This window comes from Deinococcus sp. (assembly GCF_018260555.1).
Lineage (GTDB): Bacteria > Deinococcota > Deinococci > Deinococcales > Deinococcaceae > Deinococcus.
The window spans coordinates 1-46376 of sequence record NZ_JAGLBB010000018.1 but is presented as its reverse complement, the minus strand read 5'-3'; the positions used below and the strand labels follow the sequence as shown (position 1 = coordinate 46376).

Sequence of the window (46376 nt, the reverse complement as noted above, 5' to 3'; positions counted from 1 at the left end):
CATGGACTGGTCAGCGTGTTCACGGGGGATATTCTCATGCCCAATTTCTCTGTCTGATCGTCCCCTGCTGAGCAGTTACGTTCACGTAACTCTGCGTGGCGACGGCGCCCACGCCGCCCTGCACGAACGGCACCAGCGCACCCACGGCCAGGAATTTGCTGGCGACAGCCACACCCAGGTCGCCCGTGCGGGCGTCACGGCCCACGATGGAAAAGGTCATGCGTGTCAGGGTACCGCCCGCGCGGGGTTGTCCGGGCAGGGCGGCGTGGACGGTCCGGGGAGCAGATGCGGTAGCCTCGGACCCGATGAACTTCGCGCAGGCCGTCACCGACCGAACCCGCCGCCTGAACACCCGCCTGTGCGTGGGCCTGGACCCCCGCCTGGGCGACTACCGGGACGCCGAGCACCTGCGTGCCCACACCCTGGACGTGCTGGAGGCGACCGCGCCGTACGCGGCGTGCGTCAAGCCGCAACTGGCGTTCTACGAGGCGCTGGGGCTGGACGGAATGCGCATTCTGGAGGACGTGTGCGCGGCGGCCCGCACGCTGGGCCTGCCCGTGCTGCTGGACGCCAAACGCGGCGATATCGGCACGACCGCGCAGGCGTACGCGCAGGGCTGGCTGACCGGACGGCACGCGGGCGCGGCCCTGACCGTCAATCCCTTCCTGGGGTTCGAGACCCTGACGCCGTTCGTGGATACGGCCCGCGCCAGTGGCGGGGCGGTGTTCGTGCTGGTCAAGACCAGCAACCCCGGACAGGCGGACCTTCAGGGACACGGTGTCAGCGAACGCGTGGCCGACGAGATCACGCGCCTGAACGCCGCCGAGAACGGCGAGTACGCCAGCGTCGGCGCGGTCGTGGGCGCCACGCACCCGCAGGACCTAGGTGCGTTCCGGGCCCGGATGCCGCGCGCGCTGCTGCTGCTCCCGGGCCTGGGCGCGCAGGGAGCCACGGCCGCGCAACTGGCCCCCGCCTTCGACGCGGGCGGGACCGGGGCCCTGGCCAGCGCCAGCCGGGGCGTGCAGTACGCGCAGGGTCTGGAGGTGCGGGGCAGCGTGCAGGCCGCCCGCACCTTCCGCGACGAACTGAACGCCGCGCTGGCGTAGGCGGGCAGCGTCACTCCACGGGTGGGTGCTTTTCGTCGGGTTGCAGGCTGAGCAGCAGGGCGGCCCCGATGACCAACGCAGCGCCCAGCAGGGCCAGCGGCGCGGGGCGTTCACCGAATAGCGCGGCAGCCAGGGCGGCGGCCACGACGGGTTCCAGGCTGGCGATCACGCTGGCGCGCGTGGCGTTCAGGCGGCGCAGGCCCGCGCTGTACGCCAGGTACGCCAGGTACGTGCTGAAGAACGACAGGGCGACCAGACTGCCCCAGGCGGGCGCGGTCTTGGCGCTGAACGTCACGAACGGCAGCAGGCAAATGGCCCCCACGGGCAACGCGACCGCCAGCAGCGCGGGCGGCGCGTAACGGTCGAAGAAGGCGCGCCCGTAGATGTAGTACAGCGAGTACGTGAACCCGGCCGTCAGGCCCAGGCCCAGCGCGGCCGGGCTGACGGTCACACCCTGCCCGCCACCCAGACTGATCAGGCCGATGCCGCCCAGCGTGCCGCCGATGGCAAGAAACTCGCGCCGGCCCAGGCGTTCGCGCCACACTGCCCAGCCGATCAACGCGACGAAGGCGGGCGCGGTGTACAGCAGCACGCTGGCGAGGCTCGCACCGCCCGCCCGGACGGCCAGCTGGTAACTGCCGTAAAACACGCTGACGCCCGCCACGCCGAACGCGGCCGTGACGAGCAGATCCTGGCCGCGTGGCAGGGGCGCGCGGATCACGGCCGTGTGCAGCGCGTACAGTCCCCCGGCCAGGGCAGCGCGCCAGAACGCGACCTCCAGTGGCGCGATTCCGGCCGCCTGCGCCTGCTTGCCCAGGATGCCCAGCAGGCCCCACAGGAAGGCGGCGCTCAGGATCAGCAGCGGCGCGGGAATCGGGGCGCGGGGCGCGGCGCTCAGAGCGGTCATAGACGGCGCGGGCTACGCCACGCGATCACAGTGGCGATCACGGTGATCAGCAGGCCCAGACCGCCCAGGCCGATCAGGGCGGCGCTGACCCAGTCGCGCGTTTCGCCCACAGCCGCCAGGGTATCGTTCGTGAACGCCTGCGTGTCCCCGGGAGCGGCCAGCACATCGACCGGGGTGGGCGCCCCGGTCCGGCCAGCCTGCAACGCCGTCGGCTGGGTGCCCGGCCCGGGTTTCAGGAGGCCGCCCGCGGACAGGGGCGTGTACACGCTGTTGGTGACCCAGTAGCCATACTTCCCGGCAGGCACGGCCGCGTCGATGAACAGGCTGGTGCCCTGCACCTGGACGGTCGGGGCGGCGCGGGTGCTCAGGGTGCCCAGCGCGTTCGCCTCTTGCAGGGTGGCGCCGGTGCCCGTGACGCGCAGGTGGTACTGCCACCCGCCCTGCCCGCGGACGCGCAGGCCAGTATCGGCAAGTACCTGCTGGCCGCCCAGCACGCCCTTGATAAAGATGTCCGTCACGCCCGCGCTAAAACCACTGGGGGCGTTCCAGGGGTTGCCCATCTGCCCGAAACTGACGGTAAAGCGCATGGTGTCGCCGTTGCTCTCGGCGCTAAAGGCGCGCAGGTCCAGCATCTCGGCCGTGAAGGCGGGCCGGGTGGGGAGAATGTATCCGCCGTCACCGCGCGCGTCTCCGGCAGGGTCGGCGATGATCAGCTGCGAGGCGAGCAGCGGGACAGAAAGCATGGGCAACAGCACGCACGGCAGTATAGGCGGCGCTGCGGGCGCCCGTGGCCCACACGCAGCGCCCGCAACGCCGCCAGCCCCCAGTCAGGCAGAGCCGAACGGCGGCACATGGGGATTGAACGGCCTGATCTGCAAACCGTCTGTCCTGTTCACACCCCACGCAGCAGCCCGCGCTCCGACCCATCCAGCGGCCCGGGCAGCGAGTTGCCCCCTCCACGCCCGCCAGCCCACCCTTGCACCGGAGTCGGCGTTACAGGCGCACGAGGTCGTCGCGGTGCACGGCTTCCGGACCGTACGTAAAGCCCAGCAGGCCCTCAATGTCGCGGGAGTGGTGCCCGGCAAGGCGGGTCAGGTCCGCCGAGGCGTAGCGGGTCAGGCCGCGCGCGATCTCGTGGCCGTCCGGGTCAATCAGGCGGATGGTGTGCCCTCGCCGGAAGGTGCCCTCGACCCGCGTGATCCCGGCCGGCAGGAGGCTCGCGCCGCGTTCGCGAACGGCGCGGGCGGCCCCGGCGTCCAGCAGCGCGCGCCCGGCGGCGATCTCGGCCAGAATCCAGCGTTTGCGGGCTTCCAGGCGGGTCCCGGCTGCCAGGAAGCGGGTGCCGATGGCCTCACCGCCCACGATGCGGACCAGGGCGTCCGGCGCGTCCCCGGGCGCGATCACGACGGGGGTTCCAGCGCGGGTGGCGATCTCGGCCGCCTGGATCTTGGTGTGCATGCCGCCCGTGCCACGGTGCGATCCGGCCCCCCCCGCCCGTGCCCAGACGTCGGGGGTCACGCGTTCCACGACCGGGATCAGGGTGGCCGTGGGATCGCTGCGGGGGTCGGCGGTGTACAGGCCAGGCGCGTCGGTCAGGATGACCAGCAGGTCCGCCCCGGTCAGGTTCGCCACAAACGCCGAGAGGGTGTCGTTGTCCCCGACCTTGATCTGCTCCAGCGCCACGGCGTCGTTCTCGTTGATGATCGGCATGACCCCGCGCGCCAGGCAGGCGTCCAGGGTGGTGCGGGCGTTCAGGTAGCGGGTGCGGTCGCGGAAATCGTCGGCGGTCAACAGGACCTGCGCGACCGGCAGGCCGTACAGGTCCGCCAGTTGCGCGTACGTGTGCATCAGGCGGCCCTGCCCGACGGCGGCCAGCAGTTGCTTCTCGGCCAGGGTGCGGTCGCGCGGCGGGAAGCCCAGCACCTCCCAGCCCGCCAGCACCGCGCCGCTGGTGACCAGGACGGCCTCATGCCCGGCGGCGCGCACGGCAGCCAGGCCTCGCATCAGGTCCACCAGTCGGGGGCGGTGCAGGCGGTCCGTGCCGGCGGTCAGGACACTGGTGCCGAGTTTCAGTACTACGCGCATACCAGCGCAGGATACGCGCCGCGCCGGGCGGCCCCTGCCACGCACAGGCAGACAGACCCTGCGCGGACCGCCGCGCCGCGCCTCCTGTCAGGCTTCAGTCCGCCTGCGGGCGCAGTGAACATGCAAGCGGTGAACCCCCAATCCGTCTCTTGTTCCCACTCGCGTCCGCTCGGATTGATTCGGGACTGCAGCGAATCAATCGGAATCCGGAGTAGATCTGTGCTACAGATCGGGTGTGAGCAGGGCGAGTTCCGGGCGTGGAGTCGGCAACCCGGCGTGGTTCAGTCTTATTGACGAAACAAACGGACAAGTACGACACCCTCGTTCCGAGGTCAGAAGCTGTACTGGACGTTCTTTTCTGGAATTGAAACATGTCCGGTACCGTTGGTCAGCTTCGCCCGTCCAGTACGCCGCGGCCCTCGTGCATATCGTCCAGGGTCAGCTCGTCCAGTTTCATGGCGAAGCGTTTCTGGAAGTCGGCTTTCAGCGCGTCAGGGTCGCCGCTGCCACGCACGGCCAATCCGATGCGGTCTGCGCCGCTGTGCGACCACAGGCGCAGGGTGTGCTGGGTATGATCCAGCCCGTGCCCCGCCAGCCAGAAAGCCACTTCACGCGGGAACAGTTTCACGCCTTTGACCTTCAGCATGCCGCCCACGTTGCCGAACACGCCGCCCGGCAGATACACGCCATCCGGGCGGTGTTCCATGCGGGTCAGATCACCTGTGCGAAAGCGGAGCAGCGGCATGGCTTCCTTGGTCAGGTGCGTGACCACCAGTTCGCCGCGCTCGCCACCGGGCAAAACCGCGCCCGTTTCGGGATCAATAACTTCCAGGTACACCCAGCCGTCCAGCACCTTCAGGCCGTTTTTGGCTGGCGTTTCCAGCGCCATCAGGCCCGCCTCACTGCTGGCGTAGCAGTCCAGGGCCACGGCGCCCAGCGCGGCCTCCACCTTCTCGCGGCGGCCCGCGATACTGGTGAGCGGCTCGCCACTGGAAATCAGCAGTTCCACCCGCGCCCCGGCCTCACCGAGCTTCTGGGCAAAGCTGGGGGCCGACACCAGCACGCGCACCCCAAGCTGACGGATGCACTCCAGTTGCGCTTCCGTTTCGCCGGGGCCAAAGGGAATGGTCTTGGCGCCCAGCGCCTCCAGGCCGCCTTGCATGAGCCAGCCGCCGGCGAACCGGTGGTACCCGAAGGCAATCTGGGCATGATCGCCGGGCCGCACGCCCGCCAGCGCAAAGGCCGCCGCGCCCGCCTGCCCATGCGCCTGGAGATCGGCGCGGGTGGCGTACTCGGGCAGCCAGCTTCCGCCCGGGTGAGGGGTGAGGTGAACACGCACAGCGTCAGGGTGCAGCAGTTCGCCGGCTTCAAACGCCGCACTCAGCCGCTCACGGGTCAGGAAGGGCACGCTGGCCCAGGCGGCGTCACCGGACACGTCTGCCAGGGCTTCCCGGTACAGCGGCAGCCCCCGCAGCCGCGAAAGCAGCCCCGGCAAAGCGGGCGGAGCGGAAGAAGGTGGAAACACAGTATCAGTCATGAAATTCCCCACATTGGGCGAAAGAAAGGCAAGCTGGAGTTTGCCGCCCCCTACCAGCCTCCCTGACAAGCGGGCAGGAAGAGACAATCGTACGTTCTGACTCTCAGACGGATTCCGGGTTGAACGGACTTTGCAGCCCATTCAATCTGAGCAAAGCGAGTGGGAGCCGTATCAGACGGGGCTACATCCAGCGTTTGCGCCGCTTGTAGCTCTTGACCTCGCGGAAGCTCTTGCGGTTGCCGTGTTCCGTGACGCCCAGGTAGAACTCCTTCACGTCGGGGTTACTGGCGAGTTCGGCGCTGTCGCCTTCCATCACGATGCGTCCGCCTTCCATCACGTAGCCGTAATCGCTGTTGCGCAGGGCCACGTTGGCGTTCTGCTCGACCACCAGCACGCTCAGGCCCGTTTCTCTGTTGATGCGGCGCACGTTCTCGAAGATTTCTTGCACCAGCAGCGGCGCAATGCCTAAGGAGGGTTCGTCCAGCAGCAGCACCCTGGGGTGGGCCATCAGCGCCCGGCCGATCGCCAGCATCTGCTGCTCGCCGCCCGAGGTGTACCCGGCCTGCTTGTCCTTCATCGTGCTCAGCTTGGGAAAGTAGGCGTACATGCGCTCCAGGTCGTCGCGCCAGTTGCCGCGCCCCAGAATGGCCCCCGCTCGCAGGTTTTCCTCGACCGACAGGTGCTTGAACACGCGGCGGCCTTCGGGCACCTGTACCACGCCGGACTTCACGATGTCCGAGCCGACCATGCTGGAAAGCGTGTGGCCCTCGAACGACACGGTGCCCTCGCGGATTTTGCCGTTTTCCGGCTTCAGCAGGCCCGAAATGGCGCGCAGGGTGGTGGTTTTGCCCGCGCCGTTGGTGCCGAGCAGGCTGGTCACTCGCCCGGCCCGCACCGTCAGCGATACGCCGCGCAAGACCTGAATGATGTCGTGGTATACCACTTCCACGTTGTTCACGGTCAGGTCGCTTGACAAAGCTGCTGCGCCCACGGACGGCGGTTGAATGTGGGGTTGAGGTGGGGTGACTGCGGTCATAAGCTCCTTTGGCGGTGCTGGGGAACCCCTCGCCCTGGAGAGAAGGCCTTGCGAGGCGAGGGGTCTTGCCTCACTTCATCGGGTGAATGAGTTTGAACATCTGGCTCTGCATTGGCCCGGTGATGGCCTTGAAGTTGCCGGTCGCGTCGGCTTGCAGCAGGCGCATGGTTTCGGCTCCCACGTGGTCTTTGGCGCTGAAGGTCACGGGGCCGACCGAAAAGCCGGGGTCGAACTTCTTGCTGCCCACCATGCTGGTCAGGGCCTTGTACACCGTGACGTTGTTGATGGTGCTTCCCGACCGCTTCATGGCCTCGATGGCGATGCTGGCGGTCAGCATTCCAGAGGTGTAGTTCACGCTCCGGATCACGTCGGGCTTCTGGTTAAACTGTGCGCCGATTTTCTTCACGAGCTGGATGCCGGGCTTGTCGCCCTCGTCGTACATGTAGTAGCTCGTGACCCAGATGAAGTTGGCGGCGGCGTCTCCGGCCAGCTTGGTCAGGTCCTCGCCGCCCGCGTAGTGCGCCCCCATGAACTGCATCTTGCCCAGCAGGCCCAGGCGTTTGGCGTCCTTCAGGATGTTGGCGACTGGCCCGGCGGTGTTCTGGTTGATGACGTACTTGGCTCCCTGTGCTTCCAGCCGCTTGAGCAGCGCGGTGTTATCCAGGTTGTTGCCGCCGACCTCCTGCACGTCGGTAATCTTGAGGCCCAGGCGCTCGGCGGCCTTGCGGGCATCCACCACGGGGTCGCGCCCGAAGGGACTGGGGTTCACGATCAGGGCCACTTTTGCGCCTCTTTCCTTCTTGGCGACGTACTCCAGCAGGCTCACGATGTTCTCCGAGTAGCTGGCGACGGGCAGGAACATGTACTGGTTGTTGGGTGGGTCAATGATGCCGATGTGCAAACTGGCTGTCAGGGTGGGCACCTTGGTTTCCTGCACGGTGCCCTTGATTTGCAGCATGCCGCCCGTGGAGTAACCCAGGAACACCGGTATCTGCTCGTTGCCCACGAACTCTTCAAAGTTGCTCTGGGTGTTGGCGTTGTTGTACTGGTCATCGCGGATGACGCACTTGAGGGTCACGCCGGCCAACATCTTCTCACTGTTGGCGTACTTGCAGTAGTCCTCGACGCCCTTGCCGTAGCTGCTGCCCGCGTCGCTGGTCGGGCCAGTCACCGCGCCCGACCAGACCAACGTGATGTCCTTGGCCGAGGCGAAGGAAGCGAGGGAAATGAGGGCGGTCAGCGCGAGTGCTTTGTTCATGGTGTACCTCCGGGTACGCAGATGGCGAGGGGCAGGTGGCGGAAGGCGAGTGGCAGATGGCGGACATTGGAAGGTGTGGTGTTGGGAGTTAGGGGCTGATCTGGAGACTGCCTGTGGCCAGGTCTGACGGCTTTTGAGCCATCAGCCATCCGCCATCTGCCATCTGCCTTCAGCTAGAACTTGTAGGGCCACTTCTTGAAGTACATCCGGCTCAGTCGCCACCAGTTCGCCAGTCCACGCGGTTCGTAGATCAGGAACAGCATGATGGAGAGGCCGAAGGCGAGGGGGCGCAGGGCGGTAGCGGCGTCCACGCCGGGCGGGAAAATCTGGCGTTCGCTCATGAAGTTGCTCAGGCCTCCCATCCCCCGGTCGAGCGCCACGATAAAGAGCGGCCCCAGGAAGGAACCGGGCACGCTGCCCAGGCCGCCCACAATCGCCATGGCCAGCAGTTGCACGCTGGTATGCAGGCCATAGTCCTCGATGACCACGGCTTTCTGAAAGTACGCGAACAGCCCGCCCGCGATCCCCGCGAAGAAGCTGCCCACCAGGAAAGCAGTCAGTTTGGTCACGCCGGGGTTGATGCCCATGGCGGCGGCGGCGCGGTCGTTGTCGCGTACGGCGATGAAGGAGCGCCCGTGCTTACTGCGCAGAATATTGCGCCACAGCAGTCCCATGACCACCAGTACGGGCAGGATGATGTAATACCAGACCTTGTTGTGGTTCAGAAAAGTGGCTTTGATTCCGAACACTTCGACCGGGGGCAGGATGATGGCCCCACCCTGGGCCAGCAGCGGGGAGTGCCCCACCGTCCACTCGAAGATGATCTGGAAGGCCAGCGTGGCGACCGCCAGGTACAGGTACTTGAGCCGCAGGCTGGGCAGGCCGACGAAGGTGCCCACAACGGCCCCCGCCAGGCCACCCAGTGGAATCGCCAGGAAAAACGGCAGGTTCAGTTTTGTGGCAGCCAGGGCCGTGGCGTACGCTCCAACGGCCATGAATGCCGCCTGCCCGATATTGATGAGGCCCGTGTACCCGGTGGTCACGTTCAGGCCGATGACCGCCACCGCGTAGATCATGATCATGTTCACGTCGCGCAGCAGCGTCTTGGAAATAAGCAGCGGCAGCAGCAGCAGCGCCAGGAGCAGCACCACCAGGCTCAGTTGCTCGGCGTAGGTAGCGAAGATCGTCTGATCCTGCTGATAGCGCACCCGGTAATTGCCGGTCTGGGTGAAGCGGGAGGCGGGCATCACTGGCCTCCTGCGCAGGCGCCGATGGGTAATGGCTGATGGCGGATGGAGCAAAAATTGGTATGTGTGTTATTCATCATCCATCCTCTGGCTGCAACCTCAAACACGTTCAATCTCCTTCGTGCCGAACAGTCCGTAGGGCCGCAGCAGGAGCACGGCGATCAGGATGATGAAGGGGAAGACCTCGCGGGTACCGCCGCCAGGTACCAGGCCGTCGAGGTAGCCCGCCGCCAGGTTTTCGAGGATACCGATGAGGATGCCGCCCACGATGGCGCCTGCCACGCTGTCCAGGCCGCCCAGGATGACCACCGGGAAGACCTTCAGACCGATCCCGGCCAGTCCCCCCAATGTGAGGCCGCTCATGAGGCCCAGGATGACCCCGGCGGCAGCGGCCGTCAGTCCGGCGGCAGCCCAGGCCAGCGCAAACACACGCTCCACGCTGGTGCCCACGCTCATGGCGGCCATCTGGTCGTCAGCCACAGCGCGCATGGTGATTCCCAGGGTGGACTTGTTGAAGAAGTACGTGAAGCCCGCCAGCAGCCCCAGCGCGGCCAGCACCCCGGCAATCTGCGTGCGTGAAAGCTGCGTCCCCAGCAGGTTGAGGCCGTCGCCACTGAGGACAGCGGGCGTCTGAAAACCGAAATTGCCCGCGCCGAAGGGCGTCAGGTGAATCAGGCCCTCGATGACGCTGCTCAGGCCGATGGTGACCATGATGACCGAGATGATCGGCTCGCCCACCATTTTCCGCAGGAACACCCGTTCGATCAGCATGCCCAGGAAGAAGGTGGCCATCATGGCGATCAGGCCCGCCAGCCAGAAGTTCACGCCTTTTTGCGTGAGCGCGAAGGCGATAAACGCCCCCGTGGCGATAATTTGCCCGTGCGCGAAGTTGATGACGCGGCTGGACTTGTAGATCAGCACGAACCCCAGCGCCGCCAGCGCATAAATGCTGCCAATGACGACTCCAGCGATCAGAAGTTGAGGAAGTAGGTCCACGGATTAACTCCTCTGCCCGTTCAGGGCAGCTCCCCTGGAGGGGGAAACAAGAACATCGCTGTGCAGAGCACCGGATTCGGCACCGAGCGCCCCTCTCAGGGGAGCGGTCGCCCTGGGCCACTGAGCAGGCTTCACGCCGAAGTCCCCACTCTGGCCGACCCCCGCACCGGACTCTGCTCCTCGCCCGGCGTGCGGAACACCACCACGTCCGTACGCACCCGCTGCTCCTGACCGTCCTGATACTTGAACACGGCTTCCACACTGACCCTCTCGCTGCCGTCGTAGAGCGCCTGAACAATCGGCGCGTACTTCTCGTTAATCAACTTGCGCCTCACCTTGCCGGTGCGGGTCAGTTCGTCGTCGTCGGCGTCCAGCAGTTTGTACAGCAGCACAAAGCGCTGGATTCGCTCGTGCGGTTCCAGGCGGCCATTGGCCTCCTGCACCTCGCGCAGCAGTAGGTGGGCCACCTCCGGCTTGCTGGTCAGTTCCATGTAGGTGGTGTAGGCGATCTGTTTTTTCTCGGCCCACTGGCCCACCGTCATGGGATCTATGTTCAGCATCGCCGTCACCTCGTCGCGCCCGTGCCCCAGCGCCACGGCTTCCTTGATGTACGGGCTGAACTTCAGGCGGTTTTCGATGTACTGCGGGCTAAAGCGTTCGCCACGACTGCTTTGCATCACGTCGCTCAGGCGGTCAATGACTTGCAGGTGGCCGTCGGCGGTCATCCGTCCGGCGTCCCCGGAGTGCAGCCAGCCGCCCTTAATCGTCTCGGCGCTGGCGTCTTCCTTCTTGTAGTAGCCCTTGCACACGGCCGGGCTGCGGCTGATGATTTCGCCTTCCTCAGTGATACGGCACTCGCTGCCGGGCAGCGGCATGCCCACGGTGTCAAAGCGCACGTCGCCGTCGCGGTGCACGTAAGCGATGCCGATGTTCTCGGTCTGCCCGTAGACCTGCTTCAGGTTCACGCCCAGCCCGTGATAGAAGCGGAACACGTCCGGTCCCAGCGCCGCCCCGCCCGTGTAGGCGTGCGTGAGGCGCAGAAAGCCAAGCTGATCCAGCAGCGGGCGCGTCAGGCCCCAGTAGGCAATTTTGCTTTTCAGGGCAACCAGCCCGGACGGTTTCTTGCCGGAAAGAGAGGCGTCGGCGGCGTCGGTACTCCATTTCAGCAACTTGCGGTACATGGCCCTGTTTGGGCCGTAGCTTTCCTGCATCCGGATGTACATCTGGCTCTGAATGCCTTCCCAGATGCGCGGCGGCGCGAACATGAAGTGGGGCCCGATCTCCACGAGGTCCTGCATGGCCGTCTCGTTGCTTTCCGGGAAATTCACGGTGATGCCGTTTGCCAGCGCCACGCCGACGGTCATCATCTGTTCGCCCATCCAGGCCATCGGCAGGAAACTCAGGTAATCGCTGCCGGGCCTGAACTTCTCTAATTCACCCAGGGATTGACCCATGTACAGCATGTTGCGGTGGGTCAGCATGGCGGCCTTGGGTGCCCCCGTGGTGCCGGACGTGAGCGAGAAGTGGCAGATATCGTCCGGGTGTCCTTTGGCCGCCTCGGCGGTAAAGATGGCGCTGGCCTGCCCCCGCCCCAGGCTCAGCAGGTCCTCGAAGGACATGAACCAGTCGTCGTGGGCGTGCTTGGCCATGCCGCGCGGGTCCTCGTAGATCACCTTGCGTACATTGGTCAGTTCAGCGCGGTGCTCAAGGAGTTTATCAACCTGCTCCTCGTCCTGGGCCAGTACCACCACGGCGTCGGTGTAGTCCACCACGTACTTCACTTCGCTGTCCCCGCTGCTCTGGTACACGCCCACGCTGATGGCCCCCAGCGCCTGAGCGCCCACCTCCATGAACACCCACTCGGGAATGTTCTCGGCCACCACTGCCACCTTGTCGCCGCGCTTCACCCCCAGCGCGTGCAGCCCGGCCGCGACCTCCTGGGCACGTTCCAGGTAGGTGAGGTTGGTGGTTTCGTTCCAGATGCCGAATTCCTTGTGCCGCAGCGCCACGCCGCTCGGTGCGAGGCGGGCGCGTTCGGCGAGCAGTTGCGGAATGGTAAAGCGCGTCACGTCGCCCAACAGGCTGGCGCTGGTGCCCTCTGGGGCCACGGTGCTCTCTGGGGCCTTGGGACTGCGGGCGGTCACCGGGCCACCGCCTGGGCTGGGCTGGGGCTCGCCTGGGGGAGGGGTTCGTGTTCGGCCACGCCGGTGTACGCCTCGATCACGCGGGGGTCGGCACTGACGTCCTCGGGAGTACCGCCCGCGATGAGTTGCCCGAAGTCCAGCACGTACACCCGGTCGGAAATGTCCATCACCACGCCCAGGTCGTGCTCGATCAGCACCACGGTGACGCCGCGTTCGCGCTGAATATCAAGGATGAAGCGCACCATGTCTTCTTTTTCCTCCACGTTCATGCCCGCCATCGGCTCGTCGAGCAGCAGCAGTTTCGGTTGCAGGGTCAGGGCGCGGGCCACCTCCACGCGCTTTTGCACTCCGTAGGCCAGCGTCCCGACGTGGTGGTGGCGGTACTCTTCCAGTTCCATGAAATCAATGATCTGCTCGACGTAGTGGCGGTTTTCGGCCTCTACCCGGCTGGCCTTGCCGTAGTACAGGATGCTATCGAGCAGGTTGTAATTCAGGTGGGTGTGCCGTGCCAGCAGCAGATTTTCCACGACGGTCATGCCCCGGAACAGTTCGAGGTTCTGAAAGGCGCGGGCGATCCCGTACCTGGTGACCACGTTGGGCGCCGCTTTGCTCAGGTCATGTTCGCCGAAAGTGATGCGGCCCCGGGTGGGGTGGTAAAACCCGCTGATGCAGTTCAGCAGCGAGGTCTTGCCTGCGCCGTTGGGGCCGATGATGCTCACGACCTCGCCTTCGGGCACCGTCAGGCTCACGGTGGAGAGGGCATTGAGTCCGCCGAACGAGAGGGTCACATTGTCAACGTGTAATTGCGGCATCGTACCTCCGGAAAGGGCCGTCCAACGGGGACATTCCCCGGAAGACGTTGCCGGGGCGCGGGAAAACTGAAGCTTTAGGTGTCTGAAGTATGGAGGGAGACTTCACACAAATGGCAGGGATTTGTCTAGTCAGGCTGCATGTAAGGTTGCCATCCGCAACCAGTTGTCTAGATAGGTAGGGTCCATACAGCCTACTCTCTCTCAGACTCTCGGTAGTGCTGTTCGTCTCTCACGCTTACCCGGAGCCGCCTTGAAGATCCCCTTCAGCCCCCTGGAGGGCGCCCTGCGCGCCATTCGTATCTACCCCGATCACTGTGCGGTGACCGACGGCGACCTGAGCCTGACTTACCGGGAATTCGGCGAGCAGGTCAGCCGGCTGGGAGAACTGCTGCGCGAACGCGGGCTGCAAGCGGGCGGGCACGTCCTGCTGATCGCCCCGAACCGCCTGGATACGCTGCTGGCCTTCCACGCAGTTCCACTCGCGGGTGGTGTGCTGGTGCCGCTGAACCCCGCCTTCGACGACCACGCCCTGAACACCCTCAGCCGACACTGCGACCCGCAACTGGCGCTGGTAGACGCGGCGCATGTGGGCAGGGTGCAGGCCACGCTGGACGCGCTGGGCGTCCCGGTCATCCCCATCTGCACCGGTGAGGCCCTCAACGCACAGTGGCAGCACCTCGCGCCGCAACCGCTGCTGGCATGGCCGCCTGGCCTGGACGAGAACGCGCCCATCAGCATCAACTACACCGGGGGCACCACCGCCGACCCCAAGGGCGTGATGCTCACACACCGCAACGCGTTCGTGAACAACGTGAACATGCTCTATCACCTGAACCTGCACCCCGGCAGCACGTACCTGCACGCCATTCCGCTGGCCCACGCCAACGGCTGGGGCTGTGCGTGGGCGGTCACGGCGGCGGGCGGCACCCACGTCATGCTGCGCGGCGACCTGCGCCTGGCCATTCAGGGGGGAATCACGCACCTGTGCGCCTCTCCCTCGCTGGTGGGGCCACTGGCCGACGCGGCGGCCGCCTCGCCCTTGCCCAGGCCCGTGCGCCTGATGCTGGCCGGCACCAGTCCCCAACCCGGCCTGATCAGCGCGTTGCAAGCCCAGGGCTTCGAGGTGCTGCACGGCTACGGTCTGGTCGAGACGGCGGCCATCCTGACCATTACCGATCTGTACGAGGAAAAGACGCTGGGGCCGGACGCCCGGATTGTGGCGCGGCAGGGTCACCCGATGCTGTACGGCGGCGAAATCGCCGTGCTGGGCGAAGGCGACCTGCCGGTGCCACATGACGGTCACACCCCCGGCGAAATCGTGATTCGCAGCAACGCCGTCATGAAGGGCTACTACAAGAATCCGCGTGCCACCCGCCGCGCCATCAAGAACGGCTGGCTGCACACCGGCGACCTGGCCGTCATTCACCCCGACGGGCGCATGGACATCCTTGACCGCGAGGGTGACCTTCTCAACATCGGCGGCCAGCCCATTTCCAGCGTGCAGATAGAAGCGGTGCTGTACCGCCACCCCAGCGTGCGCGAGGCGGTGGTGGTGGCCGCGCAGACCGGGGCGGGCGACCTGCCTGTGGCCTTTGTCACCCTGCACCCCGGCGCGCAGGTGCAGGGGCGCGAAATCCTGAGTTTCTGCTCCCCACACCTGCCCGACTACGCCCTGCCCCGGCGCGTGCAACTGGTGCCCGAGTTGCCCAAGACCGCCAGCGGCAAGGTGCTCAAGCATGTGCTACGCGAAAAAGCGAACGAGTGGCGCGAACGGTAGATCGCTCGGACCGGGCAGAGGGTAGGCCAGTTGAATGGGCCAGTCCGCGCTCTGGGTTTTGTGCGGGCGGGGCAGGGACCGACCACCCTGAGCGGTAAAGGCGTGCAGCTTTGGCGTCTGCGGATCGGGAAGTGACCAGAAACGCGTTAGCCTGCGCCGTAATTCTGAGCGCCATGCACCCCCCGAGGTCACCCATGAAACGTCAAACCGTTGCTCTGCTCCTGGCCCTCCTTCCCTCTGCCGCCTTTGCCACTGACCTGCGCATCTACCCGACTTTCAGCGAAGTGCAGCAACCTGCGACCTCAGTTGTTACGTTTCCATTCGGGTCCTGGCGCTGGATTCAGCCGGGAAGTTTCAGCGTGAGTGGTGCGGCAGCTCACATTTCGCTGCAACCTGCCGAGCTGGACTGGCTGCGCACACAGGAAGGCAAAAGCGTGACCTGGGTGGCCCCTGGACAGGCCCCGGTGCAGGCCACCCTGGAACGTGCCGACGACTTGCTGGTGAAGCTCAGCAGCGGCGAATATGTCAATGCCGGGCGCAGCGAGCTGGCCTTCAGCGAAAAGCCACCGCTCCGGGGCGGCGTGACCGTCAAGGTGACCGGTGTGGACACCGCGAAGAATGCCAATCTGCTGTACCGCACCGGGGCGCTGTTCTGGAGGCCGCGTTACGAACTGAACCCAGGTGGCGCTGCGGCAACTCTGGCGGCGCTGGCGCAGGTCAGCAACCTCAGCGATCAGCCGTTCACCGCACAGAAGGTTGACCTGTACGGAGGAAACGTGTGGCAGCCCTACCAGACGACGGCGGTGCCGGTGGCTTATTCAGAGGCAATGGCAGGCACGACAGGCACGGCTAACGCTGCGACCGTTCCATCCGGCGCAGGCGGTGGCGCTCTCGACCAGATTCGGAGTGTCGGTGAGGTGCGCGGCCTGCAACGCTACACACTCCCCGGCGGCCTGACCATCGGTCGCGGCGAAACGCTGACCCTGCCCTTTTTGCAACCCAAGGTCAGCGACTTCACCCGCTACGCCAGTGTGCAGTCGTACTTCAATGGTCAGGGGAGCGCGGGCTCTGGCAGTCGCCACTACAAGTTCACGTTGTCGCAGTCGCTGCCCACCGGGCTGATTGATGTGCGCGAAGGGGGCCTGCTGGTGGGCAGTGTGCAACTTCCGGCCGTGCCGGCAGGCAAACCCGTTGACCTCGACCTGGGAGCCGATTCTGCCCTTCGCTACGAAAAGGCAGTCAAGCGCACCGGGCAGGAGAAAAACGAGAAGGGTCAGGTTCTCAGTACCAGCTACCAGGTTACCTACAGCTTCACCAGCACCAAGGGCGCAGCCACGAAAGTCAACGTGCGGGAGCAGCTTTACGCCCGAAGCGTCTCTGTAGACTGACAGGCGGCTCGGAACGGACAGGTCACCATCACCCGCCAGGTGGCCGTGCCAGCGGGTGGCAAGGCCAGCCTGAGCTTGAAGCTCAAGATCCTCAACTGATACGGATTCCGATTAATTCCCAGCAGTTCTGAATCAATCTGAGCGGAAGCGAGTGGGAAGGGCAGACGTCCCTTCGCGGTATGGAGCCGCAGGCGGCGCCCTTCCGACTGTGGCGCAGTGGAGCGGTAGTCCGTATCGGTGGTGTTCCGATCCCCCAACGGAGTACACAGAACCCGTATCACTCTCCTGGAAAAGGAGGCGGTTTACTCCCCGGCGGTATCCTGCACGCTGGAGTTCTGCTCAGCGGTGTCCTGCGCGGCGAGGTGATCCACAACAGAGCGCAGCGCCAGTTCGAACTCGCTCTGGAAGGTCCACTGGGCGTCCCGGGTGGGCTCACCGGTCGCGGGGTCCATGCCGGACAGGGACTCACTGAATTGCTGCCAGCCGATGGCCACGGCGTACAGGTGGCGCAGCATGCGCAGCGTGGTGGGCGGGCTGTACGGCATGTACTCGAACACCCGGCCCAGCTGGGCGTCCAGGTCGCGGCGGAATTCGGTGGCCAGTTCGGGGCGCACGTTGCGTTCCAGCACGGTGCCCAGCAGCACCAGCAGGCGGCGCAGGGGGGTCAGGGTCTCGCTGGAGTGCAGCAGGGCGTCGCTGACCTGGGCGGGCGTGCGGGGCTGGCGTTCGCGCAGGATCTCGGTGGTGTGGGTAATCCAGGCGTTCAGGTGTTCGCCGAGCAGCGCCAGGAACAGCTCTTCCTTGGTATCGAAGTACAGGTACAGTGTGCCCTTGGCCAGCCGGGCTTCACGCGCCACCTGATTCATGCTGAGGTCGGCGTAGGCGGTGGTTGTCCAGAGGCGTTCGGCCGCACGCAGGATGTCGTCCCGGCGTCGGTTTTTTTCTTCTGCGCTGCGGGCGCGGGCAGGGCGGGGAGCGTCAATGACCATCTGGACAGAAGATAGGCTTCCGCTGGGGTGACCGCTGTGAAAGTCTTCACGCAAGACGACGCAGCAGATCATCAACCACCCGATCTGAACCTTTCACGTCAAATGACGGCGGTTGGTGAGAACTCCGTGTGTGATACGGACTCCGGTTGATTCAGTGCAGTTCTGAATCAATCCGAGCGGACGCGAGAAGAAACAGCCCACGCCCCTTCGCGGTATGCAGCCCCCCAGGCGGCGTTTTTCCGACTGTGGCCCAGTGGAGCGCCGTCTGGATCGGACCTCCCCTGCCCGGCCTGACCTGCCTGTTCCGGGCCCCGGGACTCCGGACTCGGTCAAACGACCGTCCGCCTGACCCACAGGCAAATCGCTATGCTGTGGCCGACACCCGCCGCCCGGCACGCCAGCTCCCTCACACGATCGGATTCCCAGATGCCCACACCTGATCCTCCCACCCCGACCCACGACACCCAGGCTCACGACACTCCAGGTCACGACACGGCCACTGCCCGCACGCTCCTGACCGGCGCCCTGACCGGCAAGGCGCTGGCCGATCAGGTCACGCGAGGCGTGAAGGCCGACCTGCGCGCCTGGACCTTCCGCCCGCATCTGGTCAGCGTGCTCGCCAGCGGCGACCCGGCCTCCCGCGTGTACGTGGACAGCAAGGCCCGCCGCGCCGAACGCCTGGGCGTGCAGTTCACCGCCCGCGACCTGGGCGACACCCTGAGCGACGCCGCCCTGCACGCCACGCTGGACGAACTGTCCGCCGACTCCAGCGTGCACGGAATCATGCTGGAACTCCCGCTTGCTCCCGGCCTGGACGCCGACGCCGCCCTGCTGCGACTCGCGCCCCGCAAGGACGTCGAGGGCCTCAGTCCCGCCAACCTCGCCCTGATCGCCGCCGGACGTGAAGCCGAGGCGCTCCTGCCGCCCACGCCACGGTCCATCCGGTTCCTGCTGCGCGCCGCGCTGGGCGACGACCTGCGCGGCCTGAACATCGCCGTGATCGGCCCCGGACGCACCGTGGGCCGCCCCCTGACCTTCATGCTGAACAACCGGGGCGCGACCGTCACCCTCTGCAACGAACACACCCGCTACCTGGGCCGCGTACTGGCGCGCCTGGACGCCATCGTGGTCGCCGTGGGCCGCGCCGGACTGCTGCGCCCGGAACACGTGCAGCCGCACCACGTCGTGATCGACGCCGGCATCAACGTGCAACCCGGCGGGGTCGTCGGGGACGCCCTGCCGGACCTGCCGGTGCGCGCGCAATCACCCGTTCCGGGCGGCGTGGGCCCGCTCACCAGCGCCCTGATGTACCAGAACCTCGTGCGCGCCGTGAAACTCCAGCGCGGCGAGCCGGTCGAGTGACGCCGCCCGCGCCACGCGTGGCGTTTATAACCGACGCGCCGCGCGTGGCAGGCAGCGAGGTCTGGATGCTGGACGTGCTGCCGCTGCTGCCCGCGCACGGCCTGAACCCCACAGTGTTCCTGCCACGCGGCGGGGCGCTGGATGAACTCGCCCGCCGATTCGGGGAGGCGGGGGTGCCCGCCCGGCGGTACGATGACCTGAAGGCCATCACTGGCGACCTGAACAGTTTTGACCTGCGGGTCGTGCAGGCCTGGGACCCCAGTACGTACCGCGCGCTGGACACCCTGCGCGCGCCCCGCGTGGCCGTGGTGCACGATCAGCTGGACTACCACTACCCGGCGGGCCTGCAGGGCTGGTACCGGCAGGTGTACCGCGCGACCAAACTGAGCGGCCTGCGCCGCGCCGACTCGGTCCTGACCGTCTCACGGTGGGGACAGGCCTTCTTGCACACCGAGATGGGTCTGCCCCACGTGGGCGGTCTGACGAACGGCGTGAACCCGGACCGCTACCAGCCTGCCCCGCCCGATCTCCGCGCCGCACTGCGCGCCCGCCTGGGCTTCAGCGGCTTCACGGTACTCGTGCCCGGCCGCTTCGCGCCAGAGAAGAACCAGTTGGCAGCCGTGCTGGCGGCCCGGCACGCTCCGGACCTGAACTTCGTGTTCGTGGGCGATATGGATTCAAGCGTGGGAAGCCTGGCCCGCACCCTGACCCGCGCGCTGCGCCTGCACAACGTAAGGTTCCTGGGCCGCCGCTGGGACCTGCCGGACCTGTACCGCGCCGCCGACGCGCTGCTGCAACCCACCCTGGCCGAGAACCAGTCGCTGGTCACGCTGGAGGCCATGGCGTCGGGCCTGCCGGTGGTGACCACGCCCATTCCCGCGCAGGCCGAACTGATCCGCGACGGCGTGGACGGCCTGCTGGTCCCGCCCGCCCCGCACCTGCTGGCGCGGACACTGCGCGCCATGGCGGCCCACCCGGACCGCACGGCGCAGTTCGGAGTGCAGGCCCGCCAGCGAGTGCTGCAGCGGCACACCCTGAGCGGTACGGCGGCGCAGGTCGCGGCGCTGCTGCACTCTTCCCTGCTGATCTGATCCGGCCAGACGAACCGGATCGACCGAGCCCACTTCTCTTCAGGCGCCCAGGAAGGCGCTGACCATGCCGGGCAGGGGGCCGGGGTCCATCAGGAAGGCGTCGTGCCCGTGAATGGAGTGCAGCTCGCGGTAGTCGGCGCGGGGCAGCAGGGCCGCGCCGGCCTTCACCTCGGCTGGTGGGTACAGCACGTCGCTGCTGATCCCGACGACCAGGGTGGGCGTCTGGATGGTGCGCAGTTCTTCGTCGGTGGGTTGGAAGGCGTCCATGGCTCCGGTCAGGGCGACGTAGCTGCGTTCGCAGAAGCGCGCCTGGAGTTTCTCGCCGTGGTGGTGCAGGTAACTGGTGATGGCGGGTACACCGGGCACGCGCTGGCCGGTCTGCGTGACGGCGAAACTGTCTGGGCTGCGGTACGAGAGCATGGCAATCTGCCGCGCGACCTTCAGTCCTTCCCCGCCGGGCGCGGCGCGGATGGCGCTGCGGGCGGCGGTGTTCAGGCCGATGGCCCACGGCGAGTGGCGTGCCGGGGCGCCGATAATCACGGCGCGTTCCACGAGGTCCGGGCATTCGAGCAGCCAGGCGTAGGCGAGCATGCCGCCCATGCTGGCGCCCACGATCCGCACGCGGATCACGCCCAGGTGGTCGAGCAGCGCGCGGCCGGTGCGGGCCATGTCGCGCAGGGTCAGGGGCGCGTCGGCTCCGGCCACGCGGGGCAGCTCGGCGGGGCCCGTCGTGCCGGCACAGCCGCCCAGCACGTTCGCGCAGATCACGTAGTCGCGGGTGGGGTCCAGCGGGCGGCCCTCACCCAGAAAGTCCGGCCACCACTCGTGCACGGCGCTCGTGCCGGTCAGGGCGTGCAGGACGAGGGTGGCGGTGGGTTGCGGCGTGCCGTACGTGTGGTACGTGACGGTCACGTCGTTGACCGGCTGTCCGCAGTCGAGCAGCAGGGGCGCGTGCCGGAACAGCCGGGCGGTCTGCGCGGCAGGCATCTGGGCGGCACGCGTCTGGACGGCGGGCATCTGGGGGGCGGGGGTCAGGTCAGGCTGGCCCGCCTGACATCGGTCCGTGGCGGCTGGAGCGTCCTCCGCTTCGGTGCTCGCGGAGACCGGCAGGTGGCCGTGGCCCGGGTGCGTCTGGGCGGTCACTGACTCCCTCCCGCTCCGGCCACTCCTGATTGCGCGCCTCCAGACGGCGCGGATTCCGCTCCGGTCAGCGCGGCGGCCAGCGCCTGCGCGAAGTCCTCGCGGATGTCGTCGATGTGCTCTATCCCCACCGACACGCGCACCAGTCCGGGCGTGACGCCGGCGGCCGCCTGTGCCTCGGCGCTCAGCTGGCTGTGGGTGGTGCTGGCCGGGTGGATGACCAGCGTGCGGGTGTCCCCGACGTTCGCCACGTGCTGCGCCAGCTTCACGGCCTGGATGAACGCCTCGCCTGCCGCGCGCCCGCCTCGCAGTTCGAAGGTCAGGACCGCGCCCGCCCCGCGCGGCAGGTAGTGCTGCGCGCGGTCATAGTGCGGGTGGTTACTCAGACCGGGGTACGTAACGCGCGCCACGTCCGGGTGGGCGGCCAGCCACGACGCGAGGGCCAGGGTGTTCTGCGCGTGCCGCTCGGCTCGCAGGCTCAGGGTTTCCAGGCCCTGAAGGAACTGCCACGCCTGCTGCGGGGCCAGGGTGGGACCCAGGTCACGCAGGCCCTCGGTGCGGGCGCGGGTAATGAACGCCACGTTCGGCAGGCCCAGCGGGTTCCCCTCCCCGAACGTCTCCCAGAAGTTCAGGCCGTGGTAACTGGGGCTGGCCTCCGTCATCAGCGGGTAGCGGCCGTTGCCCCAGTCGAAGGTGCCGCCGTCCACGATCACGCCGCCAATGCCGTTACCGTGCCCGCCGATCCACTTGCTGGCGGAGTGCAGCACCACGTCAGCGCCGTGCCGCAGCGGCTGGCAGTAGTACCCGCCCGCGCCAAAGGTGTTGTCCACGAACACCGCGACACCCTGGGCGTGCGCGGCGGCCGCGATCCCCCCGAAATCCGGGACGTTCAGGGCCGGGTTCCCGATGGTTTCCAGGTATACGGCGCGGGTGTGGTCGTCGATCAGGGCCGTGAACTCCTCCGGGCGTTCCTCACGGCTGGTAAAGCGCACCTCGATCCCCAGGCGGCGCAGGGTCACCCGGAACTGATTGACGGTTCCGCCGTACAGGTTCGGGCTGGACACGATGTTATCCCCGGCCTGCGCGACGTTCGTGATTGCCAGGAACTGCGCGGCGTGCCCGCTGGCGACGGCCAGCGCGCCCACACCGCCTTCAAGCGCCGCGACCCGCGCCTCGAACACGGCGTTCGTGGGGTTCGTGAGGCGGCTGTAGATGTTCCCGAACGCCCGCAGGCCGAACAGGTCGGCGGCGTGCTCCGGCGACTGGAACACGTAACTGTTCGTGGCGTAGATGGGCGTCTGCTGCGCCCCGGTGGCCGGGTCCGGCTGCTGACCGGCGTGAACCTGCAATGTTTCAAATCTGTACGCCATGACGTGCGCCTCCTCGGCGGGAACCGTGGGACGCCGCCTGTGTGTAAAGGAGGCGCCCCTGCTCGTGTGGTGCGAGAAGGAGCGCTGAAGCGAATCAACCGCGTGACCTTCCCTCTTGGTCCCTCCCGGCGGTCATCGTTGACCCGCGGCGGGTGGGCTGGCCTTGGCACCGTGACGCGATGAGGTCCGGTTGCCGCGCCGTCTACGAGCCAGTTCTCTCGGGCGCTCTGAAGTGGGTCGCTCCACGCAGGAGCTACCGCGCAGACTAGCGTCCCGGCCCGCCCAGGGTCAAGGGCGGCCCCACATGAACGACGCCGTGAACCGCAGTCACAGCAGGTCCGGCCAGAGCCAAGCGCAATCCGTATGCTGTACCTGCTTTCACCCGCTCGGATTCATTCGGAACTGCACTGAATGAATCGGGGTAACTGCTCAGCACGATAAACACGGCAAAAAACGCTTGTTCCCGTTTTGTATGAGCATAATATTTACTGCAAATCTGCCTTGGACGAACCAATTCGCCCATATCGGCAATTTCAGTCATTTGAAAGCAGCTTCTTAGCAATTTATAGGGCTGAATTCAGATTCTGAGCAATTTACCCTGCTGAGCAGTTACGAATCGGAATTCGTATTCTTCGCATCCGTCCGGATTGATTCGAGACTGCACCGAATTCACCGGAATTCGTTTCAGACGCGGGCGGCGCAGTCGGGGCACTGGCCATACAGGGTGACCTCGTGGGCGCGCACGATGAACCCACCCGGGTAGACGGTGCCGCTGGGCAGCGCGACGGGGCAGGTGTGCAGCGTGAAGACGCGGCCGCAGTCCTGGCAGGAGAAGTGGTGGTGGTGGCCCTGGCCGCTGGTCTCGTAGAGGGTTTCACCGTCCAGGGTAACGGGGTGAATGCGGCCCTGGTCGGTCAGGAGTTTCAGGGTGCGGTACACGGTGGCGATCCCCAGGCCCGGTAGGTCGCTCCGCGCGCGGTCGTGCACGTCGGCAACGGCCAGTGGTCCCTGGGCGGCCTGCATGATGCGGGTGATCACATCGCGCTGCCGGGTGCTGCGGGTGGCGGTCATGGCCGGAGGCTAGCACTCCTGATCGGAGCGTATCAAAAAGCAGCCCACCTTTGACGGGCGGACTGCTTGGTGGGTGCGGGCGGTGTTTAGCGGAGGTTGGGGTTGCCCATCTCGTCGGGCGCGATGGGACTGCCAACTGCTTTGGCCTCCACGTGGCTGACTGGATGCGGCTTCACACCGGGGTGCGCCGGAGTTTCCAGTGCAGCCGAGGTGCCCGGTGCGGGGGGAACGCTGCCCTGGGCGGGGGCCTGCTGGGCGTAACTCTGCACAGACTGGGCGCTCGCGGCTCCTTCGCTGGCGGGTGCCTTAGTGAAACTCACGGCGGCGCTGGACGGAGCACCCCCCAGGGTGCTGGGTGCGCCGCGGGCGGGTGTGATCTGAGCAGAGGCGCGTGCGGGCGCGGCGGACTTGGCGCTCCCGGCAGGCTGTCCAGATTTCTCCATCAGCGTGTCCGCGACCTGCTCAAGCCGGGGCGTGACCACGCGGTCCATGACGGTCTTGAAAGCCAGGGTGCCCAGCGTCGCCACGAGTGCGCCGCCCACGCCGCCGCCCCGCTGGGACTTCTGCGCTTTGATCAGGGCCTTCTGGTGTTTGATGGGGCTGTCGGCGTCCACGTACACTTTCTTGCTGCGTTTGAACTGCCGCCCGACCACCAGGCCCAGCACGGCGCCCACGGCAGACGCGCCGCCGAGCATTTTGAGTGGTTCTTTTTGCAGGTTGACCTGCAAGCTGGCCTGCTGGGTCAGCGCGTCCACGCTGTTTTTCAGGCGTTCACGGGCTTCCTCGCGTTCCGTGAGGTACTCGGCCATCAGGACTGCCCTCCTTTTTTCATGTCGTCGCGGAAGGTCGCGGCAGTGCTCACGGGAATGCCGGGGGCATCTTTGAGCACCACGGGTTCCTGAAGGTTCGGGTCGTGCTGGTGCCCTCGGGTGGCGGCGTGATGACCTTCCCCGGCCGCGCTGCCGTCGATCTGCTTGTTCAGGCCGCTGCCGTAGTGAACGGGTTCGCCGCTGGGTTTGCTTTCGTACACGGGAACGGTGGTCTCGCCGCCCTCGACGCGAATGGTAGCGGTGCCGCCCCCTTCGCGGGTCACGCGGGTCTCGCCTGCGGCGTGGGTGCTGGCATCCCGCCCGATTTCAACGCGGGGGCCGCTGGGGTTGTAGGCGTCACGCCCGGTTGAGCCGGCCACACTGTGAGTGCCGGTGCCTTGGCTAGTGGTGCCGTGGGTGCCGGTCGTGTGGCTGGCCGCGTTGGTGGCGGGGAAGGGCTGAGCGCTACTGGCGCTGGTGGCCGGAGCGGTGTCGGTCTCGGAGCGGCGGAAGCGGGGTTCGTTCATCTGCACCTCGGTCCCGAGTTTCTTGATCCCCAGGACGATCAGCGCGCCGGTCACGGCAAAGCTCAGCAGGGCGATGATCAGCGCGGCGGCCCACGCGCCCAGGCCCAGACGCATCAGACCGTAGAACACAGCCAGGATGATGAAGATCAGACCCAGAATCAGCGGGCCGGTGGAGGCCAGCAGCAGCACGGCACCGATGCCCTTGGCCTTGGCGATCTCTCCGGCCTTGCGGGCCACGGCGTTGATCTCGGATTTCACGAGGGTCAGGCCAGCGTCGAATACATCGACCAGCGCGCCCCCCATACTCTTGCGTTCTTCCATGGTTTCCCTCCAGGTACCCTCACGAAACGTGAACAGCGGGCCTCAATACGTAACAGCATAATGAACCCTGTGAGCCGTTCTGTGCAGGAACAAGAAAACCTCAACCCGGACCCATCTTTCGCTGCGGACCATTCCGGGCCGCTCCTGAGCGCCGCGCAACGCAGCAATCTCCTGTCCCTGACGGCCGCCGGGTACGCGTGGTGGCGCGCGCGGTCACTGCGGGTGCTGGGCGCGGCGTTCACACTGGAACGCGAGGCGGCCCTGTTCCGGGGACTGTGCCGGCCGCAGGCCGGGCAGGACTGGCTGGACGTGGGCACCAGCGCGGGCTTCTACGCGGGCGTGCTGGCCCGCGCGGATTGCCGGGTGCTGGCCGTGGACCTGAGCGCCCCGATGCTGCGTGAAGGCGCCAGACGCGAACCCGACCCCCGCATCGACTGGGCCCAGCTGAACATGGAGCGCAGCGACCTGCCGACCGCGGCGTTCGACGGGGTCACGGTCGGCGCGACCCTGAACGAGACGCGCGGCCCGGCGGCGCTGCTCGCCGAGTGCGCGCGGGTCCTGCGGCCCGGCGGGCAACTGTGGCTGATGTACCTGCGGCGCACGGGCGGGCCGCTTCAGGCGGTGTTCGAGCGGCCGCTGGTGGGCGGCCTGAACTTCCCCGATCCCGCCTGGGTGCACAAGCACCTGCCGGGCCTGACCCGCACGGACGGCCTGAGTGCAGGGGCCGTGCAGTTCGAGCGCTACGTGAAACCTCCGGACCCGCAGGCTGCCCATGGGGGGCACTGAGCGTGGTGGGTGGGAGACTCTGTAAGAATGCGTGACGTTTCCCCCCTAGGCGGCCTCTACACTCGGAGTAAGGAATCCAACCGTGACTGACGTGACCTTCACACCCCCGACCGGCACTGCCCTGATCCAGGCGGTCGCGCACTGCCAGGGCATCACGCGGGAGCACAGCAAGACCTTCTATCTGGGTTCTCGGTTCTTTCCGGCGCAGCAGCGGCGGGCCGTGTGGGCCGTGTACGCCGCTTGCCGCGACGGCGACGACATCGTGGATGAACGCAGCGGCGAGGCGGCCCGCGTGGAGCTGGACGACTGGTGGACGCGCACGCAGGCGGCCCTGGCCGGGCGGCCCAGTGAGCATCCCATCGACCTGGCCCTGTCCTGGGCAGCCCGCAGTTACCCCATTCCGCCGTCCGCCTTTGCGGAGCTGCACGACGGACTGCGCATGGACCTCGCCGGGCACGAGTACCGGACCATGGACGACTTGATGCTGTACTGCCGGCGGGTGGCGGGCGTGGTGGGGTTCATGATCGCGCCGGTCAGCGGCTATAGCGGCGGCGAACGCACGCTGCACGCCGCGCTGATGCTGGGGCAGGCCATGCAACTGACCAACATCCTGCGGGACGTGGGTGAGGACCTGCGCCGGGGCCGGGTGTACCTGCCGGAAACGCTGCTGCTGCAGTACGGCGTGTCCCGCACCGACCTGGAACGCGGGGTGGTCACGCCCGGGTACCGCGCGCTGATGGAGCACCTGTCGGGGCTGGCGCGGGACTGGTACGCGCAGGGCCGCGCCGGAATTCCCTGCCTGCACGGCAGCGCCCGGCTGGCCGTGGCGACGGCCGCGCGTGCCTACGAGGGGATTCTGGACGACCTGGCTCGCAACGACTTCGATAATTTCGGGCGACGGGCCCACGTGAGCGGCACGCGCAAACTGATGATGCTGCCGCGTGCCTGGTGGGAGTTACGGTGGGCCGCGGTTCCCTGAGAGTGCGGCGCTGCCGGTCGCCGCAGGCCCGTTCACTCCAGCGCCCTTGACCACTGCCGACCCCGTCCATCCTGATCACGCCGCGCCGAGCGGCGGAGGTAATTCCATGACCGCTTTCCCTTCTATTACTTCTGCTGACACTCCTGCTGGCACGCCTGGCAAACGCAAGACCGCGCTGATCATCGGTTCCGGATTCGGGGGCCTGAGCCTCGGGATTCGCCTGCAATCGCTGGGCTTCGACACGACCATCCTCGAGCGGCTGGACAAGCCGGGCGGGCGCGCGTACCAGAAGCGCACCGAGGACGGGTACGTGTTCGACATGGGGCCGACCGTGATCACGGTGCCGCACTTCATCGAGGAACTGTTCGCGCTGGAACGCGACGCCGGAATGCTGGGCGAGGCGGATTACCCCGAAGCGGTGCTGGCCCCGGACGCCCGCGTGCGTGAGGGCCAGAGCGGCGGCCCACGCACCCGCGAGTACGTGAACCTCGTGCCGATCCTGCCGTTCTACCGCATCTACTTTGACGACGGCACCTTCTTCGATTACGACGGCGATCCGGTCAGCACCCGCCGCCAGATCAGCGAACTGGCTCCCGAGGACCTCGCCGGGTACGAGCGGTTTCATGAGGACGCCCGCGCCATCTTCGAACGCGGCTTTCTGGAACTGGGCTACACGCACTTCGGGGACGTGGCGACCATGCTGCGGGTCGTGCCGGACCTGATGCGCCTGGACGCCGTGCGGACCCTGTTCAGCTTCACCGGCAAGTACTTCAGGAACCCCAAGATGCAGCAGGTGTTCTCGTTCGAGACGCTGCTGGTCGGCGGGAACCCCCTGAGCGTGCCCGCCATCTACGCCATGATTCATTTCGTGGAGAAAACCTGGGGCATTCACTACGCCATGGGCGGCACGGGCGCGCTCGTGCAAGGATTCGTGCGCAAATTCCAGGAACTCGGGGGCCGCATCGAGTACGGGCAGGGCGTGCAGGAGATCCTGGTCACGGACGACCGGGGCCGCCCGGTCCGCCACCCGCTGGGGCGGCGCGTGGCGCGCGGCGTGCGCCTGGAAAGCGGGCAGGAACGCCACGCGGACATCGTGGTCAGTAACGGCGACTGGGCGAACACGTACCTTAAGCGCGTGCCGGCCGCCGCGCGCCTGGTGAACAGTGACCTGCGCGTGAAGGCCGCGCGCCAGAGCATGAGCCTGCTGGTCATCTACTTCGGGTTCCGCAAGAACGACACGGATCTGAAGCTCCGCCACCACAACATCATCCTGGGGCCGCGCTACCAGGAACTGCTGACCGAGATCTTCGGGAAGAAGGTTCTGGGCCGCGACTTCAGCCAGTACCTTCACGTGCCCACCCTGACCGACCCCAGCCTCGCCCCGGAAGGCCACCACGCGGCGTACACGCTGGTGCCCGTGCCGCACAACGCCAGCGGCCTGGACTGGACCGCGCAGGGCCCGAAACTGGTGGAGCGGGTGTACGCCTTCCTGGAGGAACGAGGGTACATCCCGGACCTGCGCGCGCGCCTGACGCACAGCGAGTTCATCACGCCCGACTACTTTGAAGGCACGCTGGACAGTTACCTGGGTAACGCCTTTGGCCCCGAACCGACCCTGATCCAGAGTGCGTTCTTCCGCCCGCACAACCGCAGCGAGGACGTGCGCAACCTGTACATGGTCGGCGCGGGCGCGCAGCCGGGCGGCGGGACGCCCAGCGTCATGATGAGTGCCAAGATGACGGCCCGCCTGATCGCGCAGGACTTCGGGATTCACCCCAGTGTGCGTGACGGCGTGCCCGCCACGCGAGGCAGCGGCACACAGAGCGCGGCCGACTGATACGGACTCCGATTGAATGGGCTGCAAAGCCCATTCAATCCGAGCGGAGCGAGTGGGAGTAGGGCGGGTTCCGGACGTGGAGCCGGCAATCCGGCGAAGTTCCGGGTTGTCGGCGAAACAAACGGAATCCGTATGTTATTCCTCCTGGCGTTTGCTCGGACCGGTTCAGTACTGTACTGAATCAGTCGGAATCCAAGTGCCCCGGAGAAAGCAGCGACCACCACACATCCAGTCGTGCGGCGGCCCCTGCTCCCGACCTTCAGCGCGGGTACAGGGCGTTCACGGCGCTCTTGTCGGTCACCGAGAAGCCGTTGCGCTGGCCCATGCGGTTGATGTCGATGCTGGAATTCAGGGGCTGAATGGCGATCTTGCCGTCAAAGAGTGCCGGGTAATGCATGATCGAATCGAGGTCGTACGCGCCGTAGCCGGCGCTGCCGCTGCGAATCTGGTACTGGCTCTGCCAGTCGGCGGGGATGTTCGCCCAGACGATCCGAACGTACTGGTCGCGGTCCGGGCGGGTCTGCTCGTGGAACAGACCCATGGCGTGACCGAACTCATGGATGATCGAGCCGGTCGTGCAGCGGTCAGCCAGAGTGAGGGTCTGCTTGCCGCCCACCATGCCCAGGCTCGACGCGCAGCTGGTGCCGGTGTTGTACGTGATCTCCACGTAGTTAAGCTGCGTGGTGCTGGTACGTGGGGTGACGATCACGTTGGTCGTCGAGCGGATGGTGGACGCGGCGGCCACCACGCGGTCCCGGATGGCCTGCGGAACGTTCGCCGCGAAGGTGTACGGAATGGTGCGCGCCTTCCAGCGGTAACGGGTATCCACGACGTACGTGCCCTGCGGCGTGACGCTGCGCAGATCCGCCAGGATAATGTCATCCTCGAGCATCAGGTAGCCGTCCTGCTCGAAGCCCGTGACCTGCTGGCGGGTGCCGTCGGGAAGGATCAGCGTGGCGGGCCGGGTGACGGGGGCCGTGCGCGCGGACGCACCGTCCTGCTGCGGGGAAGGCTGGGAAGTGGAGCACGCGGCGAGCAGCAGGGAGAGAAGCAGAACAGGAGTGACGTTACGCATGGCTGGGCACCTCGGTTATGGGATGCGGATAGATTAGAAAATACTGAGAATTCTGTCAATAAGCCTGTCCAGCGTAGAGGCCATGGCCCCCATCCCCGGGGATCATACGGACCCTGCCCAGTCTCATTTGCAACCCCAACACACACGAGCTTGCGAACTCCAAGACCAAGAGACCGGCTGGCTCCTGCCCGCTGGGCGGCGCAGCTCTACGAATCTGCTCGATGGGCCAGATGTTGCAATGCGTTCAACCGCAGTCCGAATCACTCGGTATGGGCGAGCAGCCACTCCAGGATTCGCGCCCGAACCCGGTCACGTGGCTCGTCGTTCAGGAGTTCATGGTAACCGCCGTCCTCGACGTGCAGATCACGGTCAGCCGACGCGATGACCTGCATGAAGCGCTGGCTGCCGCGCGGGTCCGTCAGGCGGTCAGCCGCGCCGTGCACGATCAGGGTGGGCAGCGTCCAGCGGGCGTACAGCGGCCACAGGGAGGCGCTGAGTTCCAGCATGCTCGCGGCCGTCAGGGCTGAGACCTTTCCGTGGTAGATGCGGGGGTCCGCCTCGTACGCGGCGACCTCCTCGGGCAGGCGCGACAGGCCGCCCGTCCCCAGATCGGTGACCGGCAGACCCGGCGCAACGCGTGCGATCAGCGGCGACAGGCGTTTCACGAGCGCCGATTCGTTCTCGCCGACCAGCAGCGCCGGACTGGACAGGATCACGCCACTGACGCCGCGCGGATCGCGGGCCGCGCTGGCCGCCGTGACCAGTCCCCCCATCGAGTGCCCCATCAGGAACAGCGGCCGGGGGTCCGCGCGCAGCGCCCCGCGAGCCGCGAGGTGATCTTCCACCAGAACGCGCACGTCCACCACGGCGCGCGCCCCACCCGACGCGCCGTGCCCGCGCTGATCGGCGGCGTACACCGTGAAGCCCGCTCCCACCAGCGTGGGAATCAGGGCGTGGTAACGGTCCACGTACCGCGCGGCGTACTCCCCGAACCCGTGCGTGAGCAGCACATTCCCGCGCGGATCCGCCGCATGCCAAACGTAGCCTTTTACGGGAGCGCCGGGGACCGTCCAATCCTGACTTTGCATGAACCGAGTGTAGGGCAGTCGCCGCCGCACGAGGAAGGGCCGGGCGCGCGGATGTCAGAAACCCGGACGCAGCGGAGCAGATGTGGTGGTCTCATACGGATTCCGCTCCACTGCGCCACAGTCGGAAAAGCGCCGCCTGCGGCTCCAAACCGCGAAGGGGCGTATGGTGTTCCTACTCGCATCCGCTCGGATTGATTCAGAACTGCACCGAATCAATCGGAAGCCGTCTCATACGGATTCCACCCGGGGCCGTATCCCTGCCCTTGCTCAGCCTGGAATGAGAGTGGCGGGAGGCGCAAGCATGAAGTTCCGCTCAAGCGCCGCTGCGCTCTCCACGCAGCCTGACTGCGCAGACTGGACCACATGGCAGATATCGCACGCACCGCAACGGCCCACTGGGAAGGCGACCTCAAGCACGGCAAGGGCACCGTGAGCACCGAGAGTGGCGTTCTGGACGGCGCGCAGTACTCGTTCGGCACCCGCTTCGAGAACGGCAAGGGCACCAACCCCGAAGAACTGCTGGCCAGCGCCCACGCCGGGTGCTTCACCATGCAGCTCTCGGCGCTGCTCGCCAACCACGGCCACACGGTCGAATCCCTGGACACCCAGGCGACCTGCGAGATGGTTAAACACGGCCCCGGCTTCAAGGTCAGCGCCATGAAACTCGTCGTGCGCGGCCGGGTGACCGGCAGCGACCAGACCGACTTCGAGGAGCATGTCAGGCAGGCCGCCGACCTGTGCCCCATGAGTCAGGTCATGAAAGGCAACGTGGAGATCACCCACGAAGCCATCCTGGAATAAGGTTCCGGGTTCTGCGGCGCCCCCGATCACCAGGGGCGCCGCTTTCTGTTGCGGCAGGCCAATCTACGGATGTGCAGGCGCGTGTGTGGCAGGCGCGTGTGGCTGCTTGCAGGGAACCCCGCTCATGCCGGGTCCGCGTCAGTACACGTGGAAGTCGTTCAGGCCGGTGTGGTCGCTGTAGGTGGTCTGCACGTCCTGAATGCGGGCGTGGGGCGGGCCGCGCCGCAGCCAGTGCAGCAGGCGGTCCAGTTCGGGCTGGGGGCCCTCGGCGACGATCTCGACGCGGCCGTCGCTGAGGTTCTCGGCGTACCCGGCGAGGTTCAGGTCGCGGGCGTGGCGCTGCACGTAGCGTCGGTAGCCGACGCCCTGCACAGTTCCGGTGATGAGGGCGGTCAGGCGCATACAGGTCATGGTAGCGGCTTTGACGGCGGGGCCGGGGTGCGTTCCTGACGGTTGCGTGAGGCCGCGTTGGGTGCGGCGTTCACGTGAGGCTGCGTAGAATGCGGGGAATGCGGGGAATGCGGCTGGAAGCAATGATCACGGTGATGGTGGGGGCGGGTGTGCCTTCCGGCGGGCAAGCCCGGGTCCGGGCGTGACGACCGAGGAGCGGCCGGACGAACTGAAGGACAGGCCGGAGCAGCGAGCGACCGGCCGCCTCTGGCCGTGGGTGCTGGGTGTGCTGGCGGCGCTGCTGCTGCTCCTGGCGTTCCTGCCCGCCCTGCTGGGTGGGGCGCTGCTCTCCCGGTTTGGCGGGAAGATGATCTCGGCGCAGCGGGTGGAGGGTCCGTTGTGGGCGCCGACGCTGGGCGGCGCCCGGGTGACGCTGCCGGGCGTGACGGGCCGCGCGGATTCGGTGACGGTGACGGTGGCGTCGGTCAATCCGTTCACGCGGACGCTGCGCCTGAACGTGTCGGCGCGGGGCGCGGACGTGCGCCTGAAACTCGCGGACCTGCTCGGCGGGACGGGTGACGAGGGTGGGGGCTGGGGCGGGGGCTGGAACGTGGCGCTGGCCGGACTGGACGCGCAGGACTCGCGGGTGTCGGTGGACGGGCGTGGGATCAACCTGCCGGACGGCCACTTCCGGGTCACGCGGGGTGAGGGCGGGCGCGTGCTGGTGCGCGGCGCCACCCGCGAGGGCGAGCTGAACGCCGACCTGCGCGTCTCCGAGTCAGGGGGCGCGGGCGTGTTCACGGTGGACCTCGACGCGGACGCACGGGTCCTGAATCACTACTGGCCGGGCGTGACGGGTGGCCGCATCAGCGGGCGGTACGTGCTCGGCAGCGGCCCGGTGCGGGGGGACCTGAGGGTCACGGACGGCCGCCTGCGCGTGCCCGGAACGACCTTCGTCACAGTGACCGGCATTACCGGGACGGCCAAGCACCGGGGCGACCTGTTTGACCTTGAACTGGCGGGGCGCGGCTGGAACGGCCCGGTCACCGCGTCCGGGGGCGTGGACCTGAAGGCCGAGAACTGGCGCGTGACGGTGGACGCCCGTCCCACCGTGGCGGGTCTGGCAGAGTCGCTCGGCACGACCGGCACCGGAAACCTGAAGGTGCGGGTCACGGCGAGCGGCTGGAGTACCGTGCGCGTCAAGGGGCACGTGCAGGGAGCCGGGACGGTCGCGGGCGTGGGTTTCCGCGACGCAAAGGCCGAGTACACCTACCTGAACGAGGACGGGAACGTGGCGACCCAGACGAACGACCTGGCGTTCAGCGCCGTGACCTCGCTGACCGGGTCGGATCAGCGGCTGGAGGGGCAATGGGCCCTGGGCCGGACAGGCCGCGCCACGCTGGTCGGGGCGTTCGGGCAGCAGCCGCTGAACGTGAAGGCGACCATTGACGCGAAGAACCGCGTGACGCTGCGCGGTGAGGGCCTGGGCGGGCCGCTCTCGGGCACGCTGGACCTGAGTGGCATGAACGTGAACGCCGTGCTGAATCCCACGTACGGGGCCGCGCAGGCCCGCGTGGCGGTGCGCGGCACGCCGGACGACCTGCGGGCCAGCATCAGCGGCGCGCAGGCCGGGCCGTTCACTGGCCTGTCCGGCAGCGCCGCCCTGGACGCTGAGGGCCTGCGGGTGGACCTGGGGGCGGTGCGTTTCGACCTGAACCGCGAGTTCCGGGGGACGTGGCAGGCGCAGGGCCTGAAGGGCTCCGGGATCATCCTCAGCGGGCGCGGGAGGTTGGACCTGACGGGCGGTGACGTGACCGGGCAACTGGAGGCGACCGTGCCGGGCGTGCGTGACACGCTGGCCGGGCCACTGGACCTGAACTACACCCGGCAGCGCGGCACCTTCCGCAGCGGCGCGCAGGTCCTGACCTGGAACGGCGACCGTTACGGCGTGCAGGCGCGCAATCTGCCCGTGACCGGCGGCCTGAACGTGACCGGCGACGTGACCGTGACCTCTGCCCTGAAGGCCTTCGGGACGCTGCGTGCGACCGGGCCGGGCGTGACCCTGACAGCCACGGCGAGCGGCACGTCCGCCCGCCTGCGCGGGTCGGCGGGAGGCGTGAGCGTGCTGGCCGACACGCAGCTTCAGGCGCCTTACCGGACGACCGCGCGCGTTCAGGGCGCGGACATAGGCGGGGCCTTGAGCGTGGACCGGGGCGTGCGCTTCACGCTGACCACCGCCGGTGACACGGCGCGCGGCGTGATCGACGGGGACCGCTGGGACGCCACGGGCCGCGTGAACCTCGCGGCGCTGCGGCCCCTGCTGAACGTGGAGGGACTGGGCGGCACGCTGGACCTGAACCTGGCCGGTCAGGGCGGCTCGGCGCGTGTGAACGCGCGGGCGCTGGGGGCCGGCGTGACCGGCACCCTGACCCGCGCGGGCGGCCCGCTGAACGCGAAGCTGCGGATCACCTACGCCGGCGTGCAGGCGGCGCTGTCGGGCCGGGTGTACCCGGACGTGCAGGCGCAGGGCCGCGTGAGCGCGCAGGGGCAGACCCTGAACCTCGGCGTGGCCGGGGCGTACGGCGACCTGCGGGCGCGCGTGACCGGACAGACCAGGCCGCAGTCGTTCGGCGGCGTGACCCTGCCCGCGCAACCCGTGAACCTGAGCGGCACGCTGACGCCGCGCCTCACGGCCAGCGGCACCTGGGGCGACCTGAACGTCACCTACGACGCGGCGACCGGACTGGCCCGCGTGACCGGGCAGCAGGCCCTGACGGCGTTCGGGCGGGCGGGGCGCGTGCAGGGCCGCGCGACCTGGGGCCCCGGCGGGTCGTTCCGGGGCGCCGTGGCGGCCCGCGGGGTGCTGGACGGGTACACGGTGAGCCTGGACGGCCCGTGGGACGACCTGAACGTTCTGGTGAGCAGCGGCGAGGGCCTGCGCGCGCGCGGCACGGCCTCGCTCCCCGCTGGCCGCTACGACCTGAACGTGAGCGGGGCGCTGGGCGGCGGACTGTCCGTCAACGGCCACGTGCAGGGCACAGGTCTGAACCCACGCGGCGCGGTGACCGTGACCGACCAGGCGGGCGGGCGGGCGCTGGTCAAACTGCAGGGCTTTGGTAATCTCAGCGTGCAGGCGCAGGGCCTGACCCTGGGCGGACAGACCCTGCGGGGCAACCTGGGCGCCGTGAATGGCGTGGTGAGCGGCACCCTGAAGGCTGGGGCGCTGGATGTCCGCGCTGTAAACGGGCAGGTGCGGATCAGCGGCAAACTGGCCGGGCAGACCATCCTGGCAACCGGGAAGATCACGCCCCCGGCCACCCTGGAGAACCTGGACCTGCGCGTGACCGGGCCGTACCTCACGGCTCAGGCCACGGGGAGTGCGGCGAACCTGCGCGGCACCCTGACCCTGAAAGCCCAGTCGTACGGGTCGGGCGCGGCCACCCTGAGCGTACCGGCGCAGTCGTTCCCGCTGTCTGGATCGCTGACCGGGGCGCGCGTGCGCGTGGGCGGCCTGACCTACCAGGGCGGCCTGTGGTCCGGCGCGCTGGGCGCCCGTTACGCGCTCTCCGGGCAGACGGGCACGCTGCGGGTGCTGGGCGAGGCTGCGCGCCTCGTCGCCTCGCCGACCGGGCCGCTGGCAGGCCGCGTGACGGTTCTTCCCGCACTGGGCGGCGCGCTCAGCGCGGACCTCAAGCCGGTTCGGGCGCTCCTGCCCCCACCCGTGCGCTCGCAGGTCGTGGCGGGGCGACTGGTCGCCAGCCTCTCCCCCACCAGCGCAGCGCTGAGCCTGACGGGCACGCGCTACCTGACCGACCCGCTGACGCTCGCAGGCCGCGTGGACTGGCAGGGCGGCCTGCGGGCCAGCGGCACCCTGAGCCACCCCGGCACGCGCATCCCGGTGCGCTTTGACGGCCGGACCCTGACCGTGAACGGCGCAGCGCTGAACGCACGGGTTCTGACGCCCGTGCTGCCCGGCGCGGCAGGGCGCGTGACCCTGAACCTGAGCCTCCCGGACCTGACCGGCCCCGACCCGCTGGCCCGCGCCAGTGGGCGCGCCGACCTGAACGTGCGCCAGGGCAGTCAGCAGGGCGCGCAGGGCCGCGTGACCCTCTGGCGCGGGCAACTGTCCGCGAACCTGAGCAGTACACTGGCCGGGTACGCCGTGACCCTGCGCGGCCCGCTGTACCCGCAGGTGAACGCGGCGCTGACCCTGGACGACCTGCGCGCCACCCTGACCGGCCGCCCCGACACGACCCTGACCCTGCGGGCCACCGGGGCCTTCGAGGGCCGCGCGGTGAACCTGACTGCGGCGGGAACCAACCTGAGCGGCACGGACCTGACGCGCCGCGCCGCCGTGACCCTGAACGGCACGGTGGCCGGAGCGGCCGTGAACGTAAACGCCCGGCAACCGGCGGGCGCCGCGCAGCTGATGGACTGGCAGACCACCGGGAGTCTCAGCGTGGCGGACCTGCGTCCCCTGGCGGGCGTGAACGGCACCCTGAACGCCGTGGTGGGGGGCACGCTGGGTGACCTGCGCTTGCAGGCCAGCGGCGCGGCGGGGGGCGTGCGCTTTGCCGCCCCGGCGCGGTACGCGGGCGGCGTGCTGCGGGTGGACGGCGCGCAGGCCACCCTGACGCAGGCCACCCTGACGCAGGGAAGTGTGCGCGCCAGCGGAACGGTCCTGCCGACCCTGAAGATGAGTGCGCGGGCCACCCTGAACGAGTGGCTGCCCGGCACCTACACCGCGCAGATCGGCGGAGCGCTGACCAGACCGGACGTGAGCGTGCAGGGTGTCGTGACCGACGGGCACAGCGGGCTGCGCGCGGCGGGCTCGCGGGTGCGGGCGCACCTGCTGGGCCGCGATTACCGCGCGGACTTCACGGGCGCGGCCCTGAGCGGCGGGCTGCGCGGGCAACTGGGCGCAAACGCGCTGGGCGGCCTGGTCAGCGCCGCGCTGCACCTGAACACCACCTACGTGTCGGGCGCGAACGTGGTGCGCCTGAGCGGCCCCATCGGCTGGCGCAGCGGCGCGGGTTTCAGCGGGAGCCTGCGGGCCGTGGGGGACCTTGAGAGCGACCCGCTGGACGCCGTGCTGGACGGCGCAGGCGGCGGCACCCTGAAGGTCGCGGCCCTGATCGGCACGGGCGCGCGGCAGGCCCGCGTGACCGGGCAGCTTCCGGCGGACCTTCCTTTCCGGCCCGGCGGCACCCTGGACCTTCAGGCCTTCGACGCGGGCGCGCTGTGGGGCCGTGACGGTCAACTGGCCCTGACTGGTCAGGCGACCCTGGGCGGCGCCACCTGGACGGCCCTGAACGTCACCTTCGCCGGGCGTGTGCTGGACAGTGCCGGGGACTTCACGGGCGACCTGGGGGCCACCTACCGCGCCGGGAACGCCAGCCTGCGCCTGCGCGGCGAGCGGGTCTCGGGCGGGGGCACGCTGGAGGGCGGCGAGTACCGCCTGACCCTGCGGGCCGGGGAGGTGCAGGCCCCGCTGCGGGTTGCGCGCCTGCTGCCGGCCGGGCTGGGCGTGGACGCCCTCACGGCGGCCGGAACCCTGAACGCCACCGGTTCGCTGTCCGGCGGGCTGCGGGAGGTCACGGCGCGCAACCTGGCCGTGAAGGGCGTTCAGGCGCAGTCCGGTCCGTTCAGTCTGTACGGTCAGGCGGCGTACGTGCCGCGCACCGGAACCCTGAACGCCGAGCTGAGCGGCAGCCTGCGCGGCGGCGTGCTGCGGGCCAGCGGGGCGCTGCCGGGCGGCCTGCGCGTCACGGCGCAGGGCGTGGACAGCTCGTACCTGAACGCCGCGTCGCTGGGGCGGGGCAGGCTGGCGGCCGATATCACGCTGCGCGGCGCGGTCACGGACCCGCTCGCACAGGGCACGCTGGACCTGAAGACCGACACCCTGAACGGCCACGTCATCCTGTCGGGCCGGGTGGTCTCACCGGACCTGAACGCCCGCGTGGACCTGCTGGGCCGCGCCGGGGGCACGCTGTACGCCCAGGCAAGCGGGCTGGACCTGGCGCGCGGCCAGGTCAATACGCGGGTGTACGGCACCGTGACGGGCGGCGCAGGCCGCGCCGCGCTGGACCTGCGCGGCAGCTGGCCGAACCTGACCGGGGCCGTGCAGGCGCAGGTGGCAGGTCTGGAAGACCCCGTGATCCTCAGCGGGAACGGTCGGGGCGGCTACGACCTGAACGCCGGAACGCTGGGCAGCGGCACCCTGACCCTGGGAGGCGGGGCAGGCAGCGGGGCAGGCAGCCTGATTCCTGCGCTGGAAGGCACCCTGAACCTGACACCGCTGCCGCTCGTGGGCGGCACCGGGCGGCTCACGCTGGCGGGTACGCTGGGCGGCACGCTGGCCGCGCCGACCCTGGCGGCAGCCGTGCAGTCTGCCGGAGCGTCGGCCAGCGGTGTGACGCTGGACGACCTGAGCGGCACACTGAGCGCCTCGCTGGCGGGCCTGAGCGGTACGCTCTCGCAGGCAGCGCCGCCCATGGCACCGGGCGCATTCCCAGCTGGCCCCGCTGTGGACAGTGCCTCCTCCCCCAAAGGCGCCCGCGCGGTGGTGACCCTGAGCGGCACGGACCTGACGCTGGACGGCCTGCGGGCCCGGGCAGCGGGCAGCACCCTGGACCTGGGCGGCACCGTCAGCCTGAGCGGCCCGGCCGCCGACCTGACCGTGGCCAGCCAGGGCACCCTGGACGGCACGCTACGGGCCACCTACCGCGCGCAGGCTCTGGCCGTGAGTGGCGCGCTCGGTGGGCCACAGGGCCTACAGGCGGCGCTGGACGTGCGGGCCGATCCGCTCACCGGCTGGCACGGCACGGCCCGCGTCACGGGTGGTCCGGCGGGCGTCCTGACGGCCCCGCTGGCCCTGAGCGTGGGTGGAGCGTTCGCGCATCCACTCGTCACGGGCAGCGGCGAACTGTTGAAGGCGGGCGCGCGGGTCGTGGCGTCGGCGGACGGCGCGCAGCTGCGCCTGGTCGATGGGCCGGGCGCGAAGGCCAGCGGCGCGGTCGAACTGCGCCCGCGTGGGGGCGTGTGGACCCTGCTGGGCGCGGCCAGCCTGAGCCGCCCGGAACTGTCCCTGAGCGTCACGCCGAGTGGCCCGCTCAGTGACCCGGAGCTGCTGCTCAGTGTCCGGCGGGGCGGGTGGCAGGCGGGTGGTACGGCCAGCCTGAACGCGGCGGACCTGACCGTCTCGGACGGCGTGCGCGACGGCACGCTGCGCTGGGCGGGCGGACAGCTGGCCGTGAAGTTGCCGGGCCTGACCCTCGACACCCTGAACCTGAAGGGCGTGAGCGGCCTGCTCAGCGCCAGCGGCACGGTCGGCACCGACGCACTGGACGGTCAACTGACCGCCTCGGTCTCGGACCTGAAGACCCCTTACCGCGCGCCTTACCTGGATCTGGCGGTGGGCGGCGACCTGAACGCGGTCGTCACGCTGCGCGGCGGGCGGCCCTCGGTGACGGGCACGGCGGTCCTCCCGGCAGGCACCCTGAACTTCACGGCGGCCCAGGCGGGCCACCAGTGGACGGGCCGGGTGAGCGGGACGGTCAGCGCCCCCCTGACCACGAAGGTCACCCAGACCACGCCTGTTCAGACGACTGCCTCCGCGATCACGCTGGGCACACTGGGTACACTGGGCACACTGGGCACGCTGGGCCTGGATGTCCGCGCCGACGCCAGCGGCCTGACCGGGCAGGTAACCGCCACCCGCTACCCGCTGACGCTGGCCGGGCAGAGCCTGAACGTCAGCGGCACCCTGGACCTGACCGGGCAGGCGTTCCGGGCGGACCTGCGCGGCGCGAACGACATCGGCGAGGCGGTCGTGGCGGCCTCCGGCGGACTGGCGGACCTGCTGCCGGTCCTGAACGGTCCGCTGGCCGTGCAGCCCACCGGGGACGGGTACTCGGTGCGCGCCACGCTGGATAACGTGGAGGTCCAGGACCTGAAGATCGCGCCGCAGCTCTCAGGCCGCGTGAGCGGAGAGGCGAACCTGCGCGACGGGGGCGGCACCTTCGTTCTGCGCTCGGACAACCTGACCGTGGGACCCAAGGTGCTGCCGGCGCGGCTGGAAGGCACGCAGGTGTCGGGCGACTGGCGTATCCGCGGGTTCCTGGGGCAGTCGGAGTTCACAGCGGGTCTGGGCGGCGGCGAACTGTTCGGACAGGGCACGCTGCGGGCGCTGCCGCTGGGCGCGGTGATCGGGGCGTTCGCCGGGACCAGTCCGGGTGAGGGCGTGGTCACGGGACTGGCCCGCTTCCGCTTCCCGGTCAGCGATCCGCTGGCGGGGACGGCCAGCGTGGTCGCCGAGCGCATCCGCGTGACCAGCGTCAGGGGCGCGGGCAGCGCCGCCGTGACCGAGACCCTGACCGGGACGGGCACGCTGGAGTACGCGCGGCGCGAACTGCGCAACCTGAACATTGCGCTGAGCGGGGCCGGTACCTGGGACGTGCGCGGGCAGTACACCCGCGAGCGCGTGGCCGTGACCGCGCAGTTCAGCAACACGACCTTCACCCCAGCGCTGCTGCTGGTGCCGTCGCTGGCGGCGTTGCAGCCGGACCTGCAGGGCACGCTGGAACTCTCGGTGGCCGGGACGTACGAGCGGCCGCGCGGCCTGCTCCGCGCTCAGAACATCACCGGGAGCGTGGCGGGCCTGAGCGTCAGCGTCCCGGCCTTCGCGGGGGACCTGCCGGACAGCGGGGCGTTCAGCGGGGGCGGCGCGGTCCTGACCGGCGGCACGCTCGGTTCGGACGGGCAGGTCACGCTGGCCGGGCAACTCACGCTGGGCCGCCTGAGCGACACACGCGTGAATTTCAGCGGCCTGCTGGCCCCGGAGATGCTGGGCTCGCTGCCGAACACCACGGTCACGCTGGCGCAGCAGACCGAGTCCCGCTGGACCCTCAACGCGCAGAGCCTCAGTGCCGCGAGCGGCGCGGTCCCGGCCGGTTCGCTGAGCGTCACGGGGGACGTGGCGCCCCGCTGGGACCTGACGCTGGCCGCCCGGAACTTTAACCTGCCGCTGAAGGTCATCTACGGACGTGAAAGCACCCTGAACGCCGACCTGCGCGCCGTGGACGACGGCGAGGCCATCCGCATCAGCGGCGCGGCCGACTTCACGCGGCTGATTCTGGGCCGCCCGAACGCGCAGGCCACGCTGCCTGCGCCCGGGCAGACCAGCGTGGGCGGACCCACTGGCCGCACCACCGACCACTACGTGAGCCCCCTGCCCGAGGAACTGCGGACCTTCCCGCAGGCTGCCCGGGCCGACGGACAGGCCCCGGCGGCCCGCCCGTTCCTGGAACGCCTGTCGCTGGAAGACATTCCCATCCGGGCCGTGAACGGCATCCGCGTGGACGAGAACCTCATGCGGGCCGACTTCACGGGCAGCGTGGTCGTGTCGGGCACCGGGGCGCGCCCGCGCCTGACGGGTGACATCCGCTCGCAGCGCGGCTTCGTGTACCTGCGCGAGAACGAGTTCACGCTGTCCGACAGTACCGTCACGTTCGGCGGCGAGAATCTGTACCCGAAATTCAACGTGACCGCCACCGGGCAGGTCACCGCGACCCTCCGCGAGTCCCGCCAGCGGGTGCCGGTGAAACTGAACCTCCTGGGCGAGTTCGTTCCGCAGCCCAGCGGCGCGGCCCTGCTGGACCTCACCACCACCCTCAGCTGCGCGCAGGACGGCCCCACCTGCGCCGACCCCATCAGCGGCGCGGCCTACAGTGAAGCAGAACTGTACGCGCTGGTCGCCACGGGCGTCCCTAACCTGACGGCCCTGCCAGGGAACCTGACGGCCCTGGGCACCAGCGCCTTCCAGACGGCCCTGAACGTGTTCGTGCTGGGCGAACTGGAGCGAACCATCGCCGCCGCGTTCGGTCTGGATGTCTTCCGCCTGACCCCGCAACTCGGGAACGCAGACGGGTCGGTGGGGGCGACCATCACGCTCGGGTCGTACCTGACACGTGAACTGTACCTGCAGTATCAGGTGGACCTGAACGGCGAGGGTCTGATCGACGCGCAGTACAGCACTCCCGACGATCAGTTCACGTTCCGGGTCAGCACGCCCATCAGCGGCCTGAACCTTCAGTCCATCCGGCCCAGTTTCAGCGCCGGGTACAACGTCAACGGGCGCACCAACGTCAGCCTGGGCGTCGAGAGCGCCCAGCAGGGCACCACGCTGCGCTTCGGCGTGACCTACCGCATCGGTGGCCGCTGAGCGCCCGCTCGAACAGCGGCAGCCAAGAGGGCCGCCCCGTCTGCACGGGAGCGGCCCTCTTGGCTGCACTGCACCGTTTCAACCGCAGTGGGTATCAGCGGCTGGTCGTGATGTTCGCGCGGGGTTCCAGCGCGTAGAAGGCCACGATGGCAACCAGGGTCCCCACCCAGCCGGGCGCGCTGCCCAGTTCCAGATCGAAGGCTCGGCCCAGGACGGTGCTGCCCAGCTGCCCGGTCAGTCGCTCGCCGGTCTGCTGCGCGACCACGTTCCAGCCGATGATGGGTTCGCCCATAAAGCCCGTGACGCGGTCCACGCCACGCAGCGTGAGTTTCTGCGCGCCCACGTTCCCTTTGAGTTCGCCGTCCTGCAGTTCGATCTTCACGGGGTCCGCGCCGACGCTGCCCTGCACGCCACGCTCGGTGATCTCCAGGTTGATGTCCTTGCCGTGTAGTTTTCCGCCTGCGCGGCCCTTGATGGTGTCGCCGTCGATGGTGCAGCGGATATCGTAGCCGTCCGCTCCACCAAGGCGGCCCTTGATGAGGTCTTCCATGCGCGGAAGTATAGCGGGGTCCGGCCTGCGGCGTGCTCCGGCTGGGGCCGGCAGATCAGTGCAGACGGATCAGTCTGGGTGCATTGGTCTGGGCGCATTGGTCTGGGCAGGTTAGTCTGGGCGAACCAGGCCCAGCCCCGCGAAGTAGGCGCGGCGCGTGACGGTGGGCCCACCGTCACCCAGGGTCACGCGGCCCGCGCCCCAGCGTTCGAACAGGATTCTCAGGGCGCCGCCCAGCAGCGCCGCGCCGAACCAGGCGAGCGGCGCGCCGTTCCAGCGCAGCGTGCGGCCATCCCAAGCGAGGTGTGGGCAGGTGGGGTCCTGCGCGGCCCAGAACATGCCCCCCTCACCCGGAGCGTCCCCGAGGTGCTGGGCGCGCACGGTCAGGGGCGGTTCGCGGACCTGGGTGTCGTACTGCTCGGCCTGCCACACCTGCGCGTACAGGACGTACAGACCCTGCTGCACCTCGTGCGCCCGGGCGCGCACGCGGGCTTCCTCGCGGCCGCTCAGGGTACCGGGCGGACGGTCCAGTTCGGCGCGCAGACTGCACAGCCGCGCTTCCAGCGGCGCGAGGCGCTGCCGGGGCGTGGGCGCGGGCGGGGGCGGCGGCGGGTCGCCCTGCAGCGTGGCGGCCGGATCGCGGTACTCGCGGCTGCCCCAGCCACTCACCTCGCGCAGCGCGGCGTCCTCGATCACCCACAGGCGCGTGGCGACCTCCCGCGCAAAGCGGCGGTCGTGCGTGACGATCACGACCGCGCCCGCGTACGCCTGTACCGCGCCTTCCAGGGCCAGCAGGGCGTCCACGTCCAGGTGGTTGGTGGGTTCGTCGAGCAGCAGCAGGTCCGCGCGCAGGCCGCTCACGAGCGCCAGTCCGGCACGCGCACGCTCCCCGCCGGACAGCACTTCGGGCGTCTTGGGCCAGTCGGCCGCGCTGAAACCTGCGCGGCCCAGCAGCGTGGTCGCCTGCCGCCCGAAACGCCGCTCGAACTGCTCGTGCAGGCCCTCGCCGGGCGTCAGGCCGTGCCAGGTCTGGTCGAGGCTGGCGACCGTCACGCCGCCCGCCACGCGCAGCAGCGGCTCGGGCAGCGGCAGGCCCGTATCCGGGTCGCGGCCCGGTGGGTCCGGGTGCAGCTCGCCGGACAGCAGGCGCATCAGGGTGGTCTTGCCCGTGCCGTTCGCACCCATCAGGGCCACGCGGTCGCCCTGACGCAACCGGAACGCCGCGCCCTGCAACACGGGCCGCCCGGCGTAACTCTTGCTCAGGTGTTCCCCCCACGCCACCAGCGGCGCCTTTGCCGTGCCGGCCAGCAGGCGCATGCGGATCTGCCGTTCCGGCAGGGGCGCCTCGGGCACCACGACCCGGTCGGCGCGGCTTTTCAGGGCGCGCGAGCGGCGGCCCCAGCGGTCCAGGGTGTCCACGCTGCCCGCCAGTCGCCCGGCCTCCTGACCGGCCAGGCGGGCCGCGCGGGATTGGGTGCGCCGCTCCAGGTCCCGTTGCGCGCGCGCGCGTGAGTACCCGCCCGCGTACGGGGTCGCCTCGCCCGCGTCCAGCCACACGCTGCGGGTCGCCACGCCGTCCAGGAAGTCGCGGTCGTGACTGGTGAGCAGCACGCCGCCCCGGAAGTCCCGCAGCCAGCCTTCGAGCCACTCGCGCATGCGGATGTCCAGGTGGTTGGTGGGTTCATCTAGCACCAGCAGGTCCGGCTCCCTGGCCAGGGCCAGCGCCAGCGCCAGCCGCGTGCGCTCCCCGCCGGACAGCGTGGCCGCCTCGCGCCCCAGAAAGCGCGTGAGGTCCAGCATGCCCAGCACCCGCGCCGCCCGTGCGGGCCAGCGGAAGGCGTCCAGGTCGTCCAGGCGGGCGTGCAGCGCCGTCCAGCGTTCCAGGGTATCCGGGTCGCCCAGGTCCGCCTCCAGCGCCAGCAGGTCGGCCTCCAGGTCCCGGTAGGGGTGCGCGGCGTCCACCAGGGCGCGCACGCTCAGGCCCGGCGGGTGCGCGTGATGCTGCGCCAGCACCGCCACCCGCAGACCGTCCGGGCGCCAGACCTCCCCGTCGTCCGGGGTGCGCTCGCCGGTCAGGACGCGCAGCAGCGTCGTCTTGCCCGCCCCGTTGCGCCCCAGCAGCGCCACGCGCTCACCGGCCGTCACACTCAGGTCCACGCCGCTCAGCACGGCCCGCTCGCCGTACACGACGCTCAGGCCGGACGCACTGATCAGGGTGGAAGGCGCAGACACGCCCGCAAGGCTAGCAGAGGCCCGCGCCACGCGACTCCGCCAGAACGCGCATTCCGGCCCCTCACCGGACCTTCATACCAGCTGGTCACATGCGACAGCGCCGCGAGCCACCGCCCGTTAAGCTACGTACATGACCGACAGTCTCATGGAGAGCCTGAACGATACCGCCACCTGACCTCCCGAGCAGGCCGCCGCCCTGGGCACTGTCCCACCGCTGAACGCCGTGCCGCTGCTGAGTCCCGTGCTGCTGCTGAGTCCCGTGCCGCCCCAGATTGCCACTGCATGGCAACAACCGTGAGGCGCGGCCCCCGGCCGCCCACAACCGCTCGGTATCATGCGGGGGATGTCTGCGTCCCACCCGGTCCCTGTCCTGCCCGAAGCTCCCCGTGACCCGGCTGCCCGGCCTGCTTTCGTGGTGGCGGCGCTGTACCAGTTCCGGGCGGTGAGCGACCCGGCGGCCCTGCGCGGGCGGCTGCTGCCGCTGGGGGCCGCGCACGGCCTGTGCGGCACGCTGATCGTGGCGTCCGAGGGCATCAACGGCACGGTCGCCGGGAGCCGCGCAGGCATCGACGCGCTGCGCGGGGCGCTGCTGGCAGAGGGGTTCACGGGCCTGGAGTACAAGGAATCGGCGGCCAGCGAGCAGCCGTTCCGGCGCTTCAAGGTGCGCGTGAAAGCCGAGATCGTAACCATGGGCGCGGCGGCCGAACCGACCCGGGAGGCCGGGCAGTACGTGGCCCCGCAGGACTGGAACGACCTGATCAGCGCGCCGGATGTCGTGGTGATCGACACCCGCAACCGCTACGAGGTGAAGGCCGGGACGTTCCGGGGCGCGCTGGACCCGCAGATCGATTCGTTCCGGGAGTTCCCGGCGTGGCTGGACGCGCACGCCGGGGCACTACAGGGCAAGCGTGTGGCCATGTTCTGCACGGGCGGCATCCGCTGCGAGAAGAGCACCAGCCTGCTACGCCAGCGCGGGTACGCGGACGTATTCCATCTCCAGGGTGGGATTCTGAAGTACCTAGAGGACGTACCCGAAGAGGACAGCCGCTGGGACGGCGAGTGCTTCGTATTCGACGGCCGCGTGACTGTCGGGCACGGCCTGCACGAGGGCGGGGCCGTGATGTGCCACTCGTGCGGGTGGCCGCTGAGCGAGCAGGAGCGCAGGGACCCGCTGTTCGAGGAGGGCGTCAGTTGCCGCCACTGCCACGCCCAGACCACGCCGGAGCAGAAAGCGGCGTTCCGGGCGCGGCAACGGCATTTCGACCGGCAGGCGACCACCACCGCCCCGTGAGGGCAGCCGCGTGAGGCGGCGGGCGTGCTGGGCGGCGGGCCTCTCCCACACGGTTGACGGGGGGCGCCTGGCGGCGGGCTTTCCGTGTGCTGCCCCACCCCCCAGCCCCCTACCCCAGGGGGGCAGGGGGAGCAGCGTTGCACTGGGCAGGT

General features: G+C 68.9%; 33 protein-coding genes and 1 pseudogene. 11 read left to right on the top strand and 23 right to left on the bottom strand.

The annotated features are described in order from the left end of the window. Window positions 1–73: 73 nt before the first annotated feature. Window positions 74–220, bottom strand: a pseudogene (locus QZ271_RS05410) (DUF1028 domain-containing protein); the annotation flags it as partial. A gap of 85 nt (window positions 221–305) precedes the next feature. Here QZ271_RS05410 and pyrF point away from each other — a divergent pair. Then, window positions 306–1106, top strand: a complete 801-nt coding sequence (gene pyrF / locus QZ271_RS05405) for an orotidine-5'-phosphate decarboxylase (protein WP_291429704.1) — start codon at window positions 306–308, stop codon at window positions 1104–1106. A 10-nt stretch (window positions 1107–1116) separates the two neighbouring features. Here pyrF and QZ271_RS05400 read toward each other — a convergent pair whose 3' ends face one another. The 10 genes from QZ271_RS05400 to QZ271_RS05355 form a co-directional block, all read right to left on the bottom strand. Next, window positions 1117–2013 carry an EamA family transporter gene (locus QZ271_RS05400; protein WP_291429703.1) on the bottom strand — a complete coding sequence of 299 codons (897 nt, stop codon included), beginning with the start codon at window positions 2011–2013 and terminating at the stop codon, window positions 1117–1119. Beyond that, on the bottom strand, window positions 2010–2768 hold the full coding sequence (locus QZ271_RS05395) for a glucodextranase DOMON-like domain-containing protein (protein ID WP_291429702.1): 759 nt from the start codon (window positions 2766–2768) through the stop codon (window positions 2010–2012). The genes QZ271_RS05400 and QZ271_RS05395 overlap by 4 nt, the downstream gene beginning before the upstream one ends. Window positions 2769–3006: 238 nt before the next feature. Next, the gene (gene proB, locus QZ271_RS05390) at window positions 3007–4098 is read right to left on the bottom strand and encodes a glutamate 5-kinase (protein WP_291429701.1); all 1092 of its coding nucleotides are present in this window, start codon (window positions 4096–4098) and stop codon (window positions 3007–3009) included. A gap of 388 nt (window positions 4099–4486) precedes the next feature. Then, window positions 4487–5635: a phenylacetate--CoA ligase family protein gene (locus QZ271_RS05385; protein WP_291429700.1), complete on the bottom strand. Its 1149-nt coding sequence runs from the start codon at window positions 5633–5635 to the stop codon at window positions 4487–4489. Between the two features lie 181 nt (window positions 5636–5816). Next, on the bottom strand, window positions 5817–6611 hold the full coding sequence (locus tag QZ271_RS05380) for an ABC transporter ATP-binding protein (protein ID WP_291429699.1): 795 nt from the start codon (window positions 6609–6611) through the stop codon (window positions 5817–5819). A 130-nt stretch (window positions 6612–6741) separates the two neighbouring features. Further along, window positions 6742–7929, bottom strand: coding sequence for an ABC transporter substrate-binding protein (locus QZ271_RS05375; RefSeq protein WP_291429698.1), 1188 nt, complete (start codon window positions 7927–7929; stop codon window positions 6742–6744). Window positions 7930–8102: 173 nt separating this feature from the next. Beyond that, a complete protein-coding gene (locus QZ271_RS05370) occupies window positions 8103–9176 on the bottom strand; it encodes a branched-chain amino acid ABC transporter permease (protein ID WP_291429697.1) in 1074 nt (357 codons plus the stop codon). Window positions 9177–9275: 99 nt separating this feature from the next. Then, complete coding sequence (locus tag QZ271_RS05365) at window positions 9276–10172, bottom strand: branched-chain amino acid ABC transporter permease (protein ID WP_291429696.1); 897 nt, start codon at window positions 10170–10172, stop codon at window positions 9276–9278. A gap of 131 nt (window positions 10173–10303) precedes the next feature. Next, window positions 10304–12316: an AMP-binding protein gene (locus QZ271_RS05360; protein WP_291429695.1), complete on the bottom strand. Its 2013-nt coding sequence runs from the start codon at window positions 12314–12316 to the stop codon at window positions 10304–10306. Next, window positions 12313–13065, bottom strand: a complete 753-nt coding sequence (locus QZ271_RS05355) for an ABC transporter ATP-binding protein (protein ID WP_291429694.1) — start codon at window positions 13063–13065, stop codon at window positions 12313–12315. The genes QZ271_RS05360 and QZ271_RS05355 overlap by 4 nt, the downstream gene beginning before the upstream one ends. 313 nt (window positions 13066–13378) lie before the next feature. Between QZ271_RS05355 and QZ271_RS05350 the strand changes: the two genes are divergently transcribed. Beyond that, window positions 13379–14905: an AMP-binding protein gene (locus QZ271_RS05350; protein WP_291429693.1), complete on the top strand. Its 1527-nt coding sequence runs from the start codon at window positions 13379–13381 to the stop codon at window positions 14903–14905. Between the two features lie 194 nt (window positions 14906–15099). Then, window positions 15100–16293 carry a hypothetical protein gene (locus tag QZ271_RS05345; RefSeq protein WP_291429692.1) on the top strand — a complete coding sequence of 398 codons (1194 nt, stop codon included), beginning with the start codon at window positions 15100–15102 and terminating at the stop codon, window positions 16291–16293. A gap of 302 nt (window positions 16294–16595) precedes the next feature. On the opposite strand, the gene QZ271_RS05340 is transcribed toward QZ271_RS05345, so the two are convergent. After that, window positions 16596–17282, bottom strand: coding sequence for a TetR/AcrR family transcriptional regulator (locus tag QZ271_RS05340; RefSeq protein ID WP_291429691.1), 687 nt, complete (start codon window positions 17280–17282; stop codon window positions 16596–16598). A 426-nt stretch (window positions 17283–17708) separates the two neighbouring features. Here QZ271_RS05340 and QZ271_RS05335 point away from each other — a divergent pair, with 426 nt between their 5' ends. Both QZ271_RS05335 and QZ271_RS05330 read left to right on the top strand, forming a co-directional pair. Further along, on the top strand, window positions 17709–18644 hold the full coding sequence (locus tag QZ271_RS05335; protein WP_291429690.1) for a bifunctional 5,10-methylenetetrahydrofolate dehydrogenase/5,10-methenyltetrahydrofolate cyclohydrolase: 936 nt from the start codon (window positions 17709–17711) through the stop codon (window positions 18642–18644). Then, on the top strand, window positions 18641–19735 hold the full coding sequence (locus QZ271_RS05330; protein WP_291429689.1) for a glycosyltransferase family 4 protein: 1095 nt from the start codon (window positions 18641–18643) through the stop codon (window positions 19733–19735). Before QZ271_RS05335 ends, QZ271_RS05330 begins: the two co-directional genes overlap by 4 nt. 39 nt (window positions 19736–19774) lie before the next feature. Here the strand turns inward: QZ271_RS05330 and QZ271_RS05325 are convergent, their stop codons facing one another. The 6 genes from QZ271_RS05325 to QZ271_RS05300 all read right to left on the bottom strand — a co-directional run bounded on the left by QZ271_RS05325 (window position 19775) and on the right by QZ271_RS05300 (window position 24973). Next, window positions 19775–20752 (bottom strand): alpha/beta fold hydrolase family protein, encoded by a 978-nt coding sequence (locus QZ271_RS05325; RefSeq protein WP_291429707.1) that lies wholly within the window; start codon window positions 20750–20752, stop codon window positions 19775–19777. A 122-nt stretch (window positions 20753–20874) separates the two neighbouring features. After that, on the bottom strand, window positions 20875–22245 hold the full coding sequence (locus tag QZ271_RS05320) for an aminotransferase class V-fold PLP-dependent enzyme (protein WP_291429688.1): 1371 nt from the start codon (window positions 22243–22245) through the stop codon (window positions 20875–20877). 265 nt (window positions 22246–22510) lie between these two features. Further along, entirely contained in the window at window positions 22511–22786 is a 276-nt protein-coding gene (locus tag QZ271_RS05315) for a hypothetical protein (RefSeq protein ID WP_291429687.1), read from the bottom strand. A gap of 143 nt (window positions 22787–22929) precedes the next feature. Continuing rightward, complete coding sequence (locus QZ271_RS05310) at window positions 22930–23316, bottom strand: Fur family transcriptional regulator (protein WP_291429686.1); 387 nt, start codon at window positions 23314–23316, stop codon at window positions 22930–22932. 86 nt (window positions 23317–23402) lie between these two features. Then, entirely contained in the window at window positions 23403–24125 is a 723-nt protein-coding gene (locus QZ271_RS05305) for a hypothetical protein (RefSeq protein ID WP_291429685.1), read from the bottom strand. Continuing rightward, window positions 24125–24973: a phage holin family protein gene (locus tag QZ271_RS05300; protein WP_291429684.1), complete on the bottom strand. Its 849-nt coding sequence runs from the start codon at window positions 24971–24973 to the stop codon at window positions 24125–24127. The genes QZ271_RS05305 and QZ271_RS05300 overlap by 1 nt, the downstream gene beginning before the upstream one ends. A 60-nt stretch (window positions 24974–25033) precedes the next feature. Here QZ271_RS05300 and QZ271_RS05295 point away from each other — a divergent pair, with 60 nt between their 5' ends. The 3 genes from QZ271_RS05295 to crtI all read left to right on the top strand — a co-directional run bounded on the left by QZ271_RS05295 (window position 25034) and on the right by crtI (window position 28575). After that, entirely contained in the window at window positions 25034–25759 is a 726-nt protein-coding gene (locus QZ271_RS05295; RefSeq protein ID WP_291429683.1) for a class I SAM-dependent methyltransferase, read from the top strand. A gap of 91 nt (window positions 25760–25850) precedes the next feature. Continuing rightward, window positions 25851–26738, top strand: a complete 888-nt coding sequence (locus tag QZ271_RS05290; protein ID WP_291429706.1) for a phytoene/squalene synthase family protein — start codon at window positions 25851–25853, stop codon at window positions 26736–26738. 106 nt (window positions 26739–26844) lie between these two features. Beyond that, entirely contained in the window at window positions 26845–28575 is a 1731-nt protein-coding gene (crtI, locus tag QZ271_RS05285; RefSeq protein ID WP_291429682.1) for a phytoene desaturase family protein, read from the top strand. A gap of 259 nt (window positions 28576–28834) precedes the next feature. On the opposite strand, the gene QZ271_RS05280 is transcribed toward crtI, so the two are convergent. Then, a complete protein-coding gene (locus QZ271_RS05280; RefSeq protein WP_291429681.1) occupies window positions 28835–29650 on the bottom strand; it encodes a M12 family metallopeptidase in 816 nt (271 codons plus the stop codon). A gap of 260 nt (window positions 29651–29910) precedes the next feature. Next, window positions 29911–30738, bottom strand: a complete 828-nt coding sequence (locus tag QZ271_RS05275; protein WP_291429680.1) for an alpha/beta hydrolase — start codon at window positions 30736–30738, stop codon at window positions 29911–29913. Between the two features lie 363 nt (window positions 30739–31101). Between QZ271_RS05275 and QZ271_RS05270 the strand changes: the two genes are divergently transcribed. Continuing rightward, entirely contained in the window at window positions 31102–31539 is a 438-nt protein-coding gene (locus tag QZ271_RS05270; RefSeq protein WP_291429679.1) for an OsmC family protein, read from the top strand. Window positions 31540–31677: 138 nt separating this feature from the next. On the opposite strand, the gene QZ271_RS05265 is transcribed toward QZ271_RS05270, so the two are convergent. After that, the gene (locus QZ271_RS05265) at window positions 31678–31941 is read right to left on the bottom strand and encodes an acylphosphatase (RefSeq protein WP_291429677.1); all 264 of its coding nucleotides are present in this window, start codon (window positions 31939–31941) and stop codon (window positions 31678–31680) included. 190 nt (window positions 31942–32131) lie between these two features. Here QZ271_RS05265 and QZ271_RS05260 point away from each other — a divergent pair, with 190 nt between their 5' ends. Further along, on the top strand, window positions 32132–42151 hold the full coding sequence (locus QZ271_RS05260) for a translocation/assembly module TamB domain-containing protein (RefSeq protein ID WP_291429675.1): 10020 nt from the start codon (window positions 32132–32134) through the stop codon (window positions 42149–42151). Between the two features lie 94 nt (window positions 42152–42245). Here QZ271_RS05260 and QZ271_RS05255 read toward each other — a convergent pair whose 3' ends face one another. Further along, window positions 42246–42701 carry a hypothetical protein gene (locus tag QZ271_RS05255; RefSeq protein ID WP_291429673.1) on the bottom strand — a complete coding sequence of 152 codons (456 nt, stop codon included), beginning with the start codon at window positions 42699–42701 and terminating at the stop codon, window positions 42246–42248. A 111-nt stretch (window positions 42702–42812) separates the two neighbouring features. After that, the gene (locus QZ271_RS05250) at window positions 42813–44933 is read right to left on the bottom strand and encodes an ABC-F family ATP-binding cassette domain-containing protein (protein WP_291429671.1); all 2121 of its coding nucleotides are present in this window, start codon (window positions 44931–44933) and stop codon (window positions 42813–42815) included. A 343-nt stretch (window positions 44934–45276) separates the two neighbouring features. On the opposite strand from QZ271_RS05250, the gene QZ271_RS05245 reads away from it, so the two are divergent. Beyond that, on the top strand, window positions 45277–46224 hold the full coding sequence (locus QZ271_RS05245) for a rhodanese-related sulfurtransferase (protein ID WP_291429670.1): 948 nt from the start codon (window positions 45277–45279) through the stop codon (window positions 46222–46224). Window positions 46225–46376 lie beyond the last annotated feature (152 nt).

Excerpts from the sequence above, each read along its gene's own strand:
- pyrF (WP_291429704.1), top strand. The coding sequence starts at position 306 with ATGAACTTCGCGCAGGCCGTCACCGACCGAACCCGCCGCCTGAACACC.
- QZ271_RS05400 (WP_291429703.1), bottom strand. The coding sequence starts at position 2,013 with ATGACCGCTCTGAGCGCCGCGCCCCGCGCCCCGATTCCCGCGCCGCTG.
- proB (WP_291429701.1), bottom strand. The coding sequence starts at position 4,098 with ATGCGCGTAGTACTGAAACTCGGCACCAGTGTCCTGACCGCCGGCACG.
- QZ271_RS05385 (WP_291429700.1), bottom strand. The coding sequence starts at position 5,635 with ATGACTGATACTGTGTTTCCACCTTCTTCCGCTCCGCCCGCTTTGCCG.
- QZ271_RS05375 (WP_291429698.1), bottom strand. The coding sequence starts at position 7,929 with ATGAACAAAGCACTCGCGCTGACCGCCCTCATTTCCCTCGCTTCCTTC.
- QZ271_RS05370 (WP_291429697.1), bottom strand. The coding sequence starts at position 9,176 with ATGCCCGCCTCCCGCTTCACCCAGACCGGCAATTACCGGGTGCGCTAT.
- QZ271_RS05345 (WP_291429692.1), top strand. The coding sequence starts at position 15,100 with ATGAAACGTCAAACCGTTGCTCTGCTCCTGGCCCTCCTTCCCTCTGCC.
- QZ271_RS05340 (WP_291429691.1), bottom strand. The coding sequence starts at position 17,282 with ATGGTCATTGACGCTCCCCGCCCTGCCCGCGCCCGCAGCGCAGAAGAA.
- QZ271_RS05335 (WP_291429690.1), top strand. The coding sequence starts at position 17,709 with ATGCCCACACCTGATCCTCCCACCCCGACCCACGACACCCAGGCTCAC.
- QZ271_RS05325 (WP_291429707.1), bottom strand. The coding sequence starts at position 20,752 with ATGCCCGCCGTCCAGACGCGTGCCGCCCAGATGCCTGCCGCGCAGACC.
- QZ271_RS05320 (WP_291429688.1), bottom strand. The coding sequence starts at position 22,245 with ATGGCGTACAGATTTGAAACATTGCAGGTTCACGCCGGTCAGCAGCCG.
- QZ271_RS05315 (WP_291429687.1), bottom strand. The coding sequence starts at position 22,786 with ATGACTGAAATTGCCGATATGGGCGAATTGGTTCGTCCAAGGCAGATT.
- QZ271_RS05310 (WP_291429686.1), bottom strand. The coding sequence starts at position 23,316 with ATGACCGCCACCCGCAGCACCCGGCAGCGCGATGTGATCACCCGCATC.
- QZ271_RS05305 (WP_291429685.1), bottom strand. The coding sequence starts at position 24,125 with ATGGCCGAGTACCTCACGGAACGCGAGGAAGCCCGTGAACGCCTGAAA.
- QZ271_RS05300 (WP_291429684.1), bottom strand. The coding sequence starts at position 24,973 with ATGGAAGAACGCAAGAGTATGGGGGGCGCGCTGGTCGATGTATTCGAC.
- QZ271_RS05295 (WP_291429683.1), top strand. The coding sequence starts at position 25,034 with ATGAACCCTGTGAGCCGTTCTGTGCAGGAACAAGAAAACCTCAACCCG.
- crtI (WP_291429682.1), top strand. The coding sequence starts at position 26,845 with ATGACCGCTTTCCCTTCTATTACTTCTGCTGACACTCCTGCTGGCACG.
- QZ271_RS05280 (WP_291429681.1), bottom strand. The coding sequence starts at position 29,650 with ATGCGTAACGTCACTCCTGTTCTGCTTCTCTCCCTGCTGCTCGCCGCG.
- QZ271_RS05275 (WP_291429680.1), bottom strand. The coding sequence starts at position 30,738 with ATGCAAAGTCAGGATTGGACGGTCCCCGGCGCTCCCGTAAAAGGCTAC.
- QZ271_RS05270 (WP_291429679.1), top strand. The coding sequence starts at position 31,102 with ATGGCAGATATCGCACGCACCGCAACGGCCCACTGGGAAGGCGACCTC.
- QZ271_RS05265 (WP_291429677.1), bottom strand. The coding sequence starts at position 31,941 with ATGCGCCTGACCGCCCTCATCACCGGAACTGTGCAGGGCGTCGGCTAC.
- QZ271_RS05255 (WP_291429673.1), bottom strand. The coding sequence starts at position 42,701 with ATGGAAGACCTCATCAAGGGCCGCCTTGGTGGAGCGGACGGCTACGAT.
- QZ271_RS05245 (WP_291429670.1), top strand. The coding sequence starts at position 45,277 with ATGTCTGCGTCCCACCCGGTCCCTGTCCTGCCCGAAGCTCCCCGTGAC.